The sequence below is a fragment of the Metamycoplasma canadense genome, from assembly GCF_000828855.1.
Lineage (GTDB): Bacteria > Bacillota_I > Bacilli_A > Mycoplasmatales > Metamycoplasmataceae > Metamycoplasma > Metamycoplasma canadense.
Genome location: NZ_AP014631.1, coordinates 576,714 through 634,384, shown reverse-complemented (window position 1 = coordinate 634,384; position 57,671 = coordinate 576,714). Strand labels below are relative to the sequence as shown.

General features: G+C 26.8%; 54 protein-coding genes, 2 tRNA genes, 2 rRNA genes, 1 other RNA gene and 1 pseudogene (2 of these 60 cut by a window edge). 9 read left to right on the top strand and 51 right to left on the bottom strand.

Annotated elements, in window-relative coordinates; all coding sequences use genetic code 4:
• A protein-coding gene (locus MCAN360_RS05690; RefSeq protein ID WP_045434218.1) for a hypothetical protein crosses the window boundary here: on the bottom strand, positions 1-7,220 show its 5' portion. 2,350 nt of this gene lie to the left of the window's left edge; 7,220 of the gene's 9,570 nt are visible here — the first part of the coding sequence; it begins with the start codon at positions 7,218-7,220; the stop codon falls past the left edge of the window.
• 446 nt (positions 7,221-7,666) lie between these two features.
• Between MCAN360_RS05690 and ffs the strand changes: the two genes are divergently transcribed.
• Positions 7,667-7,763, top strand: an RNA gene (gene ffs / locus MCAN360_RS02945) — signal recognition particle sRNA small type.
• A 42-nt stretch (positions 7,764-7,805) separates the two neighbouring features.
• Complete coding sequence (locus MCAN360_RS02620) at positions 7,806-8,432, top strand: hypothetical protein (protein ID WP_045434215.1); 627 nt, start codon at positions 7,806-7,808, stop codon at positions 8,430-8,432.
• A gap of 114 nt (positions 8,433-8,546) precedes the next feature.
• Here the strand turns inward: MCAN360_RS02620 and msrB are convergent, their stop codons facing one another.
• Complete coding sequence (gene msrB, locus MCAN360_RS02615; protein WP_045434212.1) at positions 8,547-8,984, bottom strand: peptide-methionine (R)-S-oxide reductase MsrB; 438 nt, start codon at positions 8,982-8,984, stop codon at positions 8,547-8,549.
• A gap of 798 nt (positions 8,985-9,782) precedes the next feature.
• On the opposite strand from msrB, the gene MCAN360_RS02610 reads away from it, so the two are divergent.
• Positions 9,783-9,962 carry a hypothetical protein gene (locus MCAN360_RS02610; RefSeq protein ID WP_045434209.1) on the top strand — a complete coding sequence of 60 codons (180 nt, stop codon included), beginning with the start codon at positions 9,783-9,785 and terminating at the stop codon, positions 9,960-9,962.
• Positions 9,963-10,136: 174 nt separating this feature from the next.
• Here MCAN360_RS02610 and MCAN360_RS05820 read toward each other — a convergent pair.
• The 10 genes and pseudogenes from MCAN360_RS05820 to MCAN360_RS05675 all read right to left on the bottom strand — a co-directional run bounded on the left by MCAN360_RS05820 (position 10,137) and on the right by MCAN360_RS05675 (position 21,555).
• A pseudogene (locus tag MCAN360_RS05820) lies at positions 10,137-10,509 on the bottom strand (peptide-methionine (R)-S-oxide reductase).
• A gap of 66 nt (positions 10,510-10,575) precedes the next feature.
• The gene (gene rpsD, locus MCAN360_RS02600) at positions 10,576-11,178 is read right to left on the bottom strand and encodes a 30S ribosomal protein S4 (protein ID WP_045434207.1); all 603 of its coding nucleotides are present in this window, start codon (positions 11,176-11,178) and stop codon (positions 10,576-10,578) included.
• Between the two features lie 194 nt (positions 11,179-11,372).
• Positions 11,373-12,926, bottom strand: coding sequence for a hypothetical protein (locus tag MCAN360_RS05685; RefSeq protein WP_045434205.1), 1,554 nt, complete (start codon positions 12,924-12,926; stop codon positions 11,373-11,375).
• Between the two features lie 12 nt (positions 12,927-12,938).
• Positions 12,939-14,525: an extracellular solute-binding protein gene (locus MCAN360_RS02590; RefSeq protein ID WP_045434203.1), complete on the bottom strand. Its 1,587-nt coding sequence runs from the start codon at positions 14,523-14,525 to the stop codon at positions 12,939-12,941.
• Between the two features lie 8 nt (positions 14,526-14,533).
• Positions 14,534-15,448, bottom strand: a complete 915-nt coding sequence (locus MCAN360_RS02585) for an NAD(P)/FAD-dependent oxidoreductase (protein ID WP_045434201.1) — start codon at positions 15,446-15,448, stop codon at positions 14,534-14,536.
• A 33-nt stretch (positions 15,449-15,481) separates the two neighbouring features.
• Positions 15,482-16,426 carry a prolipoprotein diacylglyceryl transferase gene (gene lgt, locus MCAN360_RS02580; RefSeq protein WP_045434199.1) on the bottom strand — a complete coding sequence of 315 codons (945 nt, stop codon included), beginning with the start codon at positions 16,424-16,426 and terminating at the stop codon, positions 15,482-15,484.
• Positions 16,427-16,509: 83 nt separating this feature from the next.
• Positions 16,510-19,341 (bottom strand): excinuclease ABC subunit UvrA, encoded by a 2,832-nt coding sequence (gene uvrA, locus MCAN360_RS02575; RefSeq protein WP_045434197.1) that lies wholly within the window; start codon positions 19,339-19,341, stop codon positions 16,510-16,512.
• 119 nt (positions 19,342-19,460) lie between these two features.
• The gene (locus MCAN360_RS02570; RefSeq protein ID WP_045434195.1) at positions 19,461-19,796 is read right to left on the bottom strand and encodes a hypothetical protein; all 336 of its coding nucleotides are present in this window, start codon (positions 19,794-19,796) and stop codon (positions 19,461-19,463) included.
• Between the two features lie 103 nt (positions 19,797-19,899).
• Positions 19,900-20,793, bottom strand: coding sequence for a Cof-type HAD-IIB family hydrolase (locus tag MCAN360_RS05680; protein ID WP_045434193.1), 894 nt, complete (start codon positions 20,791-20,793; stop codon positions 19,900-19,902).
• Positions 20,794-20,814: 21 nt separating this feature from the next.
• The gene (locus tag MCAN360_RS05675) at positions 20,815-21,555 is read right to left on the bottom strand and encodes a hypothetical protein (RefSeq protein ID WP_231852590.1); all 741 of its coding nucleotides are present in this window, start codon (positions 21,553-21,555) and stop codon (positions 20,815-20,817) included.
• Between the two features lie 665 nt (positions 21,556-22,220).
• Between MCAN360_RS05675 and MCAN360_RS02555 the strand changes: the two genes are divergently transcribed.
• Positions 22,221-23,231 carry an IS30 family transposase gene (locus MCAN360_RS02555; protein ID WP_045433372.1) on the top strand — a complete coding sequence of 337 codons (1,011 nt, stop codon included), beginning with the start codon at positions 22,221-22,223 and terminating at the stop codon, positions 23,229-23,231.
• Between the two features lie 244 nt (positions 23,232-23,475).
• Here the strand turns inward: MCAN360_RS02555 and MCAN360_RS05670 are convergent, their stop codons facing one another.
• The 34 genes from MCAN360_RS05670 to rpsJ form a co-directional block, all read right to left on the bottom strand.
• On the bottom strand, positions 23,476-24,027 hold the full coding sequence (locus MCAN360_RS05670) for a hypothetical protein (protein ID WP_045434191.1): 552 nt from the start codon (positions 24,025-24,027) through the stop codon (positions 23,476-23,478).
• Positions 24,008-25,348, bottom strand: coding sequence for a putative cysteine peptidase (locus tag MCAN360_RS05665; protein ID WP_045434189.1), 1,341 nt, complete (start codon positions 25,346-25,348; stop codon positions 24,008-24,010). Before MCAN360_RS05665 ends, MCAN360_RS05670 begins: the two co-directional genes overlap by 20 nt.
• A 161-nt stretch (positions 25,349-25,509) precedes the next feature.
• A 23S ribosomal RNA gene (locus tag MCAN360_RS02540) occupies positions 25,510-28,410 on the bottom strand.
• Between the two features lie 179 nt (positions 28,411-28,589).
• Positions 28,590-30,111: ribosomal RNA gene (locus MCAN360_RS02535) — 16S ribosomal RNA — on the bottom strand.
• Together the 16S and 23S rRNA genes form the textbook arrangement of a ribosomal RNA operon.
• Positions 30,112-30,582: 471 nt before the next feature.
• Positions 30,583-30,780 carry a 50S ribosomal protein L32 gene (gene rpmF / locus MCAN360_RS02530; protein WP_045434187.1) on the bottom strand — a complete coding sequence of 66 codons (198 nt, stop codon included), beginning with the start codon at positions 30,778-30,780 and terminating at the stop codon, positions 30,583-30,585.
• A gap of 26 nt (positions 30,781-30,806) precedes the next feature.
• On the bottom strand, positions 30,807-31,172 hold the full coding sequence (gene rplQ / locus MCAN360_RS02525) for a 50S ribosomal protein L17 (protein ID WP_045434185.1): 366 nt from the start codon (positions 31,170-31,172) through the stop codon (positions 30,807-30,809).
• The gene (locus MCAN360_RS02520; protein ID WP_045434183.1) at positions 31,172-32,236 is read right to left on the bottom strand and encodes a DNA-directed RNA polymerase subunit alpha; all 1,065 of its coding nucleotides are present in this window, start codon (positions 32,234-32,236) and stop codon (positions 31,172-31,174) included. The genes rplQ and MCAN360_RS02520 overlap by 1 nt, the downstream gene beginning before the upstream one ends.
• Before the next feature lie 26 nt (positions 32,237-32,262).
• Positions 32,263-32,640, bottom strand: a complete 378-nt coding sequence (gene rpsK / locus MCAN360_RS02515) for a 30S ribosomal protein S11 (protein ID WP_004416977.1) — start codon at positions 32,638-32,640, stop codon at positions 32,263-32,265.
• A gap of 2 nt (positions 32,641-32,642) precedes the next feature.
• Positions 32,643-33,011 (bottom strand): 30S ribosomal protein S13, encoded by a 369-nt coding sequence (gene rpsM, locus MCAN360_RS02510; RefSeq protein WP_004416979.1) that lies wholly within the window; start codon positions 33,009-33,011, stop codon positions 32,643-32,645.
• Between the two features lie 5 nt (positions 33,012-33,016).
• Complete coding sequence (rpmJ, locus tag MCAN360_RS02940; RefSeq protein WP_002881082.1) at positions 33,017-33,130, bottom strand: 50S ribosomal protein L36; 114 nt, start codon at positions 33,128-33,130, stop codon at positions 33,017-33,019.
• A gap of 14 nt (positions 33,131-33,144) precedes the next feature.
• Positions 33,145-33,381, bottom strand: a complete 237-nt coding sequence (infA, locus tag MCAN360_RS02505; protein WP_045434180.1) for a translation initiation factor IF-1 — start codon at positions 33,379-33,381, stop codon at positions 33,145-33,147.
• Entirely contained in the window at positions 33,381-34,133 is a 753-nt protein-coding gene (gene map / locus MCAN360_RS02500) for a type I methionyl aminopeptidase (protein WP_045434178.1), read from the bottom strand. Before map ends, infA begins: the two co-directional genes overlap by 1 nt.
• Positions 34,127-34,819 carry an adenylate kinase gene (locus tag MCAN360_RS02495; RefSeq protein WP_045434176.1) on the bottom strand — a complete coding sequence of 231 codons (693 nt, stop codon included), beginning with the start codon at positions 34,817-34,819 and terminating at the stop codon, positions 34,127-34,129. The genes map and MCAN360_RS02495 overlap by 7 nt, the downstream gene beginning before the upstream one ends.
• Positions 34,813-36,282: a preprotein translocase subunit SecY gene (gene secY / locus MCAN360_RS02490; protein ID WP_045434174.1), complete on the bottom strand. Its 1,470-nt coding sequence runs from the start codon at positions 36,280-36,282 to the stop codon at positions 34,813-34,815. Before secY ends, MCAN360_RS02495 begins: the two co-directional genes overlap by 7 nt.
• A complete protein-coding gene (gene rplO / locus MCAN360_RS02485) occupies positions 36,282-36,716 on the bottom strand; it encodes a 50S ribosomal protein L15 (RefSeq protein ID WP_045434172.1) in 435 nt (144 codons plus the stop codon). The genes secY and rplO overlap by 1 nt, the downstream gene beginning before the upstream one ends.
• 36 nt (positions 36,717-36,752) lie before the next feature.
• A complete protein-coding gene (rpsE, locus tag MCAN360_RS02480) occupies positions 36,753-37,385 on the bottom strand; it encodes a 30S ribosomal protein S5 (protein WP_084111377.1) in 633 nt (210 codons plus the stop codon).
• Positions 37,386-37,387: 2 nt separating this feature from the next.
• Positions 37,388-37,735 carry a 50S ribosomal protein L18 gene (rplR, locus tag MCAN360_RS02475; protein ID WP_045434170.1) on the bottom strand — a complete coding sequence of 116 codons (348 nt, stop codon included), beginning with the start codon at positions 37,733-37,735 and terminating at the stop codon, positions 37,388-37,390.
• A 23-nt stretch (positions 37,736-37,758) separates the two neighbouring features.
• Positions 37,759-38,298 carry a 50S ribosomal protein L6 gene (gene rplF, locus MCAN360_RS02470; protein WP_045434168.1) on the bottom strand — a complete coding sequence of 180 codons (540 nt, stop codon included), beginning with the start codon at positions 38,296-38,298 and terminating at the stop codon, positions 37,759-37,761.
• Positions 38,299-38,323: 25 nt separating this feature from the next.
• Entirely contained in the window at positions 38,324-38,734 is a 411-nt protein-coding gene (rpsH, locus tag MCAN360_RS02465; protein WP_045434166.1) for a 30S ribosomal protein S8, read from the bottom strand.
• Positions 38,735-38,736: 2 nt separating this feature from the next.
• Entirely contained in the window at positions 38,737-38,922 is a 186-nt protein-coding gene (locus MCAN360_RS02460) for a type Z 30S ribosomal protein S14 (RefSeq protein ID WP_004417000.1), read from the bottom strand.
• 11 nt (positions 38,923-38,933) lie between these two features.
• A complete protein-coding gene (rplE, locus tag MCAN360_RS02455) occupies positions 38,934-39,488 on the bottom strand; it encodes a 50S ribosomal protein L5 (RefSeq protein WP_045434164.1) in 555 nt (184 codons plus the stop codon).
• A gap of 18 nt (positions 39,489-39,506) precedes the next feature.
• Positions 39,507-39,842: a 50S ribosomal protein L24 gene (gene rplX, locus MCAN360_RS02450; protein ID WP_045434162.1), complete on the bottom strand. Its 336-nt coding sequence runs from the start codon at positions 39,840-39,842 to the stop codon at positions 39,507-39,509.
• A complete protein-coding gene (gene rplN / locus MCAN360_RS02445; protein ID WP_045434422.1) occupies positions 39,842-40,210 on the bottom strand; it encodes a 50S ribosomal protein L14 in 369 nt (122 codons plus the stop codon). Before rplN ends, rplX begins: the two co-directional genes overlap by 1 nt.
• Positions 40,203-40,487: a 30S ribosomal protein S17 gene (gene rpsQ / locus MCAN360_RS02440; RefSeq protein ID WP_045434160.1), complete on the bottom strand. Its 285-nt coding sequence runs from the start codon at positions 40,485-40,487 to the stop codon at positions 40,203-40,205. Before rpsQ ends, rplN begins: the two co-directional genes overlap by 8 nt.
• Complete coding sequence (rpmC, locus tag MCAN360_RS02435; RefSeq protein WP_045434158.1) at positions 40,487-40,687, bottom strand: 50S ribosomal protein L29; 201 nt, start codon at positions 40,685-40,687, stop codon at positions 40,487-40,489. The genes rpsQ and rpmC overlap by 1 nt, the downstream gene beginning before the upstream one ends.
• Positions 40,688-40,689: 2 nt before the next feature.
• Positions 40,690-41,133, bottom strand: coding sequence for a 50S ribosomal protein L16 (gene rplP / locus MCAN360_RS02430; protein WP_045434156.1), 444 nt, complete (start codon positions 41,131-41,133; stop codon positions 40,690-40,692).
• A complete protein-coding gene (gene rpsC, locus MCAN360_RS02425; RefSeq protein WP_045434154.1) occupies positions 41,111-41,851 on the bottom strand; it encodes a 30S ribosomal protein S3 in 741 nt (246 codons plus the stop codon). The genes rplP and rpsC overlap by 23 nt, the downstream gene beginning before the upstream one ends.
• A 2-nt stretch (positions 41,852-41,853) precedes the next feature.
• Positions 41,854-42,225: a 50S ribosomal protein L22 gene (gene rplV, locus MCAN360_RS02420; RefSeq protein WP_045434152.1), complete on the bottom strand. Its 372-nt coding sequence runs from the start codon at positions 42,223-42,225 to the stop codon at positions 41,854-41,856.
• 1 nt (position 42,226) lies between these two features.
• A complete protein-coding gene (gene rpsS, locus MCAN360_RS02415) occupies positions 42,227-42,508 on the bottom strand; it encodes a 30S ribosomal protein S19 (protein WP_045434150.1) in 282 nt (93 codons plus the stop codon).
• Entirely contained in the window at positions 42,508-43,356 is an 849-nt protein-coding gene (gene rplB, locus MCAN360_RS02410; RefSeq protein ID WP_045434148.1) for a 50S ribosomal protein L2, read from the bottom strand. Before rplB ends, rpsS begins: the two co-directional genes overlap by 1 nt.
• Positions 43,357-43,454: 98 nt before the next feature.
• Complete coding sequence (gene rplW, locus MCAN360_RS02405; RefSeq protein WP_045434147.1) at positions 43,455-43,889, bottom strand: 50S ribosomal protein L23; 435 nt, start codon at positions 43,887-43,889, stop codon at positions 43,455-43,457.
• Positions 43,889-44,836, bottom strand: a complete 948-nt coding sequence (rplD, locus tag MCAN360_RS02400; RefSeq protein WP_045434145.1) for a 50S ribosomal protein L4 — start codon at positions 44,834-44,836, stop codon at positions 43,889-43,891. Before rplD ends, rplW begins: the two co-directional genes overlap by 1 nt.
• A 2-nt stretch (positions 44,837-44,838) precedes the next feature.
• Positions 44,839-45,645 (bottom strand): 50S ribosomal protein L3, encoded by an 807-nt coding sequence (gene rplC / locus MCAN360_RS05660; RefSeq protein ID WP_045434143.1) that lies wholly within the window; start codon positions 45,643-45,645, stop codon positions 44,839-44,841.
• Between the two features lie 67 nt (positions 45,646-45,712).
• Positions 45,713-46,021: a 30S ribosomal protein S10 gene (rpsJ, locus tag MCAN360_RS02390; protein ID WP_045434140.1), complete on the bottom strand. Its 309-nt coding sequence runs from the start codon at positions 46,019-46,021 to the stop codon at positions 45,713-45,715.
• Between the two features lie 266 nt (positions 46,022-46,287).
• Here rpsJ and MCAN360_RS02385 point away from each other — a divergent pair.
• Both MCAN360_RS02385 and MCAN360_RS02380 read left to right on the top strand, forming a co-directional pair.
• A tRNA-Tyr gene (locus MCAN360_RS02385) sits at positions 46,288-46,371 on the top strand.
• Between the two features lie 3 nt (positions 46,372-46,374).
• A tRNA-Gln gene (locus MCAN360_RS02380) sits at positions 46,375-46,449 on the top strand.
• 114 nt (positions 46,450-46,563) lie between these two features.
• Here MCAN360_RS02380 and leuS read toward each other — a convergent pair.
• Entirely contained in the window at positions 46,564-48,969 is a 2,406-nt protein-coding gene (gene leuS, locus MCAN360_RS02375) for a leucine--tRNA ligase (protein WP_045434137.1), read from the bottom strand.
• 177 nt (positions 48,970-49,146) lie between these two features.
• Between leuS and ileS the strand changes: the two genes are divergently transcribed.
• From ileS to MCAN360_RS02360, 3 genes are all read left to right on the top strand, one after another.
• The gene (gene ileS, locus MCAN360_RS05655) at positions 49,147-51,819 is read left to right on the top strand and encodes an isoleucine--tRNA ligase (protein WP_045434134.1); all 2,673 of its coding nucleotides are present in this window, start codon (positions 49,147-49,149) and stop codon (positions 51,817-51,819) included.
• Positions 51,809-52,381, top strand: coding sequence for a signal peptidase II (locus MCAN360_RS05650; RefSeq protein ID WP_045434131.1), 573 nt, complete (start codon positions 51,809-51,811; stop codon positions 52,379-52,381). Before ileS ends, MCAN360_RS05650 begins: the two co-directional genes overlap by 11 nt.
• A 242-nt stretch (positions 52,382-52,623) precedes the next feature.
• A complete protein-coding gene (locus MCAN360_RS02360; protein WP_045434129.1) occupies positions 52,624-52,866 on the top strand; it encodes a hypothetical protein in 243 nt (80 codons plus the stop codon).
• Positions 52,867-52,930: 64 nt separating this feature from the next.
• Here the strand turns inward: MCAN360_RS02360 and rpmE are convergent, their stop codons facing one another.
• From rpmE to MCAN360_RS02340, 4 genes are all read right to left on the bottom strand, one after another.
• Positions 52,931-53,140, bottom strand: coding sequence for a 50S ribosomal protein L31 (gene rpmE, locus MCAN360_RS02355; RefSeq protein ID WP_045434127.1), 210 nt, complete (start codon positions 53,138-53,140; stop codon positions 52,931-52,933).
• Between the two features lie 74 nt (positions 53,141-53,214).
• Positions 53,215-55,596: a phosphoketolase family protein gene (locus MCAN360_RS02350; RefSeq protein WP_045434124.1), complete on the bottom strand. Its 2,382-nt coding sequence runs from the start codon at positions 55,594-55,596 to the stop codon at positions 53,215-53,217.
• Positions 55,597-55,726: 130 nt separating this feature from the next.
• Positions 55,727-57,106 (bottom strand): MSC_0618 family F1-like ATPase beta subunit, encoded by a 1,380-nt coding sequence (locus MCAN360_RS02345; RefSeq protein WP_045434122.1) that lies wholly within the window; start codon positions 57,104-57,106, stop codon positions 55,727-55,729.
• Positions 57,103-57,671: the 3' portion of an MSC_0619 family F1-like ATPase alpha subunit gene (locus MCAN360_RS02340; RefSeq protein WP_045434119.1), read on the bottom strand. The gene runs 973 nt beyond the window's last position; only the last 569 of its 1,542 coding nucleotides appear in the window; its start codon lies off the right edge, out of view; the stop codon is at positions 57,103-57,105. Before MCAN360_RS02340 ends, MCAN360_RS02345 begins: the two co-directional genes overlap by 4 nt.

Sequence of the window (57,671 nt, the reverse complement as noted above, 5' to 3'; positions counted from 1 at the left end):
TTTTCACCATCAAAGTCATTTAATTCTTTTTTAACAATTTCAGTTTTATTGTTGAATATTCTTTCGGCTTTTTCTTTTACTTCAGAATTAACAGTTTGAGACTTATTATTCAAAATTTTATTTTTCAAAATTTCATATTCTTGATGACCATTAATTTTTTCAACAGATGAACTTGATAATCTTGTATATTCTTCAATATATAATTCTAACTCTTTTCGAATTTCCTTATAACCTTCATCTGTTTGTTGATCAGAATCTAAAACTTGTTTAACATTTAATAATTTAGGATCATCAGATTTTAAATTAGATAACAATTGATTTGTTATTGTTTTTAAAGAATTTAAATAATTGTTAATGTCGCTCTCTAATTTATTTAAATCATTAATTTCAGGACTATTATCAAATTTAATAGCCTGTTTTTGTTCATTAAATTCAGCCAATTTAAAAGGGTCTTTTACTCTTGATAATATGTCATCTATTCTCAATTTTATATCATCAACTTCATTTTTGTATTCTAAGTTTTTTTGTTCAAGTTCTTTCAATTTTGATTCGACAATAGATTTTAATTTTTTTTGTTCATTCAAATCAGCATTTTCGTTAATTGAATTTGATAATAAGAAATCTTTATATTCTTTGTTTAAAGAATCAGGTAAAATATTAGATTTATTTTCAATATCCTTTAATAATGAAGATGTTTCTTTTGCGGTTAATGCAATTATTTTTTTCTCAATAGAAATTTCATTATTATTAAAATAATTATTCAATTGTGTTGGAAAATTATCTTGAGCATTCAAAGCTTCAAATTTTGATTTTAAATTTGCTGTTTTTTCATTATATGCTTGTTCTAATGAATCTAATTTTTCTTTAAGTTCCGTCTCATTTAAGTTTTCTAAATTTTTATCTTCTTGAGAAATAGAAGAAAAATCTTCATGACCGTTTAATTTTTCAAACGCTTTATTAATATCTGATTTTAAATCTGATATTTTTTTCTTAGCATCTTCAATTATTTTTTCTACATCAGCTTGTTTAGAAGCATTTTTAATTTCTTGTTTTAAAGTAGTTGAATTTTCTAATTTATTTATAACTTCAACAGCTTTATTTTTTAAATCTTCAAGCTTATTATCTTGTTCTTTATTATATGAAGAAATATTTTTATTTAATTTATTAATCTCAGAAATATTATTATTAGCATTTATTTTTTCTTCGAATTCAGCTTTTTTAACAGGATCTTCAATGTTTTTGATTAATTCTTTTGCTTTATTCTTAGCTTGTTGTAGTTCTATTTTTATTTCTAAATCTTTTAATTTTGAAAATGTATTTTCATCTTTTTCTAATTCATTTTTAAATGAATTTTTTTCTTGTTGTTCTAAGCTTGAATCTAACATTGAAATAAGAGCATTCTTTTTATCAATAAAAGCTTTATTTGCGATTTCTTCAACAGATTTCATATCATCGTATGAATTTTTTGAATCCAATGTAGTTAATAAGGTATCGAGATTTTCATAACCTTCAAGTTTTGCAGTAATTTTTTGTTTAATTTCTTCTTTATATTGATTTATTTTTTCTTCAATATTAGTTTTCAATCCTAATAATTTTTCATATGTATTTGTAGAATCATTAATCTTAGTTAATAAATCAGTTTTATCATTGCTTTCTAAATTATTATTTAATGTTAATATTTCTTGTTTTAATTGTTCAAATTTTTCATTATCTTTCTTTAATTCATTAGTTAATTGTTCATTAATTTTCATTAAATTTTCAACTTGTTTATTTTCATAATTTTCATAAACGATTTTTTCAATTAACCTACTATATTTTTGTTCTTGAACATCTTTATTACTCTTAAATGTTTTTGAAAGATCTAATATTTTGTTAGAAATTAAATCAACTATTTTCTTATGTTGCGAAATTATTTTTGTAACATCACTATTTTCAATTGTTAAACTTTCTAACTCAGATATTAATTTCGAGGTCTCAGAATTATAAATAGTATCAAATTTTGAATCTGTAACTAGTAAATTTTTAATTAAATCAAAGTTACTATTAATTTCTTTATTAAATTTATTGTATAAACTGATATTAAAATCATCATTATTTTTTATAATTTCTTCTTTTATTTCTTGATATTTATTAATCGTTGAAGGGATATCTTCTTTTAATTTTTCAACCTTTGTTAAAATTGATTCTTTCTTATCTGAAATATATTTTTTAATTTCATTTGTTATTTTTTCAAGTTCTTCTTTTGATTGAGAATTTTTTATAATTAATTGATTAAAATAATCATATTTATTTTCTTGATCACTTAAAAGTTTGTTTAATTCTTGATTTACATTAAATGATGCTAATTCTAATTCAGCTAAATCTTTTTCAATCTGATCCAAAATTTCTTTGTGAAGTTCATTATATTTTAAATTATCATTAAAAGCTTCAATCTTCGAATTTAAAACTTCTTTTTTATCTATATTTTTAACATTATTTAATAATTCTAATAGATTTTCTTTGCTACTTTGAATTTCGACTTGTTTTAATGTTTCGTTAATTTGCTCGATAGTTTTATTTTGATTTAATTGTTCAAGTAATTGACTTTTTTGTTTATCATTAGTTAATAATTCAATTTTATCAATAATTTTTTTTCTTAAATCAGCTAATTTATTATCAAGATCTTCCTTAATTTTTAAAATATCAGTTTCAGAATTTAAAGAAGAAAGTTTAATTTCTAATTCTTGCTTAAGTGGGTTATTACCTAAAAATTCTTCAAGATATTCTTTAACTACATCTTTTTGCTTTTGAATGTGAGTATTTAGCTCATTTTCAATTTCACTTAGTTTATCCTCTCTAAGTAATTCAAGTTTTTCTAATAATTCTTTTTGTTTTTCAACATCAACATTAACCAAGGATTTAATTTTTTCTTCTAATGGAATTTTATTTTGTTTTAGATCGTTTAATTGGTTTTCTTTATTATTTACTTCTTTAATAATATTTTTTAATTGATCTTCGTCCTTCGCACTATTAATTAATTCTTTATATGCATCAAGTGAGTCAGCGTATACTAATGTTTTTTTAATGTTTTCAATTGATTTTTCCTTATTAACTTGTAATTGTGATTCTTTAATAAGCTTCTTTAGATCAACAAGTTTAATTTCATTTTTAATTGAAGAAGATATTTCATGTTTTTTGTTTTTGTCTTTTATGGTATTAAGCATTTCATTAATAGAATTTTTTTGATATTCAATTAATTCATTAATTTTGCTAATAAAATTATTTAATTCTGACTCATGACTTTCATTACTTAAATTATTAAATTTATCAGAAAAATCTTTATAAAGATCATCTCCTTCTAATAATTTAAGTTTTTCTTGTGCATTTTTATAAATATTATCTAATTTAGCCTGAATTTCAAGTTTTTTATCGTTTAGTTCTTTAAAGTTTACTTTTTTGTTAATTTCTAAAATTAAATCATCACTATCTGAAAGTTTATTAGCCCAAGATATAACCTCAGTTTTTAAATCATTTAAATTTTTTTCTAAATCTGATTGCAAACTATTAAATTGGTCAATTGTTTCTAGTTTTGATAATTTATCAAGATAATTTTCCTTAATATTTTGATTTTTTGAATCATTAATTATGTCATTTATTAATTTAGTTAAAGCATCCTTCTTATTTTTTAAAATAGAGTTAATCTCATCGGTTAGTTCTTCAAATTCGATTTCGGTATTTAGTTTATTTAAATCTTGAATATATTTTTCTTTTAAAGGTGAACCAAGTTTTTCAAGAAGTTCTTTAACTTCATTTTTCTTTTTATTCAAAGAATCTTTAACTTGTTTTTCAAGTTCTTTTAATTCGGTAAATAAATTGGCTTTTGATATTGATTCGCTAATAGTTTTCTTTAATGAATTATTAACTGATAATTTCGAAACCAGATTCATTATTTCTCTTTTTCTAGCTTCAATTTTAGAAGTTTCTAATGTTAGAAATTGATTTACTGTTTCTTGTAATGATTGAAATGAATTTATAGTATGAATATCAGAATTTAATTCTTTTAAAAATTCATCTTTTTTACCAGGATCCTGAATTTTATTAATTAATGTTTTGTTTAATGCTTTTAATTCGTTGATTCGATTTTCCTCGTTGCTTATTGAAGATATCAAATCCTTCTTTATTTTTTCAAGACTTTCATTATCATTTGCAAGGGTAATCTTCTTAATTCATTCTTCGGTTAAATTAGGGTTTTTGAATTTTTCAGTTAATTTTAATAATTCTTTTTTTAATTTGTGATCTACATCTTTTTGCTTGATAATTTCTTTAATATTTTTTAAATCTTTTTGATTTTTACTTTCTTTTATTAAAAGTAGTAAACCTTTTTTATTTGGATTGTCATAATCTAAAGATTCAACATCTTTTAAGATGTTTATTTTATTTTCATTAAATTTATCATTAAATTCGATTAATTTTTTCGAAATTTCATTACTATCTAATTTTTCAATTTCTAAATTCTTATCCTTGTCTTTTTCATCTAAGTTTGTAATAATTTCTTTAAGTTTTTCTTTGTTTATTTTTTCAATTTCGTTTAAATTACTTAATATTTCGCTAAATTTTGAAATATCACTTAACACTAAAGGCGATAATGCTTCTAATAAAATATTAAAGTTTTCAATATTCTTTGTATCGTCGTCATTTATTGTAAATAATTCATTAAATGTTGATGCTTTTTTAATTAATTCCTCGCGTACTTTATCTGATTTATTTATTGCTCTTAAAAATGCCTCTTTAACATTATTTATTGCCGATTCTAGTTGTTCTTTTGTTGAATTAATATTTAAAATTAATGATTTTAGCTCAGATTTTTTAAGAATTAAATCAGCATTTTTGTTTGCTAAATTATAAATTGAAGCAAGTTCATATCTTAAAATCATTTTTTGGTCATATTCATCTAATGTTTTAACTAATTCTTGATCTGAATTATTACCCTCTGTTTCTAAATTAATTTTTTCTGTTTCATTTAAAATAAAAGAAGTATTAACATTAAGCAAAGTTAAAACTTTGTTAATCAATTTAGCTTTTTGTTCGTTGCTTTTCTCATTAAAATTTTTATTTACTAAATCAAGGACTATTTTTTGAGGTAATTTTATATCATTATTTTTTTCTGTAGTTTCTTGTAATAAAGAAATAACTTTTTTTATTTCTTCATCATTTTGAAATTGAGAATTTTTAATTAACTTATCAAGATTAGTCTTAAATATTTCATTTTCAAGTAAAACTCTTGACAATAAATTATATTTTGCTTGCGCAACAAAAATATCAATAGTATCGTTAGAATCTAAAAATTTTAATAATTGATCTTTTTCTTTATAATTATCAATTTTTGTTTTATTACCATTAATACTTGAAAACGAATCTTTTATTATTAATAAGTTGATTTCATTTATTTTTAAAAATGAATCATTTAAAGTTTTTTCATTAAATAAAGAATTTTTTAAAGTTGTTTCTAATTCTGAAATCTTTTTAGAAATATTTAAATTAGAATTTCCTTGAGATACGATTTTTGACTTATATAAAATTGCTTCTTTTAACGATTCATCCTTCAGTTGTTTTTCAATTTCTAAAATGGATTTAGATTTTTGAAAAGTTTTTATATTTAAATCAAAATTAGAAACTCATTTTTGAACAAACTCGCTTTCATCATTTAGTTTTAATAAATCCTTTACTCCTAATGCATACATTTTAAGATTATTAAGATTTTCATTAATAGCATAATCTATTGCTTTAATACCATCTTTAAATGCTTTAACACTATTTATTGCAATAATATCGTTTAATATTTTTTGTTTCTTAGGATCCTTATTTTCAAGATTTTGATCAAAATGCTTATCAAATTCATCTTTGGCTTTATTGTAAATTTCAAGAGCTTTATCTTCAATTTCTCTTATTTTTTCAATACTTTTTGCTAAGGCTAAATTGTTTCCAAATTGAGTTTTTTCAGGTTCATCTAATAAATCAATAATTTCTTTAGCATATTTTTTATTACGTGACAACTCAATTTCTTTAAAAATAGTCTTTTGTAATAAATTAATTTCATTATTAGAAAGATCGGTTTTTTCTAATTTATTTTTAAATAATTCTTTTTGTTTTTCGCTTAATGTTGAATTATTTTCAAGAATTGATTTAAGGTTTTCTTTTTTAAGATTGATTAGATAATTTAAAGAAGATTTATTTTCTAATTTTTTTTCTAATTCTTTAATTAAATCATTAGCATTTTTCGAAAAATTAGGATCTAAATTATTTTTTAATAAGTTTTCTATTTTTGCTTTATCTTCATCTGATGCTGTTTTATTCAAAAAACTAAGTTGATGAATTAGCGATTTTCTTTCTTCAATATCATCCTTATTAGCTTCTTTAATAACTTGTTGTAAAATATCATCAATTTTATCTTTAGGTGAACTTTTAATAAGTTTTAAATATTTATTACGTTTTAATGGGCTTTCAATTAAGTTGGCGTGTTTTAAAGCCTGATCATATTTGTTTAGTGTATCTAAAATAACCTCTTTTTCTTTTGAGGTTTTAGTATTACTATTAATATTTGACCAATATTCGGCAATATTTTTATCTAAGTTATTAATAATTTCACTAATTTTAGTATCCAACTGAGAAAATAATGTTTTTTCAATTATATCTTTTGCTTCTTTGAACGAAATAGACGAATAACTTTTTTTATTAAAGATATCTTTTAATTTAGGAATAACGTTATTTCTATTGATTTCGCTTAATTTATAAATATCTTTTAAATCATTAAGTTCAGAAAGAATTGCCTTACGTGCTTCTAAATTTTTTAAGAAATCTTTATCGGAAATTTCGTGTAAAATTTCTTTAAATAGATCATTATTTTTTTTAAACTCTAAAAGATTATTATTAACTTCATTAAAAATAAATGTATTCAAGATATCAATAAGTTTTTTTAATTCACTTACATCATATTGAATAAAAGGTTTATTAAATGATAAATTTTGGGCTAAAGCTAATTTTTCATATTTTTCTTTATCAGTTTCAAATAATTCTTTAATTTTAGACTTAAGGTTACTAATTAAATTGTTTTTTTCATTGATAAAAGAATCTCTATGATGCTTAGACACCCCACCGAGTACGCCCACACCAATTGTTGATAACAATAGAGTTGTAGTTGCTATTACAAGAGCTTTCTTTTCCTTTTTTGTTCTTTTACTCATATTAAATATCCTTTCTTTTTAAATTTTTAATATTATACAATAATATATATATATATATATAATGCGGAAATATTTATAATCTTAAAATTATTTAAGTTTGTTTTATTATTAATTAAAATGAAACAATATTTTATATTTTTAATTAATTAAAAGTTATAAGTTTTTACTTTATAAAACAAATAATTTCTTAAAAAAATCTAAAAAACATCTGAAAAATACAAAATTAATAAAATGAGTTTTCTTTTTTAAAAAAAGAAGAATAATTTAAGAAAAAATAGTGTGCCTCAAGCAAAAAATAGCTCAAAATAAAAAGAAAAAAGAGTTATAACATTAACAAAAATTAATATTACAAATTATTATTTTTTGTAGATGCTTATTTTAATGTCTTCTAAATAACTAAAAGACATAGTTTTATTTTATTTTTTAAAAATAAAAATGTGCTATAATGATATAGCCATGAGAACAGCAACCTTGTAAACTGGTCAGGATAGAAATATAGCAGCCATGTCGAGAAGTACCGTGTCTTGTGGTTTTTTAATTTTTCATAAACTTTTATTGTAACTTATTAAAAAAAGGAGGTTAATTATGATTTGTACATGATTATTAACCACTGAAGAAGATGTAGAAAATTTTTCAATATTGCCAATTTTAGATTTAACAGATTTTGTTATTTATAAAAAAATTTCAAAAAAACCATTTTTTAATTCAACATTAATTAACACTTATTTGGAAAAAAATGATAAAGAAATAGAAAATTTGTTTTTTGATGAAAATCAATATTTTTTATGTCCATATAAACGTTTTTATGACGAATATAAAGAAGAAAGTAAAAATGAAATAGTGGTAAATTTAAATAAATATAAAAATATTAATAAATTTAAAATTAAACAGCTCGAAAACTTATTAAATATAATTAAAACAAACAATGAAAAAAATGGTGGGCTTATTCTTGCAGAAAATAATTTTTATTATATATTTGCTGATCCAAATGTAGTAAAAAAACAATTCGAAGAAATACTAACAAAAAAAGAAAACCAAGAAAATGTAAATTATGTTTTTGATGTTTTTCAGCACTTTTTACCAAAATTAAAAAAATCAAATGATATGTTTTTAGACAATGAAAACCAAATAAGTAAATATGTAAAAACAATAGTTGTTATGAATATTGAAAAAACCTTATTTGATCTAAAAGAAGAATCAGAAATTAACTAATAAATAATTATTAATTTTATAATTCAAGCGCAATAAATTTTAATTAGATGCGCTTGAATTTTTATTAATAAAATATACGAGTCTAAAAATAAAAATTTCTGCATATTGCAGAAATTACTTTTTACTATCTAAAATACTCTTAAAATTACCAAGTCCGTTTTTATCTAATTCTTCATAAGGTATGAATTTTAAAGAGGCTGAATTAATACAATATCTTAAGCCGCCGGTTTCTTTAGGACCATCATTAAAAACATGTCCGAGATGTGAATCTGCATTATTGCTTTTTACCTCTGTTCTTATCATATTATGTGATAGGTCTTCTTTTTCAATAATTAATTTTTTTTCAATTGGTTTACTAAACGCTGGTCAACCACATCCAGAATTAAATTTATCTGTTGATAAAAACAATGGTGTATTATCAACAATATCAACATAAACTCCTTTTTCAAAATGATTGTCATATTCATTCTCAAATGGTTTTTCAGTATATCCTTCTTGTGTTACCTTATATTGTAATTCGGTCAAGTGGGTTAAATCTTTTTTATTTTTCATAGCTAAAAATTATATATTTTAAATTTGGGTTTTTGCTTTAAAAAATAAAAAATTTTCTGTCTAATTTAAAAACAGAAAATTATAATAATTATTATTTTTTAAATCTAAAGCAAGTTTTTCATATTTTTCTTTATCAGTTTCAAATAAGTCTTTAATTCATAAATTAAGATCATTAATCAAACAGTTTTTTTATTAAACAATGCATTTTTATGCAACTTAACTGACACCTATTATACCTATATAGCAATAGTAGCTAAAAGTAATACTGTAGTTCCTATAATAACTGCTTTTCTTCCCCTTCTAATTATTTTACTCATAAATGTCTAATATTATTTACTTTCATCTTGTCTGGCGTGACCATTACATAGTTTTTTATATGTTATTTATAATAACATATTAGTTTAAAAAAATCTTTTAATATCATAAAGATAGTTTTTTTAAAAGAATATTTTGCTTTTAATAGCAAAAGAATAAGAAAATAAAACAAAATTTAATTTTCTTTTTATTTTTAGTAGATTTTTATCTTTACTTATAATTCCAAATGTTTATCAATAAAATAGAAAAACTTATAATAAATATTTCATTTTAGTTTTTAAAAAAACTAATTAAAATAATTATTTTACTGAGTTATTTTTTATATTTATTTCAAAATAACAAAAAAATTATTCTATGAGGAGTATTAAATATAAGAAGATAACCCTGTTATAATCAATTAAAAATTATATAAACATAAATCAATTTAAAATCAAGCAATTAGAAATTTTAGTTCAAAAATAGTAAAAATAGGGGGTCTTTTTATTGTTAATAAAAAATAATGATGCTTTTGAATTTTATTATGTTTTTGCAGATCCTAATATTGTTCAGAAACAATTTAATGAAATGATTGAAAAATCAAAAGAAAATAAAAATGTTGATAAATCATTTGATATTTTTGCAACGTTCTTGCTGAGCTCCAAAAAGCTAATGATATATTTTTAGATAATGATAGTACTATAAGACATTTTGTTAAAAACATAATTATTTTAAATATCTAAAAAACTATTTTTGATTTAAAAGAAAACCCGAAACCCAATTAATAATTTAAAATATATAAACAAAAAATTCCTGCAGCAAAGTCGCAGAAATTTTAATTAACTTTTTTTATTTAGAATCTTAAATCTCTTTAAAATGACCAAGTCCGTCGTGATCAGGTTCTTCATAGAGAATAAATTTTAACAAAGATGAATTAATACAGTACCTTAATCCTCCGCTCGTTTTTGGATCATAATTAAAAACATGTCCCAAGTTAGATTTTACATTAGAACTTTTTACTTCAGTACTTATCATATTATGTATTAAGTCTTCCTTTTTGACAATTAAGCCTTTGTCAATTGGGGTTTAGTAAGTGCTTACCATCAACAATATCAACATAAATTCCTTTTTGGAAATTGTTATCCTATTCATTTTCAAATAGTTTTTTAGTATAACTTTCTTGATTTACTTTATATTGTAATTCGGTTAAATGACTTAAATCTTTTTTGCATAATCAAAATTATTATTAAAAATAAAAAAATTCTCGCTAAAAAACAAGCAAGAATTTTAAAAAATAATATTAACGTCTATTGTAGTACTCAACGATTAATGATTCATCAATATCTTTTGCAAATTCATTTCTTTCAGGTAATCTGGTATATGTTACTTTATTATTTTCACGTGATAATCATGAAGCGGTTTGCATTACTTCTAAAGCATCTTTTAAATTAGAATTATTTTCTAATGAAGATTTAATTTCAATAACTGAACCAGGTTTAATAATCATTGAAGGAATGTTTGCTTTGTGTCCATCAACAATAACATGGTTATGGTTAACAAATTGTCTTGCTTGTGCTCTAGTACGTGCAAAGCCAGCTCTAAAAACCAAGTTATCTAATCTTGATTCAACTAGTTGAAGCAAGTTAGTACCAGTAACACCAGCTTTTTTTGATGCAACATTAAATAAGTTTTTGAATTGTCTTTCGTTTAAACCATACATAAATCTTACTTTTTGTTTTTCATACATATGTAGTTGGTAATCTGATGGTTTAGATCTTTTAGCACCATGTTGTCCAGGAGCTGTTGTTCTTTTTTTACCTTTTGTGAATTCTTTATTATTTTCTAAAAGAGATGTTCCATATCTTCTTGATTTTTTAAAAATTGATCCTAAAAATCTTGACATATTTTCCTTTCAATATGCAAAGACAATTTAATAATTCTTAATCTATATTTTTTTCTCTAATGATTTCGGCATACAGCTTACTTACTTTCAAATTTAAAACAAAGAAAAAACATTTAAATAATATTATTATGCTGTGTCAATGCTTAAGAATTATAACTTATTTTTATAAAAATAAGTGTAATATTTTTTTAATTTTAATCTCCTAATTTTATAAGTGGTTTATTATATTTTTTTGTAAATTTTTTCATATATTTTTTTATTTTTTTAGCTAAATTACCATTAGTTTTTTTTGTTTCACAAACTAAAAAGATTAGTTTTTCATTTTTAAAATCGTATTTAATACTCATTCATTCGGATTGCTCAAAATTAAATTTTGCTATATATTTTTGAAATTCATTTTTATAATATTCTTTTACATTTTCAATTGAGTTAACTTTAATTAAGGAAATATTATCTTGAATAAATAATTTAGTTTCAAAATTAATAACATTTTCTTTAATACAATGAATTTCAAATTCAGTAATTTTTAATTGATCAATAAAACTTAAATTTTGAGAACAAATATCTTCATATTTCATTCCTTGAGTTTTATAATAATTTAGCATATCTATTAATACAGTAAAAAAAGAAAATGCATCATATCCTATTTTTTTTGAATTAAATAAATAAACATTATTTTCTTCATCAAAATAAATTGAATTCTCGTCATTAATTAAATTCGGTCTAAACAATCAATTTATTTGAAAATCAAGCTTAAAATAAGAAGCTATAGATAAAATATATTCTTTTTTAACTAAATTATTTGAATAAATTTTTTTAATCGGAGAAAAATTTCTGTTTGTATTTAAAATAGTATTTGTAAATGATAAATAATTACAAATTAAATCGGTTATATCTACTAATTCAAAACATAAACTTGTTTTCTTTGAGTAATTTCTTTTATATAAATAAAGTTTTTTATAATCGTAAGAAAATTTAATAATATAATCTATATTTTTTAAACTTTTGAAATAAAAAAAAGAAAAATTAATTAATAATGGTTTATCTTTTTTAAAATTTTTCTTAAAAACTTTATAAGCTATGTCGTTTTTTCCTAATATTTTTTTTATAAATGTATTTTGTAGCGAAGAATAAATAATACCAATGTTAAGAAGATGATTTGCATCCTTAGTAAAGTTTTTTTTGATTAAAAAATCAGTATATTCTTTTAATAATTTATCAAAATTCAAAAAATTTAAATCATTAGTTGTGTTTTTATTATCGTTAATATTAATTTTTTTATATTCTTTAATTATTTCTTTAATTATTTCTTCAGAAAGAGGATCATTATTTTTGTTAAAAAATGATATAGCAAACTTATTATCTTCGGAAAATTTATGAAAATAAATAATCATTCCAAATGATTCTGTTATTAAATTAGTATATTTAAAAAATGCTTCTGAAACTGGAGTGTGGTTTTTAAAACAGTAAATTTTTTGAGTGTAATAAGAAATTATATTAGCTATTTTTTTTTCAAAAAAACTTGCATATTTTGATAATCCATCATTTGCGATTAAGAGTTTAATGTCCAGATTTTTACTTTTTAAAATATTAACAATAGCATAAGATAATAATTCAATTGTAACTTCATTAAAGCAATTAAAATTAGGACCTATTTTTCCTAAAATATGGTTATTTTTATATTCAAAAAATTCAGTTTCTTTTTGACTTATATTTTTTAAATATTCTGGAAATAATTTATTTTTCATAAATAATAAAACCTACTTTATTATATTAACTAATTTTTCAATAAATTCTTTAACTGCGGTATCAGGATCAACGTTCTTTTGAGCATTTTTTAATAAATCGTTCATTGCTAGATATTTAATCGTTTTTCTTAATTGATTACTATTATAATCAGCTAATTCAGTAAAAGGATTTAAGTTATCATTTTCAATGTTATTCAAAATAAGATTGTTAGCTTTATTTTCATTATTTTTAATTACTTCATATTGCTCTTTAAAATTTAATGTTGGATATACATAACCTAAATTTAAACTTAAATATTCAACAGGAGTTAACTTAACTATTTTATTTTCATATTTCCATTCTAAAATATTTTTTTTATCATAAAGTCAATTTAAAAATAAATTAATTACCTCATTTTTATTATTTATTTTAGATTTTATTGCTGATAAAAATAAACCTTGAATAAAATAAGTTCCTTTTTTTTGGTTTATGTTGTTTTTAATTGGTACATTTTTAATTATTAAATCATTTTCGTGTTTTTTAAAAAAATCAAAATCATATTCATAAACTCTTGAAGTTACAAATGAAAACAATTGATTTTTTAAATCCGACGACCTTAAAATATGTTCCCTATCTGGATCGATATTAATTATTTTATTTCTTAGATTATTATAAAACTCTTTAATATTTTCATAAAATATCTTATACTCTTTTGAGTTTGGTTCTAAAATAAATTTAAAATCAATATCATAATTAGAATTATACTTTATAACAAATTGCTCAAAATTCGAAGCAGCTTTTTTAAATAAACTTTCATATATATAATTTTCAACATGCTTAACATACAAAATATTAAAATCAAGCTTCTTTATTGTTTTTTTCAAAAGTGAACAAAACTTTTGAAAATCAACGTCATAATTTAAAAAGTTATTTTCTAAATTTAAATCTCATTTTTTAATTTCATCTTTATTAAAATCTAAAAATTCTTTTTTATTTTTAGATTTTTTATATTCGTTTATCAAACTTGCAAAAAACGTATTTTTTCTAAGATTAAAAATGTTAATATTTTTTATTTTATTATCTTCATTATATTTATCTAATGAATATAAAACTTTAGAAAGTATTTTTTTATTAATTATAAGAATTTCTGAACTAATGCCAACAGGAAAATTATAAATATTACCTGTATTATTAAATCCTAAACGATTATTATAATCTAACATATTCTTAGAAATTCCTGTCTTATCAGCAATACTTGTTAAGTCATATAAACGATCGGCACCATATATTGATGAAACTAATGAAGGATACGAAAAAACAAGCGAAGGTGTTGAACTACTTTGAACATTTAATTGTAAAATGACTTTGCTTTGAATATCTTTTTTATCGAACGAGTTTACTAAAATTAATTTATTTTCTTCATATTTCTTATCTAATTTTTCATTGAACTTGTTTATTAATTTTTCCATTACTGCATAAGATTTTTTTTCATGTTGTTCAACAAATGGAATCATAACTGAAACCGGTTGTTTTTCTTGCTCATCGCACGAAATACAAAAAAAAGAACCTAAAGAAAGTACTGGAGTTGGTAATAGACTTAAAAATCTTTTTTTAATCATAGATTTTATTATTTAACTATTCTTGAAGAAATAACTTTAGCAACAATAGTACCATCATTTGTAGCTGTTGTAATTTGTCTAATTTCTTTTGCAACAACATCACCGATTGCAAAAATATTTTTCATTGATGTTTCCATGTTTTTATCTACAATAATAAATCCTCTTTCATTTAAAATTTCTTTATTTTTAATAAATGAAGTTGCTGCTTTAAAACCAATATACGGAAAAACTCCTTTTATATCCATATTTTTAATTTCACCATTAATATTAGCAGTTATGCTTTCGATTTCATTTTCACCATTTAATTTTAAAATTTGTGAATTCTCATAAATAAAAATATTTTTATGTTTTTTAACATCAGAAACCAATTTTGCTTCTGCTATTATTCCATCACGAACAAATATATAAACTTCTGATGATGTTGAAGCTAAATAAATTGATTCTTCAAATGCTGAATTACCGCCACCAATAATAGCACATTTTTTATTCTTAAATAAGGCGCCGTCACAAATTGCACAATATGAAACGCCTTTATTATTAAATTTTTCAATATTTTCAATGTTCGCTGGAACTAAATTAACCATTCCAGTAGCAATAACAATAGTTTTTGTTAAATATTTATCACCATTTTCTAAATAAACTTCTTTTTTAAATTCTGAATGGTCTTTAATCGAAATTACCTTACCAAAAATAAACTCAGCATTATTTTTTTTAGCTTGATTAAACATATTCATTGATAACTCAATTCCGGTAATATATTCAAAACCTGGATAATTTTCAATTTTTGATTGTTGTACCATCTTTCCACCAGGAGCATAATTTTCAATAAAACCAACTTTATATTCGTTACGACCTAAATACATCGCTGCTGTCAAACCAGCAGGTCCCGCACCAATTATTAAAACGTCAAAAATATTTTCCATTTTTTCTCCTTTTTTAAAAAATGAAACATTAGCTTATGCTAACGTAACATCCTCATTATTTTTTGATAAATTTAGTTTTCTGAAATCTTTTTTTAATAATCCTCTTTGATTATTTTTTGGTTCATATACAATAAAGTAAAAGAATTTATGTGTTCATTCTTTATGATATTTGTACACTTTATAAGCATTATAATTTAATTTAATAATAAACTCAAATAGTATTAATAATAAAATTCCGACAATAATATAAAGAGCTGAAATTACTTTATAAATTGTATAACTGTCTTGACGCAATGGTTCCATTCCGAAACGAACAATTCCATAATATAAAACATATAGCGATCCAGTAGTGCCTGGCTTTAATCAATTATAATTATTTAAAATTCAAACCAAAATAATATAACCAAATAAGTTAGCAATAGATTCATATAAGAATAAAGGAAGGCGATAATGACCACCAATATACATATGATCTCTAATTAACTTAGGAAGAATTTTAAATGCTAATGAATTTTCGGTCATAATTTGACCATAAACTTCGTGGTTAGCAAAATTTCCTCAACGACCAATTGCCTGCCCTATTAAAACTGCTGGAAGAATAATTGAAAATGCTTTTTTCAAATCAATTTTTTTTGCATTTTTCGAAAAAACAATGTATATAACACAACATATTGTTGAAGTAATGACTCCACCATGAATAGATAATCCACCTTGCCATACAAAAAACATTGTATATCATGGACCATTAACTCAACCTTTATGTTCGATTAATTGTTGAATTACGAAGAAGCATCTAGCACCAGCAATAGCTGTTGGTAAAGCAATAAAAATCAAAATAGCTAATTGCTCAAAAGTATATTTTTCACGTTTTCAAAAATAGAAAACCGTTAGAATAGATGCAATCATACCAAGCATCATTGTTAATGAATAAACATAGATCGGACCGACTTGCAAACTAACACCTGAATAATCCTTCATTTTTCTCCTTAAAATTATTGTATTTATTATGCTTTAAAAAATAATAAATATTATATTTTATTTATAAATTATATTATTAATAATTAAGATATATTTAATATTTTTTTTAAATATTGACCAGTGTATGAATTATTATTTTGAGCTATTTGCTCAGGTGTTCCGGTAGCAACTAATTTACCGCCAAATTTACCACCTTCAGGACCTAAATCAATAATATAATCGGCAGATTTAATAACATCTAAATTATGCTCGATAACAATAACGGTGTCCCCGTTATCAACAATTCTATTTAATACATTTAGTAAATTTTGAATATCGTAAGGATGTAATCCTGTTGTTGGTTCATCTAAAATATAAAGTGATTTCCCGGTAGGTTTTTTTTGTAAATAAGTTGCTAATTTTACTCTTTGAGCTTCTCCACCAGACAGTGTCGTCGCATTTTGCCCTAACTTAATATATCCAAGTCCAACGTCTAACAATGTTTGAAGCTGGTCAGTTATCTTACTTCTTTTAATAAAAAATGCGTACGCTTGTTCAACGGTCATATCTAAAACATCACTTATTGACTTGCCATGGTATTTTATTTCTAATGTTTCATGATTATATCTTTGTCCATCGCAATGATCACAACTTACAAAAACATCTGGTAAAAAGTGCATTTCAATTTTAATAACGCCGTCGCCTTCACATTTATCACAACGACCACCAGGAACATTAAAAGAAAATCTTGATCGTGTATATCCTCTAATTTTTGCTTCCTCAACATTTGCAAAAATTTCCCTTATATCATCAAATACTCCAGTATACGTTGCCGGATTAGAACGCGGAGTTCTACCAATTGCACTTTGATCAATTTTTATTAATTTATCAATATATAAATGACCAAAAATTTTAGTATTGTCATTAACTTCATATTTTGGATTATTAAGCATTACATTTAATTCTTTAACTAATTCCTGATTAATTAGCGAAGATTTTCCTGATCCCGAAACTCCTGTGATAGCAATAAATTTACCAAGTGGAAATTTAACAGTTAAATTATCCAAATTATTAGTTTTAGCTTTTTTAATAGTTAAAACTTTACCATTACCAGAACGTCTAGATTTAGGTATTTTTATTTCTAATTCTTTTGATAAATATTTTCCAGTAATACTTTTAGGATTATTAATAATTTTTATTAATTCTCCTGCTGCAACAATTTCTCCTCCATTATTTCCGGCCTTAGGACCAATATCAACAATAAAATCAGCTTGTCTAATTGTATCCTCATCGTGTTCCACAACAATTAATGAATTACCTAAATCAACCATTTTTCTTAATGAACTAAGTAATTTTTCATTATCTTTTTGATGAAGACCAATTGATGGTTCATCTAAGACATATAAAACACCTGTTAAATTAGCACCAATTTGCGTAGCAAGTCTTATTCTTTGTGCCTCTCCTCCTGAAAGAGTTTCGGCTTTTCTATTTAAAGTAAGATATTGCAATCCAACATTTATTAAAAAATCAATACGATGATTTAACTCAATAGTAATTAAATTAGTAATTTCTTTTTCTAGGTCAGTCATTTTTATATTGTTTAAAATTACTTTTAACTCATCAATTGATTTGCTACAGATTTCATAAATATCAAGATCATTAATTTTAGTTGCTAAAGCAAATTTATTTAAACGTTTTCCTTTACACTCATCACAAGGAATGTCAGAAATATACTTTGAATAATAAACTCTCGAATCATTTGAAGTTGTATCAATATATTTTCTTTCAATTTTTTCACATATCCCTTCAATGTGTTTATTCTTTTCATATCTGTTTCCGCTTTCGGAAATCAAAGTAAAAGTTATATTTTCTTCGGAACCAAATTTTAAAATATCAATTTCATTTTTTGAAAGCTCGTTAATTGGTGTATTTTTATCAATATTGTAAAAAGATAATAATTTATTAAATTCTTGCCATTCTAAATTAGGAGTATTAATTAAATTTTTATAAAATAAAATCGCACCTTGATTAATTGTTAATTTTTTATCAGGACATATTAAATCTCAAGAAGCACGTTGTAAAATACCAAGTCCCTTACATCTATAGCACATGCCATTTGGAGAATTAAATGAAAATAATCTTGGTTCGATTTTTGGCATATCAAAATCACCGTGCTCACAAGAATGAAAAATCGAATAGGTATTTTTATTTCCATTTTCTACTTCTACTGTTACTAAGCCATTAGAATAATCTAAAGCAATTTCTATAGCCTCAGCAATTCTTGATTTAATTTCAGGATCATGACTTAAAATAAAGTGATAGATTATTAAATCAATATCTCATTTTTTATTTTTGTCTAAATGTGTTGTATTTTCTAACTCCAGAATATCACCATTAGCTTTAATTCTTAAAAATCCTTCTTTTTTTAGTTTAGCTAAAATTGTTGAAAATGAGCCTTTTTGATTATTAACAATTGGTGACATTATAAAAATTTTTGAACCTTCTTTTTCTAAAAAAACATGGTTAATAATATCACGACTTTTTTGAGCTGTAATTTCTTTTTTATGGTTTGGACAAAATGGTTTTCCAATTCGCGCAAATAATAATCTTAGATAATCATATATTTCAGTAACAGTTCCTACAATACTTCGTGGATTGTTATGAACTGTTTTTTGTTCAATAGAAATAGCTGGGCTTAAGCCTTCAATGCTATCTACATCGGGTTTTTTAGTACCTCCTAAAAATTGTTTAGCATAATTAGAAAGGCTATCTACATATCTACGGCGTCCTTCTTCATAAATTGTATTAAAAGCTAGCGATGATTTTCCAGATCCTGAAAGTCCATTAAAAACTACAAATTTATTACGTGGTATTTCTAAATTAACACTTTTTAGATTATTTTCTCTTGCGTTTTTAATAATTATTTTATCCTTCATATTAAATATAATTATATTTAATAATTATTTTTTTTCAATAATAAAATTTAACCGATAAAATAAAAACCTAAAGCTTAAATCTTTAGGTTCTAAAAAAATTAATTTAATTAAGAATTCAGTTAATTTATATCGTCCTCAAATTCTAAATTGTTTGTTGAATTATTAGCAAAATTTTTAGAATTATTAGCTTTTTTAAATTCTTCATAAGATCTTAAAATTTCATCTAAAATTTGCTTTTTATCTTGTTCTGAAATAACAAAATTTTGAAAATTCATAAACGGTGAATTTTGAATTTGATCAACAAATTCTGTTAAAATCTCTTTTATTTTTTGATCATCATAATTTAAATCTTTTAAAGATTGAAAAAACTGTGAAAAAAATTCATTTTGAGCTTCTAATATCTCTTCAACGTTTCCACCTTCTTTAATAATTTTTTCTAATTCTTCTTTAGTCATATTTTTAAAAACCTCTTCAACTATTATGTTGTAAACTTGTTAGTAATAATTTTATTATTTTTATAGCTTTTTTGTAACGATTATAAATTAATTTTTAGTTTTTTTATTCTGCTTCTAAAAATTCATGAAGCATATGTTTTCGAGCAATATTTTTTAAACGATATAAATAATCTAAAATAGCTTCGCCTAAACCGTTTTGTGAAACATCGCTTGTAAATAATTTTGCTACTTTTAAGGGTTCTGGCGTCGCATTTGCCATTGCGTATGAATATTTATTTAATTTAAACATTGGAATATCATTATTTGAATCACCAATTGTCATAATATCTTCAATTGAAACATTTTCTTCTTTATATTCATTTTGTATCAATCACTTTATCGCATTTCCTTTATTAACATTAAAGGCGTTAATTTCAACATTGCAATGAGTTACAATAATTTCAATATTTTCAATATTTTTAATATTATTGTATATTTCTTGTAAATATGTTTCAGAAAATGGATAATCAATTGAATAAAATTCAATCTTAATTGGATTTATTTTCTGATTATTTCATAATTTGGGAATCGAATTTATTTTACTTTCAGAAATAAAATGGTAATTAAAAATTTCCTTAGCAAGGTTCGGGGTATCTTTTAAATAAAAATAATTTTTTTCATCTCAAAAAATCATTTGTAAATTAAGTTTATTTGCAACTTCAATAAGCTTTTTTAAAATATCAAATTCAATTTTTCAACTCTTAATTAATTCTTGTTTTTGAACATCATAAATTTCTCCACCAGATGAACATAATAAATATTTAACTTTCAAAACTTTAGATAATTCAAGCATTCTTTCTTGTACTGGATTTCCTGTGCAAATATTGAAATCAGCACCATTTTTAATAGCAAATTCAACATCTTTAATAGTTTCTTGCATCAACTTGAAATCTCTATATATTGTTCCATCAACATCTGAAAAAATTACTGGTTTTTTATTATTTATTTCTTTGTACATTTTATATCCTTATTTTTACATTTATTTCTTATTTTTAAAAGCTTTTTTCTTTCTTTTAACTAATAAAGCTATAATTACATACAAAAACAGTCCGCCAATGGCAATAGTTGGAACTGTGTATTGTAAAATTTTCCAGACTTTATTGCTTTTTTTATTTTGATACTCCTCATTATAAAATCAATGCCCGTATAAAATTACTTTTTTAGAAATTAGATATTTTAAATTTTTAATTTCTAAATTATTATAATCTAAATATTTTTTTTGTGTTAGTCAAACCCATACCAATATAGCATCTTCTGGCTTAGGTAATTTTTGACTTCTAAAAATTACAACTAATTTATCTTTTTCATCCTTAGTATTATTATAATCATCTATTAAATCATTTATTTTTTTCGGTAAATATATTTTTCTAGTAATATCATTATCTATTTCTCTAGCTTTCTTCTTAGATAAAACATCATTTTCGTCATTTATTTCAATTTTTTGTAAATTTGATAATTGTTTATCATTATCTCATTCAAAAAATGATTCATAAGTAAATTCCTTATAATCTTTTTTTAACTCTTTCATTTTTTTATCTAATAAAAAATTATTTCATTCTAAATTTTCAAAATAAGTTTTTATTTCTTTAAATTGCTTATTATTATCATTTAAGCTTACCTGGTTTTTATTAGTACAAGAAATAATTACTGATGATAAAAATGTTGCTGGTGTACTTAATGCAAGAGAAAATAAAAGTGAGGTTTTTCTTATTTTTTTCATAATTACTTTAAATTTTATAAGATATTTTAAAGATATCATATAGAAAATAAAAATTTTAATTTTTATTATGTTTATTTTTGCTTCCAAGTTTTTTTAATAACTAAAACACTCACTTTTTATCTTATTTGTTTTTTAAGTTCTCAGTTTTCTTATTGTCACTATTTTTCTTTTAATTATTACGTGGATTTTTTTATTTTTAAATAATAAGTAAAATATTTTTTCTTTATGCTTAAAACCATTATTTAAATTTATGTAGTCACTATTATTTAATACATAATTTTAAATTCTTCACTATTGGCTTTTGCAGTACAAAAATATTTATTAAGTATTCACTTCTTTAGATAAATGAGTTTATATATATTTAAGAGATTTATTATTCATTTTGAAATTAGAAAATTAAATATGTCTGCCATATTTTATGACTTGTATTTTTAAGGGTTTAAAAAAATCTTATGTTTTTTTATAAATTCATTAATTAACTTTTTGCATATATTATTTTTTAAAAAATAGACATATATTTTAAAAAAATATACGTCTATGCTACATTGTAAGTTCAAGTGCAACACAAATAAAGTAAAATTTAGTTGTGTGCAGCTTGAACTTTTTTAATTATTATTTTTTATTTTTAAAAAAGAAAAAAGCTCCATAACGGTCAGGAACTTCATATGAATTATACTACTAAAAAATATACGCACATAACAAAAAGTGATAGAGAAGCAATTTCAAATTATTTAGAGATAAATTTGTCTTTAAGAAAGATTGCAGAAATATTACAAAAGAGCCCTTCAACAATAAGTAGAGAAATTAAACGAAATTTAGATAAATATGGTAATTATTCGCCATATTATGCAAATATTAAAGCTCAACGGCGTCATTATCATAAATACTATTTTAAATTTTTGAATAGTAAATACAGTAAATTTTGTGAAATATTTCAAAAAAAATTTGATAAAAAATTTTATGGAGTAAAACTAACTCATAAATATATAAAAGATAATTTTAAAATTAAAATTCCTTGTTTAAAAACTATATTCAATTGAATAAAAAGCAATAAATGAAATATTAAAAGATCTAATTTATTACGTTCATACTATAAAAAAGGTGGTAAAAGAACAGGAAGTGTTATAAAAAGACTTGTTAAATCAGCAGATTTTGTTTTCCCTATTTGAACAAGACCCAAGTCAATTGACCGCCGTGAAGAATTCGGACATTGAGAAGCTGATCTAATTATTGGTAAAAGAGCTACGGGTTATAACAATATTTTAACTTTTACTGAAAGAAAAACAAGAGTTGGTTTTGCTATTTTAATACAAAGCAAAAATTCAATGAAAGTAAATGCTACAATAAAAAAACTTATTGAAGATAATGAATTGATTGTAAAATCAATAACTGTTGATAATGGTATTGAGTTTGAAAAAATAGGAATATTGGGAAAATGACTTAATACAAAAATATATAAAGCCGAGCCATATGCATCATTTCAACGAGGGTCTAATGAGCATTGAAATGGTCTTATTAGAAGAGAATATAAAAAAGGATTTGATTTTAATCAAATAACACAAGAAATGTTAGATGAAATTACTAAAAAAATAAATAATATGCCTCGTGAAATTTTAAATTGAAAATCAGCAAACGAATTATTTATAAATGCTAACTATTATGGTCTTGTTTGATAATTAAAGTTACAAAATTCTAACCTCTTTTGCAAAGAGGTATTTTAGTTTTGTTATATGTTAAATTTCTACTCCCGAACCCTCTTATCAAGAGGACTTCTAACCCCAAACCCCTTTCAAAAGGAGCTTTCAAAATAAAATATAAATAATTTTAGAAAAAAATAATAAAATAAAAAAAAGCCAAGCAACTAGTGTTGCACTTGGATTTACTTTTTAGGATAGACATATATTTTAAAAAAATATACGTCTATTTAATTCTATTTTTTTTATTATTATGATTTCAATTGTAAAAATAAATTGTGATTGGAACATAGGAAACCATAATTGTTACAAAGTAAATAATAAAAACTATAAAGCTTCAATAAACCCTATCAGAAATAATATTAAAAATTGCCGATATTAAAATAGATAATAAAGAAATATTTAAAAAAACAAAAAAAGCAATAAAGTTTGTTTTATTAATTTTTAAATCGCTATTTAATATATTAATTTTATTAATAAAAAATATTGGAAATAAACTTTTTAAAATACCGTTTTTATTTCGTAAAAGAATAACAAATTTTGTAACTTGTAACAAAATAATAGACAAATAAATTAATGAAAAAGAAACTGGATATAAATATCTTCAATTAATATATTTTTTATATGTTGATGGCATTAAAGAAATGTCTTCAAATTGCTTATTATAGTTTTTTGCTCAAATTATATAAACAAAAATAAAAAATAATGATAAAAAGAAAACGATGTTTAGTAATAAATCAAAACTGAAAAATAGTTTCTTATAATTTTTTATATTCATAATTATGGTCCTTTAACATTTCATTAATTTCATTTCCGCTAAATTTTTTTTCGTTATAAATGAAAGCTTTTTTAAAATTATTAAATTCTTTGTTTTCTTTTAATTTGATCGAAAAATAATATGATCCTCAAACTTTTGTATAATAAGAATATAATATTCTGTTTTCTTTTGAATTTCCAAAGCATTTTGATGATAAAAACATATCAGAGTTATCGTCATATCCATAAACTATCATAGCATGATTAAAACCACCTAATGTTGCAACACCAAGTATTGCCGGTATTCCATTTTTCACCGATTCTCAAGCTCTATAATATCCACCAAATTTGTGAGGAAATTCTAATTCATTTAAAACTTCTTTATTTTTTATAAATTGCTTAACTATATACTCATAATAATTTCCTGTTTTTAAATTCAAATATTCACCGCCCATTTTAAACAAATCATATGTTAAACTTTTTTTAGTGGAGTTTCAATAATGATATTTAAATTCAGGAGAAGAATAATACAAATTATCTGAATTTGATTCAAAAATATAATGATTATATTGTTCGTAATCAAAAATATCAGGTCTTATAAATAATTCTGTATATAAAAGTAACTGTGATAATGCGACATACTCGCACAAACCATAATTTCCAAGTTGATCATATCCGGCTGAACTAATAGAATCTCTAGTTGCAAATCATCAAGAAAAAGGAACTTGAGTTGAGACATTTAATTCACGTGAGTTCTTCCAATCGGAAATAGGTAAATTATTTCCATAATCCTTACTTTTGAAAGAAATATTTTTACTTTTAATTTTTTTTCTAAAATTCAAATTTTTTTTTAAAACATCTTTTATTTTATCATCTGATATATTAATCGCTTTTGTTAAATAAATATTTTTTACATTAATTTCTTGATTTGTTAAAATGTTAGTTAATAAAAAATCATTAGATTTCTTAAAATATATTTCTCCTAGTGAAATATAAGTAATTTCATTTTTTTTTAAAATTTCTAAATTATAATGTTCAAAATTTATTTCTAATGTTTGCATTGTTTCAAGGTCAACGAAAGAATTGCAATTATCAAAAATTATCATTAATATTTTTCTATTTGTTAAATCTTTTATAATTTTTGAATAAATTAGTTTATTGTCCTTTTTTGTTATGTTATCAACATTATTTTTTTCAGTTTCAATTAAAAAATCTTTAATTTTCTTTATATTATTTTGATTAAATTTATTTTCACCTTTAGTAGAAGAAATTAAAGGAACAGATAAGCTAATTAATGGAACTGATAAAAAGTGTAAATAATTTAAAATTTTTTTTATTTTCATTTTTTTCCTTAATTTATAATTAAATTTATTTTTATTATATATTTTTTCTATTTAAATTTATTTATTTTGAAATAATAAAATAAAAAAGAGCCGAATTGGCTCTTTGTTTTATTCTCTGAAAACTGAATATCGATTAACTTTTAGATTACTTCTATAGAATTACTATTAAACCAATCAATTTATTAGTACTGGTCAGCTGAATATATTACTATACTTACACCTCCAGCCTATCAACCTCATAGTCTATAAGGAATTTAATAGGGAATACTCATCTTTGAGGGGGCTTCCCGCTTAGATGCTTTCAGCGGTTATCCCTGCCGTACTTGGCTACCCAGCTATGCTCCTGGCGGAACAACTGGCACACCATCGGTACGTCCACTCCGGTCCTCTCGTACTAAGAGTAGCTCTCATCAATATTCCAACGCCCACATCAGATAGGAACCAAACTGTCTCACGACGTTTTGAACCCAGCTCGCGTACCGCTTTAATGGGCGAACAGCCCAACCCTTGGAACCGACTCCAGCTCCAGGATGCGATGAGCCGACATCGAGGTGCCAAACCTTCCCGTCGATGTGATCTCTTGGGAAAGATAAGCCTGTTATCCCCGGGGTAGCTTTTATCCGTTGAGCGACGGCCTTTCCACGAAGAACCGCCGGATCACTAAGTCCTGCTTTCGCACCTGCTCGACTTGTAGGTCTCACAGTCAATCACACTTCTACCTTTATGCTCTATGATACGGTTTCTGACCGTATTGAGTGTAACTTTGAACGCCTCCGTTACCCTTTAGGAGGCGACCGCCCCAGTCAAACTACCCACCACACACTGTCCTCTTACCAGATCATGGTAACAAGTTAGAAGTTCAACGTAACAAGGGTGGTATTTCAACGTCGACTCCACTTAAACTAGCGTTTAAGCATCATAGTCTCCCACCTATCCTACACAAGTTAAATCAAACTCCAATATGAAGTTATAGTAAAGCTCCACGGGGTCTTTTCGTCTAGATGCGGGTCTCCGGCGTCTTCGCCGGAACCATAATTTCACCGAGTCCAATGTCGAGACAGTTAAGAGATAATTACTCCTTTCGTGCAGGTCAGTATTTAGCCGACAAGGAATTTCGCTACCTTAGGACCGTTATAGTTACGGCCGCCGTTCACCCGGGCTTCACATCAATGCTTCGCATAAAGCTAACACCTTTGCTTAACCTTCGGGCACTGGGCAGGAGTCACCCCATATACATCGTCTTACGACTTAGCATAGAGCTGTGTTTTTGATAAACAGTTCCCCCTTACTATTCACTGCGGCCCACTTTTTAGGGTGGGCATCCCTTCTTGCGAACTTACGGGATGAATTTGCAGAGTTCCTTGACATTGGTTTTCTCGCTCGCCTTAGAATACTCATCTTGGGGACGTGTGTCCGTTCTCGGTACGGGTTTCATATAAACTTAATGTTAGAAGCTTTTTTAAGAAGTATGAAATCATTTAATTCGCTACTCAGTTGCCTTTTCGCTATGCGTCATAGCTCCCGGTTAAATCATGCGGATTTGCCTACATAACCCAGTTGCTATTTACCCCACAATCCAGTAAGTGGTAAAACTATCCTCCCCCGTCACTCCATCACATTTATAGAAAGTACAGGAATATTAACCTGTTGTCCATCGGCTACGCCTTTCGGCCTCGTCTTAGGACCCGACTAACCCTGGGTGGACGAACCTTGCCCAGGAAACCTTCCCCAATAGGCGTCAGAGATTCTCACTCTGAATCGTTACTCATACCGGCATTCTCACTTGTAAGCGCTCCACCAGTCTTCACAGTCTGACTTCAATGCCCTTACAACGCTCTCCTAACGCATTTTCATGCCCGTAGCTTCGGTATTGTGTTTTAGTCCCGTTGAATTATCGGCACAGAGTCTCTCGACTAGTGAGCTATTACGCACTCTTTAAACGATGGCTGCTTCTAAGCCAACATCCTAGCTGTTTAAGAAACTCCACAACCTTTCTCACTTAACACAATTTTGGGACCTTAGCTGACGATCTGGGTTGTTCCCCTCGCGTGCATCGACGTTATCACCGATGTACCAACTGCATAGTAATTCATGATAGTATTCGGAGTTTGATTATAGTCAGTACAGCTAGGCGCCGCCATTCCATATTCAGTGCTCTACCCCCATCACTTAACACTACACGCTAGCCCTAAAGCTATTTCGGAGAGAACCAGCTATCTCCAAGTTCGATTGGAATTTCACCCCTACCCACAAGTCATCCGGGCACTTTTTAGCGTACTACGGTTCGGTCCTCCACTTAGTGTTACCTAAGTTTCAACCTGCTCATGGGTAGATCACCTGGTTTCGGGTCTATATCAACATACTAAGCGCCCTATTAAGACTCGATTTCTCTACGGCTTCGCTTTATTCCACTTAACCTCGCATGTTGACATAACTCGCCGGTCCATTCTGCAAGATGTACGCCATCACCCATTAACGGGCTCTGACTAACTGTAAGTAATTGGTTTCAGAATCTATTTCACTCCCCTCCCGGGGTTCTTTTCACCTTTCCCTCACGGTACTAGTTCACTATCGGTGTCTGGTTAGTATTTAGCCTTACCGGGTGGTCCCGGCAGATTCAGACAGGGTTTCACGTGCCCCGCCCTACTCAGGATACTACAAAGAGATTTGCATATTTCGCTTACGGGAATTTCACCCTCTTTGTTTAAGCATTCCAACTTATTCTGCTATATGCAAATTTTGTAACTCTGAAATGTAGTCCTACAACCCCAACAACAAATGTTGGTTTGGGCTTTTCCCCTTTCGCTCGCCACTACTTAGGGAATCATTCTTTATTTTCTCTTCCTGCTGCTACTGAGATGTTTCAATTCACAGCGTGTCTCTTCATTCGACTATTTATTCATCGATATGATAATTGAGGATTAGCTCAATTAGGTTTCCCCATTCGGAAATCCCCGGATCACAGTTCATTTCCAACTAACCGAGGCTTATCGCAGGTAATCACGTCCTTCATCGACTTCCAGACCCAAGGCATCCACCAAAAACTCTTATCTTGTTTAATAGTAGTATAAGACCTATTGTTTGTCTATTGTATGATATATTCTATAGGTTGATCTAAACTTTGAAATATTAATAATTTAATTTTTCAATGTCGATATTCAGTTTTCAAAGAACAAAAAGAGAGATAAATCTCTCAAAACTGGATACAAATAATTTTTCCATAACATTGTGTACTCCGTTGAAAGGAGGTGATCCATCCCCACGTTCTCGTAGGGATACCTTGTTACGACTTCACCCCAGTCACCAGTCCTACCTTAGGCGGTCGCCTCCGAGGTTAGCTAACCGACTTTGGGTATTACCAGCTCCCATGGTGTGACGGGCGGTGTGTACAAGACCCGAGAACGTATTCACCGCAGCGTAGCTGATCTGCGATTACTAGCGATTCCGACTTCATGGAGTCGAATTGCAGACTCCAATCCGAACTGAGATCGGCTTTTTGAGATTTGCTCCATGTCGCCATATTGCTTCTCTTTGTACCGACCATTGTAGCACGTGTGTTGCCCCACTCGTAAGAGGCATGATGATTTGACGTCATCCCCACCTTCCTCCCAGTTACCCAGGCAGTATCTCTAGAGTCCTCGACATGACTCGTTAGTAACTAAAGATAGGGGTTGCGCTCGTTGCAGGACTTGACCAAACATCTCACGACACGAGCTGACGACAACCATGCACCATCTGTCACTCCGTTAACCTCCGCTATATCTCTATAGCATTGCGAAGGATGTCAAGAGTGGGTAAGGTTCTCCGCGTATCTTCAAATTAAACCACATGCTCCACCGCTTGTGCGGGTCCCCGTCAATTCCTTTAAGTTTCACTCTTGCGAGCATACTACTCAGGCGGATCATTTAATGCGTTAGCTGCGTCAGTGAATTCTCCACCGACTAATGATCATCGTTTACGGCGTGGACTACCAGGGTATCTAATCCTGTTTGCTCCCCACGCTTTCGTCCCTCAGCGTCAGTATAGACCCAGTAAGCTGCCTTCGCCTTTGGTGTTCTTCCATATATCTACGCATTTCACCGCTTCACATGGAATTCCGCTTACCTCTATCTAACTCTAGTTTACCAGTATCCAAAGCGAGCCAGGGTTGAGCCCTGGTATTTGACTCCAGACTTAATAAACAGCCTACGAACGCTTTACGCCCAATAATTCCGGATAACGCTTGCGACCTATGTATTACCGCGGCTGCTGGCACATAGTTAGCCATCGCTTTCTGACAGGGTACCGTCAGCTTGGAAGCATTTCCTCAACCAAGTGTTCTTTCCCTATAACAGCACTTTACAATCCGAAGACCTTCATCGTGCACGCTGTGTCGCTCCATCAAGCTTTCGCTCATTGTGGAATATTCCCTACTGCTGCCTCCCGTAGGAGTTTGGGCCGTATCTCAGTCCCAATGTGGCCGTTCAGTCTCTCGACCCGGCTAAACATCATAGTCTTGGTAGGCCATTACCCTACCAACTAACTAATGTTCCGCACCCTCATCCTTTAGTGGAGCTTTAAGGGCTCCTTTCACATTGAAATCATGCGATTTCATGCGTATCCGGCATTAGCCAATGTTTCCATTGGGTATTCCAATCTAAAGGGTAGATTAAGTACGTGTTACTCACCCATTCGCCGCTAGGTTCAAAAGAACCTCGCTCGACATGCATGTATTAGGCACACAGCCAGCGTTCATCCTGAGCCAGGATCAAACTCTTAAAATTTGATTTGGTTATTATGATTTATAAAAATTAAATTGACGTTATGGTATTCGTATCCAGTTTTCAAAGAACTATCATTTTAGCGTATTAACACTAGTAGCTTTAAAATGGCTACATTAAGTATTATACACATTTCTATTTTTTTTAAACAAAAAATATTTTTTTGCTTTATTTCTTAAAAACATAGATAATTAAATATTAAAAAAGTGTTTAAAAAATAAAACCTATATAAGTATATACAAATAAAAAATAAAATGATAAAAATTTTTATTTTTTTTAATAATCATAAGAAGTAAGCTTAATTAACAGCCTCATTTGTAAACATCGAACTTATTCTTTTTTAAAAAATTTACAATAATAATTAAAAAAGTCCAAGTTTTACACAACTAAATTTACTTTATTTGTGTTACACTTGAACTTACAATTAAGTAATAACAGACCATTTTTAGATCTTATATTCTAAATATAAATAAATTATTTAATTTTATCGTTAATAGCATTTTTTAAAACTTTTTCATTTTTATAAAATCCACAATATTTACATGCTTGATGAGGAATAATTGACTGTTTACAATGTTTACATTCAACTAAAATAAGTGCTTCTAATGCGTGATGACTTCTTCTTAAATGTTTTCTTTGTTTTGAGGTTTTTCTTTTAGGAACTATAGCCATTTTACTTAAATCTCCTTAACTTTATTTTAAACTAGTTTAATAATTGCCATTTTCGCATTATCACCAGCACGATTGTCAATTTTAATAATTCTTGTATATCCACCATTTCTTTCTTTATATTTTGGTGCTAATACATCAAATAAATATTGTAATGAATCCTTGTTTTCAATTTTTGAAGGAATAAGTCTTAAAAATTTTGCAGCTAGTCTACGGGTTGAAAGAGTATTTTTCTTTCCTAAAGTAATCATTTTTTCAGCGTTTGATCTAATTCTTTTTGCTCTTTCTAAAGTGGTTTTAACTTGTCCATTAATTAATAAATCAGTAACTAAAGATCTTTCTACATGGTTTCATCATTCTGTATTTCTACGGAATAGTTGTTTTGGGTTAGCCATTATAAATCTCCCTCTTCTAAATTATTTATTTGATCCAATGATTCTATTATGAAATCGTCTTGATTTTCTTCTTTTAGATGACCAGTTCTTTCTAGTCACTCATCTCTTTTTTGAATAATATCTTCAATAGATTTTTTACCTAAGTTTTTAATATTAGATAAATCCTCGTCGCTTAGTTTTAAAATTTCTTCAACTGTGTTATATTTTGCTCTTTTTAATGCATTCAATGATCTAATTGTTAAATTCAATTTTTCAATAGGAATAGAAGCTTTAATATCTTTTTCTTTCTTTTCTTTATTTTCTTCAAATAATTCGATAGTTTCCAAAGCATCTATATTCCCAATAATTTGGAAATGAGCAACAATTATTTTAGCTGCTTGCTCTAATGCTTCTTTTGCATAAAGAGTTCCATCAGTTTCAACATTAATTTTTAATCTTTCTTCAATTAATTTTGATGAACTATTTAATTCTTCAAATGAAATTGCACATTTTTTAATAGGACTAAAATCACTATCCATAGCTAAAAATTGACCATTTTTAATTGTTGATTCTAATTTTGAACCATATTGACTAATAACATTTTTATTTTCTTCAAAATCAATAAATCCTCTACCACTTCTTAAAAATAAATCAAATTCCAATGATCCATTTTTAGAAATATTAGCAATATATTGGTCTTTATTAACAATTTCTAACCCTGGTGTGTTAGGGATATCATAAGCATAAATTTCACCTTCTTTATTTGATCTAAATGAAATTTTTGCTAAATTATCTTTTGCAAAAAATTCAGGATTATAAACAAAACGGATATTTCTTATATTTCTAACTAAGGTAATAGCATCTTCTTTTAAACCTGAAATTGTTTGAAACTCATGTTCGACATTATTAATTTTAATTGCAAATGGTGCTAATGAGGTAATTGAAGATAATAAAGTTCTTCTTAATACTGTTCCCATTGTATTTGCATATCCTCTTGCTAGAGGTTCGACAACAAATGTTGTATTAAAATCATTAATTCTTTCGGCGACTAATTCTTTATAAGTAATTTTTTGAATTTTTTCCATAATATCCTCTTATTCTTTAGTTAATTTTATTTTTCTCTTTTAAGAATTTTCTTTGGAGGACGAGTACCATTGTGAGGTGTAGGAGTTACATCTTTAACATCTTTAATTGTAAAACCACTTGTTTCAATTTGTTTACGAGCTGTTGATTTTCCAGGACCAACACCTTTAACTAAAATTGATACTTCTTTTAAACCAAATTCTTTAGCTTTTTCAACTGCTGCTGCTGCTGCTAAGCCTGCGGCATATGGAGTTTTTTTCTTGGTTCCTTTGTAACCAATAGCTCCAGATGATGATCATGCAAAAACATTACCTTTTAAATCTGAAAAGGAAACAATAGTATTTTGGTATGTTGAGTGAATATGTGCAATACCTTGTGTTACAACTTTTTTATTTTTCTTAGCCATTATTATTTACCTTTCTTTCCAGCGATAGTTTTTCTTGGACCTTTTCTTGTTCTTGCATTTTTCTTTGTTGATTGACCTCTTACTGGCAATCCTTTTCTATGTCTAATACCACGATATGATTTAATTTCCATTAATCTTTTAATATTTAGATTAATTTCTCTTTTTAAATCACCTTCTGTGGTGTATTTTTTAGCTTCATCTCTGATACGTGTTAATTCTTCTTCTGTTAATTCTTTAACTCTTTTTTCCCCATCAACATTAGCATCAGCTAAAATTTGTTTAGCAATGGTTGGGCCAATACCAAAAATATATGTTAGAGAAATACGAGCTTTTTTATTATTTGGAATTTCTATATTTAAAACTCTAGCCATTTTTATTATCCTTGTCTTTGTTTATGTTTTGGGTTAATGCAAATTACTCTATTAACACCGTGTCTTTTGATTATTTTACAGTCTTTGCAAATACGTTTTATCGATGCTCTAACTTTCATATAATTCTCCTTAATTATTTATGGCGAAAAACGATTCTACCTAAGGTTAAATTAAAAGGACTGATTTCAACATCAACTACATCTCCAGGAATTAATTTAATGTTATGTAAACTCATTTTTCCTGAAATATAAGCTTTTATTTCTTGATCGTTTTCTAATAAAACATCATAATTTTTTGTTGAATGCATTTTAGTTATTTTGCCAGTCATTTTAATAACTTCTTCTTTTTTTTCTTTTTTGTTTTTTCCCATTAAATGTTATCTCCTGATAATATATAAGCTTCACCATTATCAATTAATATCGTTTGCTCATAATGAGATGTATTAAACCCTAATGGATCAATTACTGTTCAATTATCTTTTTTAATTATAATTTTTTTAGATTTTTGTAAAATCATTGGTTCAATGCAAATTACCATACCATTTTTTAAAATTGGACCAGTATTAGCAATGCCATCATTTGGAATCATTGGATCTTCATGTAATCTACTTCCAATACCATGACCACAAAATTCATCAGGAGTAAAATATCCTTTTTGGCGAATGAAATTCCCAATCGCCGCTGAGATATCTCCTACTCTTTTTCCGACTTTAATTGCATTAAAACCAGCATAAAAAGCGTCTCTTGCAACTTGAATTAATTTTTTATCACTATCACTAATATTTCCGACGCCTTTTGTAAAAGCCGAATCCGAATAGTAACCTTCTCAAATTACTCCGGTATCGATTTTTACAATATCACCATCTTTTAAAATATAATCTGATGGAATACCGTGAATTAATTCTTCATTAACTGATATGCAGCAAGTTGCGGGGAAATCATATTGACCTAAAAAGGCCGGTTTTCCTCCTCTTTTTACTATTTCTTTAAAAGCGACGCTGTCAATTTCTTTTAAAGAAACGCCTGGACTTATGAAGTCTCATAAAATTTTTTTAACTTCTGCCAAGATTGCACAGGCTTTTTTAATTTTTTTAATTTCAAATTGATTTTTGATTATTATCATTCTAAAGCCCTCTTAACGTCTTCAAACACATTGTTTAATTCTTGATAACTACTTACTTCTAAAACAATATTTTTGTTTTTATAAAAATCGATTAAACATTTTGTTTGCTCATTATAGATTGCAAGGCGTTTTAAAATAACTTCTTTTTCATCGTCAGCTCTTTTAACAACTTCTTTATGACAATTTTTACAGAATTTATTATCTATAGGAGGAAATGATTCTAAATGATAAATAGTTTTACATAAAGGACAAATTCTTCTTTTTGATAAACGCTCAATAATTTGTTCATCAGTAATTTTTAATAAAATTACTTTATCAATTTTAATATTTTTTGTTTCTAAATTTTCTAAAAACTCAGCTTGATCTATTGTTCTTGGAAAACCATCTAAAACAAAAGGAATATTATTCTTAACTAATTCTGAAAGTTTTTTTTCCACTAATTGATTAGTAATATCATTGTCAACATATTTGCCTGAATCTAATATGTTTTTAATTTTTAACCCTAATTCTGTTTGATTATTAATTTCTTGACGAAACATATCACCTGTTGAAAGTTGAAAATATCCAAATTTTTCAACAAGAAGTTTTGCTACGGAACCCTTACCAGCTCCAGGAGCACCTATAAAAATTAAATTAGGTTTAATACAACATTTTTGTCCCTTACAATCACATTTTTTATTTATCATATTAAATCTTCTTCCTCTCCATATACTTCTTTTAATTCTTTAATCATACGTCTTTTTCTTGCAAGCTCTTGTGATTTATATCTTGCTTGAATTTGTTGAACTGTTTCGGTAGCTGTTGAAACAAGAATCATTATTGATGTTCCCCCAAAAGCAATAGGAGCAGGCATTCCAAACATACGCAAAATAAATTGTAATGCCCCTAAAATTATTAAATAACCAGCTGAAAAAAATGATAATCTTAAAACTGTATTTAATAAATAATTTTCAGTTTGTTCACCAGGTCTAATACCTGGAATAAACGTACTGCTTTTTGCAAAATCTTCACTAATTTTATCAATCTTAGATTGTTGAATACCCATTAAAATTGTTAGCCCAAATGTAATAATAACAAATAAGAAAAATCCTAATGGCTGTGTTAGTTGAAGATTTGAATAAACTCATTGGTAATAACGGCTTGTATCAGGATTGAATAACCCTGCAATCATTGTCGGAACTGAAAGTATCATCATTGAAAAAATAACTGACATAATTCCGGCAGGATTTGCCTTAATTGGTAAATAACTTAATTCTTTTTCACTTTTTGAAAGTCCAGCTCCAACTTGTTGAATCGGAATCTTTCTTTCTGCTAAAGTAAAAATTACCACTATAAAAATAACTAATAAATATGATAATAAATAAACGACAAAATTAATAGTTTCTTTTAAAACAACTACTGAGTTATTTTTTAAAGATGGCATGTAATATTCAAAAGCATGTCTAAATGTTGGAATTAATGAGTTAGCAATTCCTACAAAAATTAATAAACTTGTTCCATTTCCAACACCTTTATTTGTAATTTGTTCAGATAAAAATAATGAAAAAAATGAACCAGCAACTAATAAAAATGGAATTATTACTCATTGATAAACAAAAGTACCTTTTTCACCCAATGTTTTTAAGATATTATCCGAAAATTTAATTCCAAAATTATCAGTTGGATTTAAAAGTGCTCTTGTTATCAAGATAGCTTGAATTATTGCAAAAAATAATGTGGCTGTATAAGTTATAAAATTAATTTTAATTCTTCCTAATGGACCTGACTGACTTAAACGATATATTGCAGGGAATGCCTTCGTTTGTAAAATCATCATAATTAAAGAAGAAGAAATAAACGGACCAATTCCTAATGCAACAATTGAGAATTGTCTTAATCCACCGCCCCCAACTAAGTTTAATATACCAAAGAAATCACCTTGATTCAATTTATTTTGATTAGCTAATTCAACTCCTGGAAGAGTAATTGTTCCAGCAGCTAAGAAAAGGGCAATAATAAATAGAGTGAATAAAATCTTTTTAAAAAGATTATGATTTTTTCATCACTCTGACCAAATGTTTCTTTTTTGGACAAAAAACTTATCGATCGCTAATTTGCGTTCAAGTCTTTTGTTATATGTTTCCTTTTCTACTTTTGTTTTTTTAGCCATTATTGAACCTCGATTTTTCCTCCGGCTTTTTCAATACTTTCTTTAGCTGATTGTGAAAGTGTAGGAATTAAAACTGTTAATTTTTTACTTAAAGTTCCATTTCCTAAAATTTTAACAGGTAATTTACCTTTAATTAGGTTTTTAGCCTGTAATGTTTCATATGAAACAACATCACCATTAGTAAATCTTTCTTCTAATGAAGATAGATTTACAACTTGGTATTCAATGTGATTTACATTATTAAAACCACGTTTTGGAATTCTTCTAAATAGTGGTAATTGTCCACCTTCAAATCCTAGTCTAACAGTACTTCTTTTAGTTTGTCCACTTTGTCCTCTACCAGCTTGTTTACCTTTACCGGCTGCATGACCACGACCTACACGATGTTTTTCTTTACGAGCACCAGGTGTTGCTTTTAATGTATGTAATTTCATAATTGAACAATCTCCTTATTTTAATAATATATTTTATTATTTTGCTAATAAATGTTTAACATCAATATCACGTAATTTAGCAATTTCTTCAACAGTTTTTAATTTTTTAAGTGCATTTACAGTAGCATGAACAATATTTTGTTTTGTTCTTGAGCCATATGTTTTTGTTGAAATATCAGTATAGCCTGCTAATTCAACAACTGCACGAACTGTGTTAGAAGCAACAATACCAGTACCTTTAGGAGCTGGACGAAGTTGTACTTTTGAAGCTAGGAATTTTTCTTTAATTTCGTGTGGAATAGTACCTTTAACTAAAGGAACCGTGAAAACATTTTTTTGTGCATCTTTAACCGCTTTTTTAATAGCGTCTTGAACTTCGTTTGCTTTACCGTGTCCAAATCCAACCTTACCTTTTTTATCACCAACAACAACATAAGCAGAAAATGAAAATCTTCTTCCACCCTTAACAACTGTTGTAACTCTAGCGATATCAATAACTTTTTCTTCAAATAATTTTGGTGTTGCAACTGTATTAAATTGTTTTTTAGGACTAAAAAATCTTTTTTCGGTTGTTTGCTTTAAATTTTCTTTATTTTCTATTTTTTTAGAAACTGAAACAACTTTAGTTTCTGCTGCTTTTTCAGTTTCTTTTAATAATTCTTCAGCCATGATTAGAATTTAATCCCTTCTTCTCTTAATGTATCAGCAAATGCTGCTAATTTTCCATGATATATATATCCTGAACGATCAAAAACAATTTCTAAAATTTTTGCTTCTTTTAATTTTAAAGCAAATTCTTTTGCTACTTTTTTAACTGCTTCGATATTATTGCCTTTTTCATTTAATTGTCTTGTTGAAAATGAAGCTAGTGTTGTATGAGTTAAATCATTAACAGCTTGAGCATAAAAATTATGTAATGATTTAAAAACAACTACACGTGGTCTTTGTGCTGTACCTTTTGCTAATTTATTAGTAATTTTTAAATGCTTAGCTTTACGTTTTTCATTTCTTGATAACATAATAAATCTCCTAATTTAATTAACTACTTAGCAGCAGTCTTTCCTTCTTTACGTCTAATAACTTCATCTTTATACATAATACCTTTACCTGAATAAGGACTTGGACGTCTAATATCTCTTAGATTTGCAGCAAATTCACCGACAGCTTGTTTGTCAATACCAGAAATAATAATATTAGTTGGTTTTGGTACTTCGACTTTTAAATTTGATGGTATTTGCTTCATAACATTATGCGAATAACCTGCTATAATTTCAATCTCATTTCCCTTTAGTGTTGCTTTATAACCAACACCCTTGATTTCAATTTCTTTTTTGTAACCCTTTGAAACTCCAATTAGCATATTGCTAATATTTGCATTTGTAGTACCATGTAATTGTTTTGTAGTTTTTTCTTCATTAGCTCTTAAAGTTCTAATTTCATTATTTTCAATAATAACTGAAATTAGTGGTGAAAATGTATATTCTAATTGACCTAAATTACCTTTAATTGTAATATGGTTGTTTGATAAATTAACTTCAACACCTTGAGGTATTAATAAAATTCTTTTTCCAATTCTTGACATAATTTAAAAACCTTATTAATATTAATTATCAAATAAATGCAATAACTTCGCCACCTAAGTTAGCTTTTCTTGCTTCTTTATCTGTTAATAAACCTTTCGAAGTTGAAATAATAGCTGTACCATATCCACTTAAAACACGTGGTAATTTTTCTGCTGATGAATATACTTTTAAACCTGGTTTTGAAACTTTTTTAATATCTGTTATTGCAGATTGATTTTGATTCATTCCTTTATATTTTAAAGATATTTTAATTTCTTTAAAACCGTTTTGTGATGTAACTACTTCATAAGAAGTAATGTATCCTTCTTTGGCAAAAATTTCCAAAATCTTTTCTTTTTTGTTTGAATGTGGAACCACTACTTCATGATATTTTCTTGAAATAGAATTTTTAATTCTAACAAACATATCTGCTATTGGATCTATAATAATAGCCATAATTATCAGCTCGCTTTCTTTACACCAGGAATTTTTCCTTCGTGTGCTAATTCTCTAAAACAAATTCTACAAATTTTATATTTACGCAAAACTGCGTGAACACGGCCACAAATTTGACAACGTGTATACTTTCTTACTGAAAATTTAGGTTCACGTTCAGCTTTAATCATTAATGCTTTTCTTGCCATACTAAATCTCCTTAATTATTGCCTTTTGCAAATGGAATTCCAAGTTTTTTTAATAAAGAAAATGCTTCTTTATCAGTATTTGCGGATGTTACAAGAATAATATCCATACCTTTTAATTTACGTATTTTATCAAATGAAATTTCAGGGAAAATAATTTCTTCTTTAATTCCAATAGCATAGTTTCCACGACCATCAAAGCTTTTTAAACTTGTACCATTAAAATCACGAACACGAGGTAAAGCAACGTTAATTAGTTTGGTTAAAAATGATCACATTCTTTCACGTCTTAATGTTACTTTTCCACCCATTGGCATACCCTCACGTAATTTTCAAGAAGCCAATGATTTTTTAGCTGTGGTTTGATATGGTTTTTGACCAGCAATTTGACTTAATTCAACCATAACTTCTTCAATAGCTTTTGAGTTTGATACTTCATTTCCGGCTGTCATATTAATAACAATTTTTTGTAAACGAGGAGCTTGCATTACTGATGAATAACCGAATTCTTTAACCAATTCAGGACGAACTGATTCTAAATATTTTTTTTCTAATTCTAATTTAGCCATAATAATTTCTCCTTTTTACTAAATAACCTTATTAATTTTTTTCATAACTCTTTGTTTTTTACCGGTTTTAGCATCAACTTTTCATCCAATCTTAGTTCCAATTGATTTTTGACCTTGTGCGGCTTTTTTAACTAAATAAGCTACGTTTGAAACATGAATTGGGAATTCTTTTTTCTCAATTTTACCATCAGTATTTTCTTGTGAAGGTTTGTGGTGTTTAGTTTTCATATTAATTTCTTTTAAAACAACGGTTTGTTTTTTAGAATCTGTCGATAAAACTGAAGCAAATTTACCTTTTTCTTTACCTGAAATAACTAAAACAATATCATTTTTTCTAATTTTAGCTTGAGACATTATAAAACCTCCGGAGCTAATGAAATTATTTTTAAATATCCCTTGTCACGTAATTCTCTAGCCACTGGACCAAATACCCGAGTACCTCTCATAGTACCATCTTCTTTAATTAAAACAACTGCATTGTCATCGAATCTAATGTATGAACCATTATCTCTCGCAATACCTCTTTTTGTTCTAACAATAACCGCTTTTAAAACTTGACCTTCTTTAACAACACCATTTGGAATGGCTTTTTTAACTGTAACTACAACAACATCTCCAATATTTGTGCTTCTTACTATTGAACCACCTAGGTTCTTAATAATCATAACTTCTTTAGCACCTGAGTTATCAGCTACATTACATCTTGAAAATTCACTAAGCATTTTCATTTCCTCCAATAGCGCTTGATTTAATTTCAACTAATCTAAAGTGTTTAGTTTTTGAAAGTGGTCTTGTTTCTTGAATTTCAACTACATCGCCAATTTTTGCTTCATTTTTTTCATCATGAACAGCAAATTTCTTAGATTTTTTGAAACGTTTTGAGTATAATGGGTGTTTTTCATATGTTTCAACCATAACAGTAATAGTTTTTTCATTTTTTGTACTAATTACAGTTCCAACAAGTTTCTTACGACCATTTTTTCTAACAACTTGTTCCATTATTTATCTCCTTCTTCTTTTTTAGAGTTTAATGCAGTTAAAGTTCTTGCAATATCTTTTTTAACTAAATTAATTTTATGTGTTTGATCAAGTTGACGAGTTGCATTTTTGAAACGTAATGAAAATAATTCTGCTCTTAATTCAGTTAATAGATTGTTTAATTCTTCAACTGTCTTTTTCTTTAATTCAACGTATGACATAATTATTTTTGTTCTCCTTCTGGATTTGTTTCTTGCATTTCTTTAGCAACTATTTTTCAAGTAACTGGTAATTTGTGACCACCCAATCTTAAAGCATCCTTCATGGTATCAACTTGATTTCCTAAAACTTCAAACATAACAGTTCCTTCTTTAACAACTGCAAATCATTGATCAGGAGACCCTTTACCTGAACCCATACGAACACCAATTGGTTTAGATGTTTTTGACATATGTGGGAATATTTTAATAATAACTTTACCTTCACGGCCCATACGACGAGTAATAGCGATACGAGCTGCTTCTATTTGTCTTGCACTAATTCATGCTGAAGAAGTTGATTTTAAACCAAATTCTCCAAATGAAACTGTGTTATTTCTATGTGCTTTAGTTTTGTCATGACGAATACGGAACATTTTTCTGTGCTTAGTTCTCTTTGGTTGAAGCATTTCTGTCACCGCCTTTTCTCATAACTCTTGGTTTTCTTTCGATCTTTGATTCTAATGCACTAATTTGTGCTTTACCATTTTCTAAAATTTCACCTAATGATACTCAAACTTTAATACCTAAAATACCATATGTTGTTTTCGCTCTAGCTACAGCATAATCAACATCTTGTCTTAAAGTATGTAATTTCATTTCTCCTTCGGTATAACCTTCAGTTCTGGCCATATCAACACCATTTAAACGACCTGAAACTGATGTTTTAATCCCTTTTGCTCCCGCTTTCATAGCGCTTTTGATAGCAAATTTTTGTGCTAATCTAAAACTTCCACGGTTTTCTAATTTAATTGCAATTCCTTCTGCTAATAATCTTGCATTTAAATCGGGATTTTTTAATTCTATTACATCTATAGTAATATTTAATGATTTATTCTTTAACTCTTTTTTAAGAGCTAATGTAATTGCTTTAATATTATCACCATTTGTTCCTAATAAAGCAGCAGGTTTAGCTGTAAAAACAAAAACAATAACATTTCCATTTTGGTTTCTTTTAATTTGAACATTACCGATTAAATATTCACGAACTTTTTTATCAAAGAAATCATAAATTTTTTGATCTTCTAGTAATAATTTAGCAAAATCTTGTTTATCTGAATATCAAACTGTATTGTGATCTTTTGTCACACCATAACGGAATCCATTTGGATTAACTTTTTGACCCATAATTATTTTGCCTCCATATCTAGTTTTTCGTCATTATTTAATTCTAATAATTCGATGTAAAAGTGACTTGTTCTTTTTAAAATAGGGTAAGCTCTACCACGTGAGTGTGGTTGAAATCTTTTTAGAGTAGGACCTTCATTTACTAAAATTTTTGAAACTACTAATTTTGTAGCATCTAAACCAAAGTTATTTGTTGCGTTAGCTATAGCTGAATTTAGAAGTTTAAGAATAATTTCTGAAGCTTTTTTGTGTGTTGTTTGTAATATCACTAATGATTGTGTAGCTGATTTATAACGAATTAAATCTGCAACTAATCTTGCTTTTCTTGCACTAATTCTTTGCATTTTAACTGATGCTTTAACTACTTGTGTCATATTATTTCTTTCCTTTTGCTTTATCAGAACCATGTCCATTGAATGTTCTTGTAGGAGAAAATTCCCCTAATTTGTGTCCTACCATGTCATTAGTTACAAACACATCTATAAAAGCATGTCCATTATGAACTTGGAAGGTTAAACCTATAAATTCTGGATAAATTGTCGAACGTCTTGATCAAGTTTTGATTGGACGTTTTGGTGCTTTATTTTCTATAATAGCAACAACTTTTTTCATTAAGTGATCATCAACAAAAGGTGCTTTCTTTAATGAACGAGACATTATTTACTTTCCTTTCTTCTTCTAATAATAAATTGGTTAGATGATTTTTTAGTAGCTCTTGTTTTAACCCCAAGAGCTTTTTTACCTCATGGTGTCATTGGTGATTTTCTACCAATAGGTTGTTTACCTTCACCACCACCGTGTGGGTGATCATTAGGGTTCATAGCAGAACCTCTAACTGTAGGTCTAATACCTCTTAATCTATTTCTACCTGCTTTACCGATATTTACTAATGAATGTTCTTCATTACCAACTTCACCGATTGTAGCACGGCAAATACCTAAAACTTTTCTTACTTCCCCTGATTTTAATCTTAAAATAACGTATTTTCCACTTTCATCTTTACCTAAGATTTGAGCCGAACTACCAGCTGAACGAGCTATAATTCCACCTTGTTTTGGTTGTAATTCGATATTATGAACAAATGTACCTTCTGGGATATTTCCTAATGGTAAGTTATTTCCAATTTGAATATCAACATTTTCGCCTGAAATAACTTTTTGTCCAACTTTAATATTTTTTGGGCTAATAATATATCTTTTTTCCCCATCACGATAAACAATTAATGAAATATTAGCTGATCTATTAGGATCATATTCAATAGTCTTAACGACTGCTTCAATTCCATCTTTGTTATATCTTTTAAAATCAATAATACGATAAAATCTTTTTAATCTACCACCATGATGACGGGTTGTGATTTTACCTTGATTATTTCTTCCTGAATGTGTAGGAAGTGCTACAAGCAATGATTTTTCAGGTTTATGACCAGTTAAATTTGCTTGATAGTCAAGAGAAGACATATTACGACGACCATTTGTATATGCTTTAAACTTTTTAATAGCCATTGTTGTATTTCTCCGTTTCTTAAAAATATTTTTTTCTTTTAAGATAATCAATATTATATTTTTAAATTAATCTTATAGGTTTTCAAAGGTTTTCAAGATTAATTATTCTTTTGTTCTGATTCAGTTTTTTTAGCTTTTTCTTCGGCAACTTTTTTAATTTTTTCAGCTGCTTTTTTCTCAGCTTCTGACATTTCTTTTACTTCTGCTTGTTTTTCTTTAGCTTCTAATTCTTTTTTAGCTTCTTTAGCTTCTTCAGCAAATAAAAGAATTTTTGATTTTTCATCTAGATATACAATAGCTTTCTTAACTGCATTTGTAAATCCTGAAAATCTTCCTAATTTAGCAGGTTTTTTGTCATAGTTTATAATGTTAACTTTTGTAACTTTAACATCAAAAATAAATTCAACAGCTTTTTTAACCTCAACTTTGTTTGTTCTTCTATCAACTACAAATGTATAAACGTTTTGATTAGTTCTAGCAATTTCTGATTTTTCTGTTAAAACAGGATATTTAATAACTTGATTAATATTCATTATTTTGCCATCCCTTCTAAGAATTTAATATCATCTTCACTAATTACTAACACATCAGCAGCTACTAATGCTTCAATTGATAAAGATGTTACTTTTGAAACGTTTACATTTGGTAAATTTTTAGCTGATTTAAAAATGATTTCATTTGAAGATACTATTAAAATATTGTTAAGATTAATTAAGTTGTCCTTATTTAATTCTACTAATAATGCTCTAGTTGAAATTTGTTCTAATTCGTATTTTTTAACTAAAACACTATTAGCATTTGCTAGCATGGTTAATGCTGAGAATAATGCATTTTTTCTAGCTTTTTTATTAATTTTTAAATTGTAATTTCTTTCAGTTGTAGGACCAAACGCTCTACCACCGCCAACAAAAATTGGACTTCTTAATGATCCAGCACGAGCATTACCAGTATGTTTTTGTGCTCATGGTTTTTTACCTGTACCACTAACTTCTCCACGTGACTTAACCTTATGAGTAGCTAGACGTTTTGATCCTCTTTCAACTAAAATTGCATCGAATACTGATTGAGTGTGAATTTTTTCTAATCCAAATACACTTTTTGGTAATAATGAGTTATCAATTTTAACTTCTTTTGAAGATTCTTTTTTAACAACTTTTGGAGCAGATTTGTCTACTAAATTTTCTTGTTCAATATATTCAATAGCTTTTTCATTTGAAATTTTAGCTTCTAAAACTTTATTAGCAATAATTCTTGCTTTTTCTAAATCAACACTTCCACTGTATGCACCATTTCTATGGAATCATACACGTGTATCATTTTCGGTTTTTTCACTAACATTTATAAATTCATTAACAGCATCTATAAAGTTAACAAAATTACCTGATACTTTTTCTTTAGCTTTCTTGAAATTAAACGAAATATTTCTATCTTTATCGAATGTTTCAGAGATATAGAATTTTTCAACAACTGATGTAGCCATTATTATTTATCTCCTTCTTCTTTTTCTGCTTTAGCAATAGCTTCAGCTAAAGCTTTTTTCATGTCTTTTAATGACATTTCCATGTTTAATTCAAGATTGTATTTTTTAGATTGTTCAAAAATTTCATTTTTAGCCAATGCTTCTTTTAAATTTACTAGTTTAATTTCTTCTTTCTTTTGAACTGATTTTTTAGCATTCTTAATAACTAATAAAGCACCTTTCGCTCCTGGTGTACTTCCTTTAACTAATAGCAAGTTGTTTTCAGAATCTGATTTTACTACTTCAAGATTTTGGATTGTAACTTGTTCGGCTCCTAAGTGACCTGGCATTGTCATACCTTTTCAAACTCTGTTTCCAGAAATGTCACCAATAGAACCTGTTTGTCTAATAGGTTGTGAACCACCACCACCACCGTGTGATTTAGGACCTATATGTTGGTTTCATCTTTTAATGGTTCCGGCAAAACCTTTTCCTTTTGAAATCGCCGTAACATCAACTACATCTCCGCCTTCAAAAATTGAGGCATCTAATATTTCACCTAAGTTGTAACCAGTCATGTTACGGATTTCTTTTACGAATCGCTTAGGTGTTGTATTTGCTTGTTTAAAATAATTTACTTCAGGTTTCTTAATTTGAGATTTTTTCTTATCTTCTAAACTAAGTTGTGTTGCAATATATCCGTTTTTATCTAATGTTAAAACGTTAGTAACAACATTTGGTTTAACTTCAACTATAGTAACTGGTATTAATTTACCATCATTTGTAAATAGTTGAGTCATTCCAACTTTTCTTCCTAAGATTCCTTTCATATTTTCCTTTCATATTTTATGTTTTGTTCAAGTTTATTGTTTATATTTAAAAAATAAATAATCTGTATTATGCTACAGATTTAACACTAATTTGAACACCAGCAGGTAATTCTAATCTTTTTGCTTTATCAACCAATGTTTCAGAAACATTTGATAAAACAATTAGACGTTTATGAGTTCTGCTTTCAAATTGTTCACGAGATTTCTTATTAACGTGAACTGATCTTAAAATGGTAACAATTTCTTTTCTTGTTGGTAAAGGAATTGGACCACTTACATTAGCTTTTTCTGCTTTAGCTAATAGCACAACTTTTTTTGCTGCATCATCAACTAAACTTGCTTCAAAAGCTTTGATCTTAATTTCTAATTTTGCCATTGTTTGTTCTCCTTCTTCATTTATGAAGTACTCCACATAAGTTCTCAATAACCAAGATGAACAACTAAGCTTGGCATATCGTAACCTTATGTTTCTTTGCATAGTTGCTAACTAATTATACCAAAAACATTTTTTTTATAGCGTTTTTATAAAAAAATATAATAGTAAAAATTTTCTTAAGTTTTAATGGCTGTAAATTACAAAAAAATTATTTTTTTACAAAATATTTTTTATTTATATTATAATTAATCGTGCAAATATTAAATGGAGGGGTAGCGAAGCGGCCAAACGCGGGTGGCTGTAACCCACTTCCTCACGGTTCGGGGGTTCGAATCCCTCCCCCTCCACCATTTTGCCCTTTAGCCAAGTGGAAAGGCAGCGGTTTTTGGTACCGCCATCCGTTAGTTCGAATCTAACAAGGGCAGCCATATCATTTAAATAAATGAAAAAAAAGCTCATTACGAGCTTTTTTATTTTAATTTTTAATTAAAAAAATAAAATGCCAGAGAAAATAATAAAAACTCCGACATTTTATTTGTGAATTACTTTATTATTATATTTAAAATTTTATTTTCTATGTAAATTATTTTAATAATTTCTTTATTTTCTAATCATTTTTTAATAGAATGCAATTCAAGAGCATGTTTTATAAGCTCTTCTTTATTTCAAAAAGGCAAAATTTCAATTTGTCCTCTAACTTTTCCATTAATTTGAATCCCTATTTGTGGATTCTTAATAATTATTTTTTTACTGTCACAAATAGGTCAGGTTTGAAACTCAATAGGTTTTTCACCTATCATTGAAAGAATTTCTTCAGAAATATGTGGAGCAAAAGGCGAAAATAAAATTGCAAAATTTTTAATAATATCTTTTGAATTAACAGTTTTTACCGTTAATAAATAATTTATAAAAATCATAAATTTACTTATAGCAATATTAAATTTATATTTTTCAATATTTTCAGTAATATCTAAAATAAGTTGATTAATTTCGCTATCTAGAACCTTATTTGGAGTAAGTGGATCAATGTTGTTTTTTAAATTATCAAATATTAAATATATTTTATCAAGTCACTTTCTAATTCCGTTTAATGAATCGGTATTCCAAGATTTTGATTCAGTAAGTGGACCCATAAACATTTCATATAATCTTAAAGCATCAGCACCATGCGATTCAACTAAACCATCAGGATTAATAACATTTCCAAGTGATTTTGACATTTTTTGCCCATCAGGTCCTAATATAAGTCCTTGATTGATTAATTTATAAAATGGTTCTTTTGTATTAACAATGTTTAAATCATATAAAAATCTATGTCAAAAACGTGCATACAATAAATGTAATACAGCATGTTCTTGACCACCAATATATAAGTCAACTGGCATTCATTTTTCAAATCTTTTTCTAGCTTTAATTGAATCTAAAGGTAAATAAGTCCCATCTTCGTTTTTTAAAATGTAAGCTAAAAAATATCAACTAGAACCAGCTCATTGTGGCATTACATTTGTATCATGACGATATATTTTTCCATCAATTTCTACATTAACTCAATCTTTAACATTAGCAAGTGGTCCTTGCGTCGTCCCTGAAGGTTTAATGTTCGAAATTTCTGGCAAGGATACTAAATCATCTACTAAATGAATTTGATTATTTTCATCAAACAGAACAGGAAACGGCTCACCCCAATATCTTTGACGAGAAAAAACTCAATCTCTTAATTTATAATTAATTTTCTTTTCTACTTTATTTATTTTTTTTAAGGTTTTATATATTATTTCTTCTGCTTCTTTATTTTCAAAAAAATTAGCTAATTCTGAATTTATATGCTTACCATTTTCTAAATAAGGTAATGTTGGAGATTCAATAACAGGTTTAATTTCTAAATTAAATTTTTTAGCAAACTCAAAATCTCTTGTGTCATGAGCTGGTACCGACATCACAACACCAGTACCATAATTCATTAAAACATAATCTGATACTCAAATTTCAATCTTTTTATTTGTTAATGGGTGAATAGCATAAGCACCAGTAAATAAACCAGTTTTATCTTTATTAAGTTGTGTTCTTTCAAGTTCATTTTTACTTTTTGTTAATTTTAAATATTCCTCAATATCGTTTTTGTACTCATTTTTAGCTATTTTTAATAAAAGTGGATGTTCTGGACTAATAACAAGTACAGAAACTCCATAAATTGTATCCAGTCTTGTAGTAAAGGTTTTTAAACTAAAATTGTCATCAAAAATATCTCATTCAACAATGTGACCTTCAGATTTTCCAATTCAATTTTTTTGAAGTAATTTAAGACTCTCAGGTCAATCTAAATCATTTAAGCCTTCAAGTAATTTATCAGCATATTCAGTAATTTTTAAAACTCATTGCTTCATCGGTTTTTTAACAACTAAAAAATTACCTCTTTCAGATACTTTTTGTCCATCTACTTCAATAATTTCCTCATTTGCTAAAACAGTACCTAAACCTTCACACCAATTAACATCAATTTCTTCAATTGAAGCTAAATTATGTTCGTAAAGCTTTTTAAAAATTCATTGAGTTCAAAAATAAAATTTTGGGTCAGTTGTGTTAATTTCTTTTGAATAATCGTATGAAAATCCCATCAACTTTAATTGTCTTCGAAAGTTATCAATATTTTTAATTGTAAATGGTGCTGGATGATTTCCGGTTTTAATAGCATATTGCTCAGCAGGCAATCCAAAAGCGTCCCAACCAATAGGATGCAATACATCAAAACCATTTAATCTTTTATAACGAGAAATAATATCAGTTGCGGTATATCCTTCTAGATGTCCAACATGCAAACCTGCTCCCGAAGGGTAAGGAAACATATCTAAAATATAAGCTTTTTTTAAACTTGTTTCTTTAGTTTTAAAGGATTTATTTTTTTCTCAAAAATCTTGTCATTTTTTTTCAATTTCTTTGTGATTGTACATGATATTAATTATACAATAATAATAAAAATTCGCCATTTCAAAAAAAAATTTAAAAAAAATATATTATATTTTTTATCTTAAATTTAATAAGAAAATAAATGTTACAAAATTTAAAAATATTTTATTATCGAAATATTGTAAAATTTATATATTATTTTCAAATAATAAGGAGCAAATATGGAAGAAAAAAATAAAGATTATAAAAATACGCTGTTGATGCCTCAAACAGATTTTTCAATGAAAGCTAATTTAGCTGAAAAAGAAAATTTGTATCAAAAAAAATGAAAAGAAATTAACTTATATCAAAAAATATTACTTTCAAACAAAGGAAACAAAAGTTTTGTTTTGCATGATGGGCCACCGTATGCAAATGGTAACATTCATGTTGGTCATGCTTTAAATAAAATTTTAAAAGATATTATAGTTAGATATAAAAATATGCAAGGCTTCTTTTCACCCTTTGTTCCTGGATGAGATACACATGGATTACCCATTGAGCATAAAATGCTACTTGAAAGAAAAATGACTGCAAAGGATTTTTCTGTTTTTGAATTAAGAAAAGCTTGTACTCAATACGCATTAAGTCAAGTAGAAAAACAAAAAGCTCAATTTGAAAAGTTATCATTATTAACTGATTTTAAAGAAATTTATATTACTCTTGATAAAAAATTTGAGGCTGAACAATTAAGACTGTTTAAAAAAATGATTTTTCAAGGATTAATATATAAAGATTTAAAACCAATTTATTGATCACCTTCTTCACAATCAGCGCTAGCAGAAGCTGAAGTTGAATATGCTGACCATATTTCACCATCGATGTTTGTTGCATTTAAAATAACAAAAGGAAACGAATTAATAAAAGAAAATGAAAATCTAATTATTTGAACTACAACTCCATGAACTTTAATTGCTAATTCAGGTGTTGCTATTAACAAAGATTTTAAATATATAAAAGTCTTAGTTAACAATCAAGTTTATATTCTAGCAAATGATTTAGTTGAATCTGTTGCTAATTTATGTAAATGAGAAGAATATAAAATAATAGAGGAAGCCTTTGAAGGATCAAAACTTTTAAATATCCAATATCAAAGTCCTATTAATAAATTAATTTGTCCAGTTGTTGAAGGTCATCATGTTACTCTAGAAAATGGATCTGGTTTAGTTCATATGGCTCCTTTATTTGGTGAAGATGACTTTATTATTGGTAATAAAAATAATTTAGTTAGAATAATGCATGTTAATGATGATGGAATGCTAAATAATGAAGCACTACAATTTAGCGGTAATTTTTATGATGATGCTAACCCTTTGGTTGGAAAATTCTTAGAAGAAAATAACTTACTTTTAGGTTTTAAAAAGATAAAACACTCATACCCTCATGATTGAAGAACTCATTTACCGATTATGTACCGTGCAACACCGCAATGATTCGTTTCAGTAAAAAAAATAAAAGATAACATTTTAAATGAGATTAAAAATGTTAAAACATATAACGATTGATCTAAAACTCGTTTAGAATTAATGCTCGAAAATCGTGATACCTGATGTATTTCAAGACAAAGAAGTTGAGGGGTTCCAATTATAGTTTTTTATGACGAAAATAAAAATCCTATTTTAGAAGAAGAAATTTTTGATCATGTAATAAATTTAATTGAAGAAAATGGATCAAATATTTGATATGAAAAAAGTGTTGATGAATTATTACCTGAAAAATGAAGAAATAAGGGATTTAGTAAAGAAAATGACATTATGGATGTTTGATTTGATTCCGGATCAACATCGCTTGGAGTTAAACCGGAAGGACTAGAGGCTCCATTTGATTTGTATTTAGAAGGATCAGATCAATATCGTGGATGATTCAACAGTTCAATGATTAACTCTGTCGCTTGAAGAAATAAAAGTCCATTCAAAGCATTTTTATCACATGGTTTTACATTGGATGGCAAGGGAAGAAAAATGTCTAAATCTTTAGGTAATACAGTAGATCCTCTTGATGTTGTTTCAAAATACGGTGCTGATATACTAAGATTATGAGCTGCTAATTCAGAATATACAGCAGATATTTCTATTGATAATAAAATTCTTGACCAAAATGTTGAAATATATCGTAAATTAAGAAATACAATTAAGTTTATGCTTGGCGCAATTTCAGATTTTGATTTTAATTATGTAGATCTTGATTCAATTCATCTTTTAATGATTGAAAAATTAAATAATTTAGAAGCTAAGATCTTATCGTTCTATGATAATTATAAATTTGTCAATGTTATAAAAGAAATTAATAATTTTATTATTGACTTGAGTTCATACTATATTTCAATTACAAAAGATATTCTTTATTTAAATTCAAAAAACGATTTTGAAAGAAGACAAGTACAAACAGTATTTACAAAAATAATTAAATCAATAATGACAATCCTAGCTCCTATTTTGCCTACAACAATGGAAGAAGTTTACCAATACTTTAACGAACCTAACAAACTTGAATCTGTTCATTTACTAAAATTAAATCTAAATTCAAAATTAACATTTGAACAATCAGAAAAATGAAGCGAATTTTTTGATTTAAAAGATCAAATTTATAAACTTATTGAAGAAAAAATAAAATCTCAAGAAATTAAAAGACAAAACGAAGCTTTTGTAAAAATTTCTACAAATTCAGAATTTATTAAATCATTACCCTTAACAAAACTTTTAATGGTCGCTAATGTTAATATCGGAAGCGAAACAAAAATTGAAATTTTACCATCATTAAAATGTTTAAGATGTTGAAATCATTATCAAGAAGATAATTTTAATAAAGATTTTGAATTATGTAAAAGATGTGAAAGAGTTATTAATGGAAAATAATAAATTAAAATATTTTTCAAAAGAATATTGAAAACAATATTGAAAAAAAATTGTTATAAATCTTACTATCTTTTTTTTAGTGTTCTTGTTTTTATTAGCAATTGATTTAATAACAAAAGAATTTATTTTTAAATGAGAAAATAAAGAAAAAAAAATAGTTAATACTGATTATGAAATAGGAAATAGTTTTATTATTTTTAAATCGGTTTTACATAAAGGAACCACAATTGGACTTTTTGAAACTAATTTAACAATTTTACATATTATTAGCTTTTTCATAATTTTTGCTTCATTATGAGCAACAACGTTTATTAAAGAAAAAAAATCAATTATAATAGTTTGTTTTTTAGCAATGGTAAGCGCAGGTTCACTCGGGAATATGATTGATAGATTTTTGTTTTTAGGTGTTAGAGATATTATTAATTTACCCTGAGCTAATAAAGGAGTATTCAATTTTGCCGATATTTGATTAGTTTTAGGTGGGGTCGGAACCGTTGTCTCTATTACTATTATTAATTTAGTAAATTATTTTAAAACTAAAAAACAAAATAATAATCAATAACTAAAAACAAAAAAGACACCAAATTTGTGTGTCTTTTTTTAAATGTTCTATTTTTTTAATTTTGTTAAAGCAAGGGAGATTTTTTAAAAAAAAATTGAGATTTAATCTTATGATTAGTTCTATTTTTTGATCTAAAAAATAATTTATATTAGAAAATTTTATAATAAAATAAATTCTTTATTTTTTCTTATTTTTATTTAAAAATAAAAAATACGTAATAAAAATATTGTGAAGGGAGAAAAATGATAAAACTAAGCAAACAAGAGTGTGACGAAATATCGGGCGGATTCGCAATTTCAACAATTTTTAGTAGTATTCTAGCATCAATACCAGTAATTTCTACTTTTGTTACATCTACTTTTGGTTTAATTAGAAGTATTTCATCTGATAAGGGTGAAATTAAAACTAAAGATGGATTCTTAGCAAAATGAGAAGATGGAAATAATAAACAAGGTTTTAATATTGGATTCCATTATTGTATGTAATTAATAAAAAAAGACTAGAATTAATCATTTTTTCTAGTCTTTTTTATTTTTTGTGAAATAGAACTTATTTTTTTGATTTTTCTAATATCTTGTTAAATCTTTCTACACGACCACGAGCTTTAACGTCTGTACGGTTTCCAGTGTAAAATGCATGACAATTAGAGCAAACATCTAAGGTTACTTTTTCAGCAGTTGAACCAAAAATAAATTCTGAATTGCATGAAGAACATGTTGCTTTAATTTCAGCATATTTTGGGTGAATTTCTTTTTTCACAGTATGCTCCTTTTTTGTATAAATATAAATAAGTTAATTAACTAGCAAATATTTTACCACAAAATATTTATTTTTTACTTATTAATGTTTTTTCATTTTCATTCAACAACTTCTGGCATATCGTAACCAAACTCATGAATGTAATCTTTATGTTCTTGAATTTTAGCATCCATTAAATCTAAAAATCATGATTCTTTTGAACCATATAGTTTTGCAATAGCATCTTTTGCAATATGGAATCTGTCCATTTCGCTTAATTGTCTAATGTCAAAACTAGTTGTAATATCACCATTTTCTCTATAGCCGTGAATTACTAAATTATGGTTTGTTCTTGTAAAGAAGATATCTCTTATTAATCCTTCAAAACCGTGAAATGCAAACACAACTAATTTATCTTTTGTAAATACTGCATCAAATTCTTCATGCGTTAATCCTCTAGGATCAACGTCTTGGCTTCTTAATTTTAATAAATCAACAACATTTACATATTTAATTTTTAAATTAGGAAAATGCTTATTAACAATAGAAATTGCTGCTAGAGTTTCTAAATTTGGTTCAACCCCTGATGAAGCAAAAACAATATCTGGTTCTTCTCCTTTTTTTACATTTGATGCTCAGTCAATTTCTTTATAACCTTTTTCAACTAATTCTTTTGCTTCTTCAATATTGAAAAATTGTTCTCTTGGTTGTTTTGAAGCTACAATTAAATTAATAGTATTTCTTTCTTTTAATGATTTCTCCATTACTGCTAATAATGTGTTTGAATCTGCTGGTAAATATTCTCTTATTAATTCTGGACGCTTATCAGCTAAATGACCTAATAATCCTGGATCTTGGTGAGTATAACCATTATGATCTTGTTGAAAAGCATTTGATGTTGCAATAATGTTTAATGATGGATAATCCTTTCTTCAAGGCAATTCAAGTGATTTTTTTAATCATTTCATATGTTGAGTAAGCATTGAATCAACAACTCTTAAAAATGACTCATATGAAGCAAAGAAACCATGACGTCCTGTTAAAACATATCCCTCTAAAAAACCTTGTGCTTGGTGCTCACTTAATTGCGAATCAATAATTCTTCCTTCCGGACCTATTCACTCATCATATTCGCCAGAAACTTCTTCTAATCATTGGCGTTTAGTTACATCAAATAAAGCAAATAAACGATTTGATTTAGTTTCATCCGGACCAAATACTCTAAAATTATCTGGATTTTTTAAAATAGTATCTGCCATATATTTGCCTAACTCAACCATATCTTGGCTTTTAAATTCACCAGGATAATTAATATTTAAGGCAAATTTTTCTCAATTTGATAAATTAAGTTCCTTAGGATTAATTCCTCCATTTGTAATTGGATTTGTAGCCATTCTTTTATCACCTTTAGGTGCTAAATTTTGAATTTCAGGTAAAACTTTTCCATTTTTATCAAATAATTCTTCAGGTTTATAAGATTTTAATCATTTTTCTAATTCTGCAATGTGTTCTGTTTTAAAGGCACTAACAGGAAGTGGAACCTGATGTGCTCTAAATGAACCTTGAATTGATAAACCATCTCACTCTTTTGGACATGTTCAACCTTTTGGAGTTTTAACAATCAATACAGGTCATTGAGGTCTAGTTGCATTTTGTGCACCTTTAGATTTAGCTTCTTTTTTAATTGCAAGGATTTCTTCAATAGCTAAATCCATCATTTCTGCCATGTCCTTATGAATTTCGAGATTACTTTTTTCCTCACTTCATTCAAAAAAGTGTGGCTTTCAGCCCATACCCTCAAAATATTTCTTAATTTCAGATTTTGGTTTTCTTGCAAGTAAGGTTGGATTTGAAATTTTTCCACCGTTTAAATGCAAAATAGGTAAAACAACACCATCATTTACTGGATTAATAAATGAATTTGAAAATCACCCAGCACATAATGGACCAGTTTCCGCTTCACCATCTCCAACAACAGCAGCAGCAATAACATCTGGATTATCCAAAATATTTCCAGTTGCATGTGATAGTGAATATCCTAATTCTCCGCCTTCATGGATTGAACCTGGAGTTTCAGGGGCAGCATGACTAGCAGTTCCTCCAGGGAATGAAAATCTTTTACACATTTTTTGAATCCCTGAAATATCTTGAGTAATTTCAGGATAAATTTCAGAATAAGATCCATCTAAATATGAGTTAGAAATCATAACCTGACCGCCGTGTCCAGGACCTTCAATATAAAACATATTTAAATCATATTTATTAATAACTCTATTTAAATGAGCATAAATAAAGTTTTGCCCCGGAATTGTTCCTCAATGTCCAATTGGATATAATTTAATATCATCTTTAGTTAATTTTGTATGCAATAATGGATTATTTCTTAAATAAATTTGAGCAAGACTTAAATAATTAGCAGCTCTAAATCATTTGTCCATTAATTCAAAATATTCTTTTTTATTAAAATTATCTTTCATATTATCCCTCTTCATTACATTAAAAAATAAATACTATATTTACTATGTTAAAGTAATAATATTTTACCTTATTTATTACCTTATTTAAGGGATTTTAAGCTACTTGTATAAAAAAATGCCAAATGGCATTTTATAATCCTAATTCCTCATCTGTTGGGATATTTAAATTTGAACCAACATACGCAAAAATTTCAGGAGTTTGTTTAATGTACTTACCATCTAAAATTCTTTGAACTGATTCAACTGTTTCATCCAAAGAAACATAAACTCCAGGAGATTTTGTAAAATGTTCAGTCATAAAGAAATTTTGAGTAAAAAAGTTTTCTAATTGTAAAGCCTTCTTAACAGTAATTTTACTTTGTTCATCAAGTTCATCAAAACCTAAAATCATAATAACATCTTCTAAATCTTTATAAGCCTTTAATATTCTTTTAGTTTCTAAAATTGCATCAAAGTGTTTTTTACCAATAATTTTTTCATCAACTGAATTTGATGAACTAGCTAATGGGTCAAAAGCTGGAAAAATATTTTTTGCAGTTTGATTACGTGACAAAACTAAATTACCATCTAAGTGATTAAAAACAGCAACAGCTGATGGATCACTTAGATCATCCATAGGTAGGAAAATCGTTTGAAACGATGTAATAGAACCATTTTTATTTTTAAATAGTCTATTTTCAATATTTGCAACGTCAGATTCTAGAGTCGATTGATATCCACCAACGGATGGTTTTTTTCCTAATGAAGCAGAAACTTCATTTTCGGCTTGAACAAAACGATAAATGTTATCAATAAACAATAACACATTACCTTTTTCATAATCTCTTAAATATTCCGCAGCTGTTATTCCGATTGGAACAATCGACATTCTAGCTCCAGGTGATTCATTCATTTTTGATATATACATAGCTGAATCTTTCATTAAATTTGAAGATTCAAGCTCGTTAAATAATTCAATCGCTTCTCTTGATCTTTCACCTGAACCAATAAAAATATTTGATGTCTTGGTTGATTTCTTATTAACATTAAATATAATTTCTTTCATTAAAACCGTTTTACCAACTCCAGCTCCACCAAAAATTCCTAATTTATAACCTTTAATAATTGGCATAAAAAAATCAATAGCTTTAATACCTGTTTCAATAACTTCTAATTTATTATCTAAATATCTCTCGTTATTAATAATTGAATTCATTTCGATATATTTAGGTTTTGTTTTGCGATCTTCTAAAAGTGGTTTACCTTCAAATGAATAAATATTGTTTTTTGATTCACTTCCAACAGGAACCATAAAACTCTTTTTAGTATTCACTATTTCATCGTTAATGTTAATTTCTTTTGATGAATAGATAATAATTGCTCTAATTGTTTCTTCATCAATTATTCTTTTAACTAATAAATATGTCATTCCATTATTTGTTGTAAGTAATTGATTAACAAGTGGTAAATCTTTTTTGTTAAATTTTATTTCAACAACATCAGATCATAATTTAATGATTTTTCCCATTATTTATCTCCTAATCTTTTAGCTACTTGTTCCAAATAATCTTCACTAAACTCAATGAATTCATGTTCATATTCAACATCTCAATCTAAATTTAAATAATCCGAATATTGTTTTAGTGCATATGCAAAAAAGTTTTTCATAATATTATCATCATAGTTTGTTGTTGTTTGAATAGTATTATAAGCTTTTTTAGCTTCTTCGTTTGTTTCGATTAAAATATCAATAAATTTTAATGCTTTTTGTTCATCCTTAATACCACGTAAAATAGTTCATGAAATTAATTTTGACATTAATAAAACAAATTTATTTGAGTATAATGAATAACCTTTTTGAATAAACATTTTATCAATCATTTTTCCCTTGTACAATAAAGCAGCTGTTTCTTTGTTAAGTTCATAATCTAAAACGGCTAATTTTAAATGTCTTTTATATTGTTTGAAAATTTTACCAACTTCAGAAGCTACCTTTGACATAATTCTATTTTGAACTGATGATCCTGTTCTTGAAACTGATAAATTAATATTAATAGCCGGCAAAATACCTTGTGAAAATAAATCAGCGCTTGTTA